Below are 57447 nucleotides of genomic sequence, written 5' to 3' on the forward strand. Positions count from 1 at the left end.
GCGCACCGCCGGTCAGCCCCGCGGCGGTGAGGGAGCCGCTCGTCCGGGCGACGAGGAGCAGACTGCCGAACTGGATGGTGGCGGTCGGCAGCCGCCCGAGGAAGGACACCACCGGCAGCAGCGGTCCGGTCAGGCCGATGACCTCTCGGTACGTGCGCCCCGTGGTTCCCATCGCACGAAGCTAGCCACGCGCGCGGGCGCATGTGCAGGGGACGATGACACGAATGACGGCAGGGCGGGTACGTAGGTTTGCATGACACCTGAGCGATCTGACCCGGCGGTGCCGACGGCCACGTACCGGCTGCAGCTGCAGCCCGAGTTCCCGTTCGGGGCCGCGGCGGCAGCCGTGCCGTATCTGGCCTCGCTCGGCGTCTCGCACCTGCACCTGTCCCCCGTCCTGGAAGCCGTCCCGGGCTCGGCGCACGGATACGACGTCGTCGACCACGCGCGCGTGCGGGAGGAGCTGGGCGGCGAGGACGGGTTGCGGGCGCTGGCGCGGACCGCGCGTGAGCACGGGCTCGGCCTGGTGGTGGACATCGTGCCGAACCACATGGCGATGGCCCCGCGCCACAACCACGCCCTGTGGGAGGTGCTGCGCGAGGGCCCCAAGTCGCCGTACGCGCGCTGGTTCGACATCGACTGGGAGGCGCAGGGCGGGCAGGTGCTGCTGCCGGTGCTCGGACACCCGCTGGGCGCGGAGCTCGGCAACCTGACGGTCGACGGCGACGTGCTGCGCTACTACGACCATGTGTTCCCGCTCCGCGAGGGCACCGAGGAGCTGCCGCTGCCGCAGCTGCTGGACGCGCAGTGGTACCGGCCGGCGTGGTGGCGACTGGCCCGTACGGAGCTCAACTACCGGCGTTTCTTCAGCATCTCGGAGCTCATCGGGGTGCGGGTCGAGGACCCGGAGGTGTTCGAGGCCACGCACGCCAAGATCTTCCAGCTGCTGCACGAGGGTGTGGTCGAGGGGCTGCGCGTCGACCATCCCGACGGCCTCGCCGACCCCGACACCTACCTCCGACAGCTGCACGAGGCGACCGGCGGCCGCTGGACGGTCGTGGAAAAGATTCTGGCGGACGGGGAGCACCTGCCCGCCTCCTGGCCCGTGGCGGGGACCACCGGCTACGACGCCCTGCGTCAGATGGACGGGCTGTTCACGGATCCGGCGGGGTTCGGGGAACTCCTGGGCCAGTACCGGCGGTTCGCGGCCCCGCAGACGGACCGGGGCGGGGAGTGGGCCGCGACGGTGCGGCGGGCGGCGTACAAGGTGCTCACGCACGAGCTGGCCGCCGAGATGGACCGGCTGACCCGGGTGGCGAGCCGGGTGTGCGCCACGTCGCCGGAGCCGGCGGTGCGGGACCGCGCGCCCTGGGCGCTGCGCACGGCGCTGCAGGAGCTCCTGGTCCGTCTGGAGGTCTACCGCCCGTACGCGTCCGGGGACGCCGCCGCCGTGGTCACGGAGGAGGCCGCGGCCGAGGCCCGGCTCGCCTTCGTCGTCGCCGAGGAGGCCGGCGCGGTCGACGTCGTACGGGATCTGGTACTGGGGCGGGTCGGTGACGGTCCGGAGCACGGGGAGTTCCAGGCACGGTTCGCGCAGACCGCGTCGGCATTGCGGGCCAAGTCCGTGGAGGACACGGCGTTCTACCGCTATGTGCCACTGCTGTCGGCGACGGAGGTGGGCGGGAACCCGGGGAGTCCGGCCGTGTCCCCCGAGGGCTTCCACGCGTACTGCGCGCGCGTGCAGCGCGACTGGCCGGTGACCGGGACCGTCGCGTCGACGCACGACACCAAGCGCAGTGCCGACGTGCGGGCGGCGCTGGCCGTGCTCACCGAGTGCCCGCAGCGCTGGGCGGACGTCCTGGCCGAGGTGACGCGCACCGGCGAGGGGGTGCCCGACGCGCAGCTGGCGTGGGCGGCCTGGCAGACGGTGTTCGGGCTCGGTCCCGCGGCCGCCGAGCGTGTTCAGGGGGCCCTGTCGAAGCATGTGCGGGAGGCCGGCCTGTACACGAGCTGGACGGAGCAGGAGCCGGCGTACGAGGAGGCGGTGGCCGCGTTCGTCGGGGCCGGGCCGTGCGGGGTGCCGGGCGAGCACGTGGCCGCCTTCCGGAGCCGGCTGGAGCCCCACATCCGGGCGAACGTCCTGGGCACCGCTCTGGTCCAGCTGACGATGCCCGGGGTGCCGGACGTCTACCAGGGCACGGAGGGCGAATACCGGGCGCTCGTGGACCCGGACAACCGGCGGCCCGTGCGGTTCCCGCCGGAGGATCCCGGAGGCGCCGGAGACAAAGCCGCATTGACGGCGGCCGTACTGCGGCTTCGCCGGCGACGGCCGGCCGTCTTCGGGGACGCGGCGACGTACGCGCCACTGACCGCGGCGGGACCTGCGGCGGCCCACTGCACGGCGTTCGTGCGCTCGGGCGAGGTGCTCACCGCCGTGACCCGGCTTTCGCTGCGGCTGGCGGAGGCGGGCGGCTGGCGTGACACGCTGCTGCCGCTGCCGCCGGGGGTGTGGGCCGATGTGCTCGCTCCGGAACGGGAGTTCACGGGGCACGCGCGCGTGGAAGAGCTTTTCGAGCGGCTGCCGGTGGCGCTGCTGGAGCTGCGTCCGGGCCGGTGAGGTCCTGCGAGGGGACCATGCTGCGATCAACTCACCACCGGCGCGCACGCCTTCGCCGCGCGCCGTGGCATCGTCCTCGCGACCGGCTCACGCCCGCGTACACTCCCGGGGCCCGTGCCGGACGCCCGGCGCGTGGTGACGAGCGGCGGCGCACTCTTCGCGGCCGGGCCGGAGACGGCCGTACGCGGGCCTGGCCCGCGTGTCGGTCTCGGAACACCGGGCGCGGCCCGCATCGGCGGGGGGCGCCGGAGCCCGCTACCCCGATCGGGAGGGCGCGAACAACCCAGCTGGCACGTATCTCTCTACCGGCTGCCGGTAAATGCATCTGGGCGCCCCCTGGAGCCTCCCCCATGACGTCCTTGACACCTCAACCAGACCGTGGGGTAGTGAGGATTGCGAAGCCGGGCGGATGCGTAGGGGGTGAGTCTGCTGGCGGACCTGTGCTACCCCACAGTGACCGAACTGACCTCCTCTGTCCGGGCGTTGGCCGCCGGCCGGCCGGGCGTCTGCAGACTGCGGCAGGTGGGTGTCTCCCGCGCGGGCAGACCCCTGCACCTGCTGTCGGTGGGACATGCACGACGCGCCGTGCTGGTCGTCGCGGGCGCCCACGCCAACGAGCCGACCGGCAGCCTCACACTCCTGTCGGTCGCCGAACGTGTTCTGGACGAGCGGGAGTTGCGGTCCGACACGTCCTGGCACTTCCTGCTGTGCGCGGACCCCGACGGGGCAAGTCTCCATGTCACCCCGTCGCCGCGCAGCCTGTTCGACTACCACCTCGGCTTCTTCCGGCCCGCGGGTGAGGAGCAGCCGGAGTGGGCGCCGTCCGTGCTCCCGCCCGACCGGCTGCCGCCCGAGACGCGCGCCCTGACCGGCGTCATCGACGAACTGCGCCCCTACCTCCAGGTCACCCTGCACGGCACCGATCTGGGCGGCAGCTGGGTGCAGTTGACGAAGGACGTCCCGGGTCTCGCCGAGCCGTTCGCCAAGTCCGCGGCGGAGCTGCACATTCCGGTGGAGACCGGCGCCTCGGACGCGGCGGGCTGGCCCGCCTCCGGCCCCGGGGTGCATGTGATGCCGGCACCCGGCGCGGGCGCGGCGTACCCGAGCATGCCGGACGACGCACGGCACAGCACCTGGCACCACGTCCACCGGTACGGCGGTCTGACCGCGATCGTCGAGGTGCCGATGTGGGCGAGCGACCTGGTGGACGATCCGGCACCGCATCCGGCACCGGCCGCGGCGATGCGCCGGCTGGCGGGCCGGCTGCTGCGGGACGCCCGGGAGGTGGATCGGGTGCTCGCCGACGCGAAGCCGCGTCTGGAGGGCATCGACGGGCCGCTGCTGCGGGCCGCCACGTGGGGCCTGGAGCTGGTGCCGGGGCTGGCCGCGGACTGGATCCACACGCCGCCCGCCGACCACACGAGGGCCTACATCGGCAGCGTGGACGCATTCGCCCGCCGACTGCCGTTGCGGGCGGCGGCCATGCTGCTGCGGGTCCTGCGGGAGACCGACGACCGCGCGGCTCCGCGTCTCGAACGCCTCGTCTCGACCTGGAGCCACGCCTTCGCGGAACGCTTCCGGGCGCGCTGGGTGCCCTTGGAGCACCAGGTCGAGCACCAGTCCCGCACGGTCGTCGCGGCGGTGCTGCACGCGCGCGACTACGCGGCCTGAAGGGCTCCTTCGGAGCTCGCCGCCACGCGCGCGTGCAGCACCCGCCCTACAGCACGGGCATCAGCTGTCCAGCGCGAAGACCGACCCGGTCCGCGCCCCCATCACGCACCCGTTGGAGAAGGTCTGCGTGTAGTCGACGGGCCGGCCGTGCCACTCCCCGCGCGCGTGGGCGGTGACGGGTGCGTAGATCATCGTGCAGTAGACGTCCTTGGGCGCGATCGCCTCGATGTCGCCGTCGGCCGCCTCGAGTTCCGCGCAGGCCTCGGCCGCCTGTGCGTGTCCCTGGGGCGGGTCGCACAGCAGCAGGGTGCCGCGGGTGTCGCTGGAGCGGGCGTCGCCCTTGGTGACGGTGACGAAGAGCCAGTTGCCGCCGGTGGACTCCTGGGCCGTCGCCGGGACCGCGCCGGCGAGGAGGAGGGCGGCCGCCGTCAGCGCACCGCCGCGCGCTGCTCGCCGTACCGCTTTCGCTGTGATGGTGTACGTCATTCCTGGTGCATCGGCACGGCGGCCTCGGAACCCCACCCCGGCTCACCCGAACGGGAGCACGCGGGCGCGTGCCGCGAGGCGAGTTCGAACGCGGCGAGCACCACCCGCGACTGGTACTCGACCTGGCGGGCGACGGGTATCCAGCGCGCCCCGCAGCCGTCGCGGTAGTCGGCGCACCACGCGTCGACGAGCCGGTCCAGCTCCGGCAGCGCACCGGCCGGATCGCCGCCGGCGTGTGTCACGAGCTGGTGCAGCAGTCCCGCCGTGCGCAGGGCCAGCCGTCGTCCGGCGATCCGCAGGGCGGCCAGGTGGGCGGTGCTCAGGGGCGGCAGCGGACGCACGCCGTCGGCGATGTCCGGGTCCCAGGTGTCGGCGAGGCCGGGGCCGACCAGTAAATAGTCCTCGACCGGGGCGAGCAGCCGGGCCGCGTCCGGGGCGCCCGAGACGTGCGGGCGGATCCGCGCGAGGATCCCCTCCAGGAGCAGCGAGTCGCGGCGCAGGGCGTGGCTGACGGTGCGCAGGACGGCGGCCGCGTCGGCGGGCGAGCTGCCGTCCTCCACGGCGGCCACGCCCCACATGGGCGCCTCTACGACGGCGGTCACCGTGCCGTGCCGGTGCGGGTGGAACCAGGTGGACTCGACGGCGGCCTCGGTGATGGCCGCGGCCAGGTCGCCGGGCCGCGGCGGCGGTATCCGGTAGACGGCGGGCCCGAGGCTCGGCCAGTACAGGGTGTCGTAGGGGCCGAGTTCGCGCGGTATGCCGAGACGGGCCGCGGAGTGCGCGACGCGCTGCGCGAGGCCGGGCAGGTCGTGGGTCAGCTCGACGAAGCCGCCGCCGACGTCGACGCCGTGCAGGGAACACTGCAGGAAGGGCCGCAGTTCGTCCTGGAGGTCGAGCAGGGCGCGGGTCTCCGGCAGTGCGGCGCCGGCCGCGCCGTCGGGCAGCCATTCGGGCTGCTCCTGGAAGCCCGGCCGGAAGAAGTTCCGGAAGTAGCGGCCGAGGGCGTACGGGCCCTGCAGCCAGCCCTCGTTGCGGCGCAGACCGTCGGGGTCGAGGCACAGCAGCAGGTTCCAGGTGGCGTCGGCGTCCACGGTGAACCGGGGGTCGGCCAGCGCCCGCTCGGCCAGCCTGAGGACGGTGGCGCCGCCCACGGGTTCGTTGGCGTGCGGGCCCGCGACGACGAGGGCCTGGCGGCTGCCGTGGCCGACGGAGAGCAGCCACAGGGGTGTGCCCGCGCGGGAGGTGCCGACCCGGCGCAGCCGGGCGTCCCTGGGGTGGCGGGCGACTAGCGCGGCAGCCCGCTCGCCCAGCTCGTCGACGGTCGGGTAGCGGAGGAGGGGCAGCAGGGCACACCTCCACGATGTGGTGCCGTCGGTTCACCTGATGTGCATGGTGTACGCACAGTCAGTCACGACTTGTCGGGTACGTCAACACCATGAGAAGCAAAGGGATTTGAACCGATACGCCCGGTGAAGTCCGGGCCAGAGATGAGGTTCGGCTCACTTGGCGAGCCGCCCGCTCAGTCGGTGGCGAGCCGGAAGAACATCCGCCCGAACCCGACCTGGTCGCCCTCGCGGACGACGGCCGCACCGATGACCCGCCGCCCGTTCACCGTCGTGCCGTTGGTGGAGCCGAGGTCGCGCAGCACCCACATGCCGCCCTGGCGGCTGAGTTCGGCGTGCACGCGGGAGACGGTCTCGTGCGAGAGCCGGAGCCCGCTCGCGGGGTCGCGGCCGATGCGCAGCGGGTGGCCGTGGCCGGGGTGGGGCAGCAGCAGCTTGGGGAGGCGTTCGGCCTGCCAGGCCCTGCGCAGCCGTACGGTGAAGCCGGAGACGGCCTCGACGGTGCCGAACACCAGGCGGGAGACGCGGCTCTCCGTGGGCAGGTCGGCGGTGAGTGCGGCGAGTTCGTCCGAGCGGCGGGCGGAGAGCGCCAGCTCCATCCGCCTCACGAACGTGTCGTGCGACAGCCTTCCCATGGCGACGCCGTCACGGAGCACCTTCAGCGCCTTGTCGCGCTCCGCGTCGGACAAGCGCGCGGGGTACGTGTTGAACTCGAAGGACGACGTCACGTTCGTGATTGTCGGGCAGTGAACCCCGGGTGTCCAGAAGACATGAGAACGGCCGCCATGCGCGATTCAAAAGCGGATTGATCTCGTTTGACGCACCATGGACGGGCTACATCACGGTGAGCAGACGAAGGGGACCGTCCGTGCAGTTCGAGGTGTGGGCACCACAGGCCGACCGGTTGACGCTCCATTGCGAGGGCGCCACGCGCGCGTTGGAGCGCGATCCTGAACGCGCGGGATGGTGGTGGGGGGACGCGGAGGCCGAGGACGGCACGCGCTACGGCTTCGCGCTGGACGACGGCCCCGTGCTGCCCGACCCGCGATCGCGCCGGCAGCCGGAGGGCCCGGACGGACTCAGCGCCGTCGTCGACCACGAGCGGTACGCGTGGCGTGCCGAGTGGGCGGGCCGGCCGTTGCCGGGCGCGGTCCTGTACGAGCTGCACGTGGGCACGTACACCCGCGAGGGCACCCTGGACGCGGCCGCCGAGCGGCTCGGGCACCTGGTCGAACTCGGCGTCACACACGTCGAGTTGATGCCGCTGTGCCCCTTCCCGGGGCGGCACGGCTGGGGGTACGAGGGGGTCTCGCTGTGGGCCGTGCACGAGCCGTACGGCGGTCCCGAGGCGCTGAAGCGCTTTGTCGACCGGGCTCATGAACTGGGTCTGGGCGTGGTCCTGGACGTGGTGCACAACCATCTGGGCCCGTCGGGCAACTACCTGCCCGCGTTCGGCCCGTACTTCACGGACACGCACCACACGCCCTGGGGGTCCGCCGTCAACCTGGACGCGCCCGGCTCGGACGAGGTGCGCGCGTTTCTACAGGGCAGTGCGCTGGCGTGGCTTCGGGACTACCGGATCGACGGGCTGCGTCTGGACGCGGTGCACGCGCTGGCGGACACGCGCGCGTGCCACTTCCTGGAGGAGCTGTCGACGGCCGTCGACGCCCTCGCCACCGAGGTGGGCCGGCCGCTGTTCCTGATCGCGGAGTCGGACCTCAACGACCCGCGACTCATCACGTCCCGCGCGGGGGGCGGTCTCGGGCTGCACGCGCAGTGGAACGACGACTTCCACCACTCCCTGCGCACCCTGCTGACCGGCGAATCCGAGGGCTACTACGCCGACTTCGGGCGCGCTCCCTTCGAGTCGCTCGCCAAGACGCTCACGGGCGGCTACTTCCACGACGGCACGTACTCGAGCTTCCGAGGCAGGCATCACGGGCGCCCGCTGGACCGTACGCGCGTGGCGGCGCACCGGCTGCTGGGCTACAGCCAGACGCACGACCAGGTCGGCAACCGCGCCCAGGGGGACCGGCTTTCGGCCTCGCTCTCCCCCGGGCTGCTGGCCTGCGCGGCCACACTCACGCTGACGGCGCCCTTCACGCCGATGCTGTTCATGGGCGAGGAGTGGGCGGCGGGCACGCCGTGGCAGTTCTTCACCGACCACACCGATCCCGAGCTGGCCGATTCCGTACGGCGGGGCAGGCGGCGGGAGTTCGCGGCGCACGGCTGGGCCGAGGAGGACGTGCCGGACCCGCAGGACCCGGCGACCCGTGACCGTTCCTGCCTCGACTGGTCCGAGCCCGAGAGCGAGCCCCACGCGCGCGTGCTGGCCTGGTACCGCCGGCTCATCGCCCTGCGGCACGAGCAGGCGGACCTCACCGATCCGGACCTCGCGGACACCAAGGTGGCGTACGACGGGGAGCAGCGCTGGCTCGCCTTCCGGCGCGGGGACGTCCGGGTGGCCGTGAACCTCGCCAAGTCTCCGGCGGCCATTCCGCTGGGCCCCCGCGAGGCACGCGTACTGGCCGCCTGGGAGCCCGTGGAGGCGCCGGGCGCGGACGGGGTGCTGCATGTGCCCGGGGAGTCGTGCGTGGTGCTGCTGCAGGCCTGAAGGCGTCGCCGAGCAGCCCACTAGAGGGCGTCGCCGTCGGCCTCGTCCTCCCGTAGCTCCGTCACCCGCTCCAGCAGGATCGCCTCCCAGGCGCGCCGCAGCCGGGCCCTGAGGAGCGGCAGCGGGGTCTCGGTGCGGCCCTCCAGGCGGGCGGCGAGGTCGATGGCGGTGTCGCAGCGGGCCAGCCAGAGGCCGCGCAGACAGGGGCGGGCGCTGTAGCCGGCGAGGGTGGCGGCGCGGACGGCGGCGGGCGAGCCGACGGCGCGTGCGAGGCCGGCGATGTCCTCGGCCGGGTCGCCGACGACCGCGTCGGTCCAGTCGAGGACACCGCGCACCCGGCCGTCGGCGCTGACCACGAGGTGGTCGCCGATGAGGCCGTGGTGGACGAGGACCGCGGTGCCGGGCTGGGCGGCGAGCTGGCCCGCGGCCGCCGAGGTGAGCTGGTGGAGGCGGAGGGGGTCGAACTCGTCGGCCGCGCCGAGGAGTTCGACGGCACGTCCGGCCTCCCGGCGCAGGGCCTCCAGGGAGCGCGGGGCGGTGCGCGGGACGCCGAGCGTCTCGGCCTGCCGTACCGGCACCTCGCGCAGGCCCGTGAGCAGCCCGGCCAGGTCGGCCTCGCCTACGGCGGAGACGTCGTGGTCCTCGGCCGAACCGCCGGCCACCTTGGTGTCGAGCGTGTAGATCAGCCCGGGCGCCCACTCGCCGTGCGCCACGCTGGTCGGCACCGCTACGGGGACGTGCGGGCGTACGAGGTCTCGCAGGCGCAGTTCGCGGCGCCGGCGGGCGGCGGCCTCGCGGTCGGGGGCGAGGCGCAGCACGTGGCGGGTGCCGACCCACCAGGTGGAGTGCTCGGCACTCTCGACGACCGGCCGGACCTCGGGGCCGGCCGCGGAGTCACCCGCATCCTTGAGCAGGGAACGGACCAGTCGGCGGACGGTGTCCGCGGTGGGTGTCGGTGCCTGGGTCATGGTCGCGCCGCTGTCGCTCGGGGACGTGGGGACGGGCTCCTTGATTCTGCGTCAGTCCACTATGACCAGCTCGCGGGTGGTGTCGTTGAGGCGACGGCCGCCGTCCTCGGTGACCGTGACGATGTCCTCGATGCGCACCCCGAAGCGGCCGGGCAGATAGATGCCGGGTTCCACGGAGAAGCACATGCCGGGCACGAGGGGCTGCTGCTCGCCCTCGATCATGTACGGCGGCTCGTGCGTGGTGACTCCGATGCCGTGGCCGGTGCGATGGATGAAGTACGCGCCGTACCCGGCGTCGGCGATGACCGCGCGGGCGGCCCGGTCGACCTCCTGGCAGGCCACGCCGGGCCGTACCGCCTCGAAGCCCGCCTCCTGGGCCTCGCGCACGAGGTCGTGCACCCTGCGTTCCTCGTCGGTGGGTTCGCCTACGTGGACCGTGCGGGAGGTGTCGGAGCCGTAGCCCTCCTTGAGACCGCCGAAGTCGAGGACGACCATGTCGCCGCGCTCCATGACACGGTCGCCGACCTCATGGTGCGGGTTGGCGCCGTTCGGGCCGGAGGCGACGATCGTGAAGTCGACCTGGGAGTGCCCGAACCGCCGCAGCAGGTCGGCCAGATCGGCGGCGACCTCGGACTCCCGGCGGCCGCCGAAGGGAACCTTCCGGATCTCCTCGAACGTTGCGTCCGCGGCCGCACCCGCGGCCGCCAACAGCTCCAGTTCCGCCGCGTCCTTGACGGCACGGAGCATCGGCAGGGCCTCGGTGAGCGAGGCGTAGGAGGTGCCGGGCAGCGCCTTCTGCAGGCCCAGCAGGTGCATGGCCCAGGCGTTGTCGCTGATGCCGAAGCGTCCGGTGGAGTCGAGAAGGGCGGCGGTGGCGGCGTAGGGGTCCTTGCCGTCGGTCCAGTCACGCAGGCTCAGCACCGAAGCACCGGCCGCCTTCGCGGCGTCCGGGGCCTCCAGCGTGGGGACGACGAGGACGGGGTCCTGGCCGGGGGCGAGGACGAGCAGGGTGAGCCGTTCGGTGGTCGCGGTGGGCGCGTAGCCCGTGAGCCACACCATGTCCGGTCCCGGGGCCACCAGGAGTCCGGCAAGACCGGACTCGGCGGCCGCCCGCGCCGCACGCTCCATGCGGGCCCCGTAGTCGTCGGCTGTGAAGGGCGCGGGCGCGGTGCCGGTCATCCGGGGCCTCCCTGGGCGGGTGAAGGTCTACGGGCAGCATCCTGCCCGTACGGCGAGGGCCGCGCGAGCCGGTCGGCACGCCTTTCGGGCGGACCTGACGAAGCCGTCGGCGGATCGTCAGCTGTCCAGCGCCATACGGACGCCGAGGAGCAGCAGCACGCCTCCGGAGACCTGCTCCAGGCGCCGGCGTACGCCCACGCGGGACAGGACGGCCTTCATCCGGCCGACGAACCACACGTACAGGCCGTAGTAGCCGACCTCGTAGACCGCCCAGAACGCGGCGAGTCCCACCATGGCCGGCAGGTGCGGCGCGCCCTCGGGCACGAACTGCGGCAGGAAGGACATGGCGAAGACGGCCGCCTTGGGGTTGGCGAGGTTGAGCAGCAGCCCGCCGCGGTAGGCGGCCCAGCCGGTCACCCCGGCGCCCCGCGGATCGCGGTCCTCCGCCTCGCCCTTCATGCGGCGGGCCTGCCGCAGCGCCTGGATGCCGAAGCCGACGAGGACGACGGCGCCGACGATCCGCATCACGTCGTAGGCGATCTCGGAGGCCGTCAGCAGCGCGGTCAGGCCGAACGCGGCGACGACGCCCCAGAGGAAAACGCCGGTCTCGTTGCCGAGGACGGTCAGGAAGCCGGTGCGTCGGCTGTGCAGGGACCGCTTGATGATCAGCACGGTGCTCGGCCCGGGTGAGGCGGCGATGAGTGTGCAGGCGCCCAGGAAGGCGATCAGCGTGGTCAGCATGGGCTCATCGTGGCCCGAACGGCCGGAGCCCGGCCAGCACTTTTCCCCACCTCGATTAATGGGAACAGCTTGAGTAACCGTTAACACTAATGCTTAGATCGTCATACGCCATTAACCGACATCCACGGAAGAGGTACGGCCGTGCTCGTACTCGCCCACATCAGCGATCTGCATCTCGACGGGAGCGCACGGGCCACGGAGCGGGCCGAGCGGGTGCGCGACCGGCTGTGGGGGCTGCCGGGGCGGGTGGACGCGCTGCTGGTGACCGGGGACATCGCGGACCACGGCACGGAGACGGAGTACGAGGAGGCCGCCCGCATCCTGGGACTGCACGACGGCGGCGCGCCGTTCCCCGTACTCACCTGCCCGGGCAACCACGACAGCCGCGCCCCGTACCGCAAGGCCCTGCTGGGCCACCCGGCGGCCGACGGGCCGGTCAACAGCGTCCAGGTCTTCGACGACGGAGCCGTGCTGATGTGCGACTCCAGCATCCCCGGGAGCGACGACGGAGCCCTGGACGAGGAGACGTACGACTGGATCGAGGCGACACTCGACGAGTTGGACGGGAGCCTTCCGACTCTGCTGGCCTTTCATCACCCGCCGGTGGCACTGCACCATCCCCTGCCCGATTCCTACCGGTTGGACCGGCCCGACCGGCTGGCCGCCCTGCTGGGACGTCGGCCGGAGATCGCCGGGCTGATCACCGGTCACGCGCACACGCCCGCCGCGACGGCGTTCGCCGGGCGCCCGTTGGTCGTCGGGCCGGGGGTTACGTGGACGCTGCGGTTGCCGTGGGAGGGCGAGCAGGTCGCCGACCGGGACGCGCCCGTCGGGCTGGCCTTTCACGTCCTGGACGACGAGGGGCGGCTCACCAGTCACTTCCGGGTGGTCATGTGACGACGCCCGGGACGACCGTCAACTGCTGGTAGCCGCCGCTCTGGTGACGGACCGTCACCTTGATCTCCTTGCCGGGGCGGGCGTCGGCCACGGCTCGCGCGAGGTCGTCCGCCGAGTCGACACGGGTCCGGCCGAACATGAGCAGTACGTCGCCCCGGACCAGGCCCGCCGTGTATCCCGGGCCGGGGACATGGACGCCGACGACCATCGCCCCCGACTTCTCGGCGTCCACGGCCTCCAGGCCGAGGGTCGCGGCGGCGGGCGCGGGTGACGAGGATGCCGGCGCCTCCTCCGAGGGACTCGGGCGCGCAGAGGCGGACGAGGTCGCCGGGTGCGGTCCGGGCGCCTGCTGTGGTCCGGGCGACTGCTGCGGTCCGGGCGCCTGCTGCCCTGCCTGTCGTTGCAGATCGGCCAGTTTGCTCATGCCGATCACCGTGGCGCCCACCGTCCCGAGTCCGACCCCCGACAGCACCAGGACGGTTCCGGCGAACAGGCCGAACAACAGGGTGGTCAGCCGTCGGCCACGCCGCCGCGCGGCATGGGGGCGCCGGGCGGGGCCCGACTTCTTGCCGCCGCCGGACTCCTGACCGGGCATCGGCTTGGGACGCAACGCAGTCTGTTCCATGGATCGCCTCCGGCTCGATCACCACCAGCTGGTGCTCTACCCGGTGCGTCGGCGCGCGACGAGCCACGAACGAGTGAGACTGACTGGTGGTCAAGAGCGGGAAGCGGCAGGAACCAGCAGGTCGACGACCCGTGCCGCCGCTCCCCGCGGCGCACCCCCGTGGACCAGTTCCGTCCGGTGCACGACCCGCGGTTCCGTGACGGGTACGGCGACCGCGCCCGGCACTCCGGTGGCCGCCGGGCGGGGCAGCAGGGTCAGGCCGTGTCCCGCGGCGGCCAGTGCGGTCAGGACCCGCACGTCGGTGCCCTCGTAGCGCAGGGAGGGACGGAAGCCGCGGCCGCCGTTCGCGGCGCGGAGCTGGGTCAGCGGCAGAGCCGTGTCCGGGGCGTCCAGCCAGCGGGCGTCGGCGAGGTCGCCGAGGCGCAGTCCGGCACGCCGGGCCAGCGGATGCGTGTCGGGCAGCAGGACGCACACGGATTCCTCCCCCACCCCGTGCGTGGTCAGCGGCGCGATGTCGGTCAGCCGCAGCGGGTCGCTCGGCGCGGCCAGGCCGTCGACCAGGCCCAGGTCCGCCGTGCCGGTGGCGACGGCCGCGGGGATCTCGTCGCGGGCCGCCACCCGCAGGGTCACGCCCGCGGCCGGGAGCGCGGCGAGGACACGGGGCCCGAGCGCCGTCGGTGCGGCCGCGAGCGTCAGCCCGTGCTCGGGCGCGGCCGCCATCCGTACGACGTCCGCGCGGGCCGCGTCCAGGCGCAGCAGCAGCGGTCCCGCGTGTTCGAGGAGCCGCTCGCCGGCCGCCGTGGGCGCGACGGGACGGCGGGTCAACAGCGGTGCGCCCAGGTCCTGTTCGAGCGCCGCGATGTGCTGGGACACCGCGGACTGGGTGTAGCCCAGCTCGCGCGCGGCCTCGGAGAAGGAGGCTAGGCGGGCGACGGTGACGTAGGTGCGGAGAAGGTGCGGGTCCATGCCCGCCAGGATCCCACCTCATCAGCAGCGCTTATCGAGGGTGCAGAAATCATCGTTGGACGCGATCCGGCAGCCGCGCCCAGGATGAGGCCATGACGAACACCGCAGCCCGGACCGCCCGTATCGCCCTGGTCGGCGACCGCTCCCCCAACGTCGTCTCGCACACCCGTATCCCCGTCCTGTTCGACGCCCTCGCCGAACGCGACCGGCTCGTCCTGGACGCCTACTGGATCCCGTCCGAGGAGGCCGGGGACGAGGACGCCGTCCGCGGGTTCGACGCGGTGTGGGTGGTGCCGGGCAGTCCGTACCGCAGCGAGGCCGGCGCGCTCGCCGCGATCCGCACCGCGCGCGTGGAGGGCATTCCGTTCCTCGGCACGTGCGGCGGGTTCCAGCACGCGCTGCTCGAGTACGCCCGTGACGTCTGCGGGCTGACGCGGGTGGCGCACGCCGAAAACGACCCCGCCGCCGACGACCTGCTCATCGAACCGCTGGCCTGTTCACTCGTCGGCCACGAGGCCGTGGTGAGCATCGAGCCGGGCTCGCTCGCCGAGTCGGTGATCGGCTCGGAGCGCACGGTGGAGCGGTACTTCTGCGCGTACGGCCCCACGCGACACCTCGACACCCTGCGCGCGCACGGCATGCGCTTCTCCGGCCACGACGAGGACGGCCATGTCCGGATCGCCGAACTCCCGGGCCATCCCTTCTTCCTGGCCTCGCTGTTCCAGCCGGAGCTGTCCGGCGACGGCTCGCGCCCGCACCCGATCGTGCGGGCGCTGGCGCGAGCCGCGGTGGCCCACGCGGCGCAGGCTCAGGGGCAGCCCGTGTGAGGCGCCCCCGCGCCGGAGCACGTCAGCCCGTGTGCCCCTCTCCATGGCCGCCGTGTCCGGCGCCGTGGTCGAACTTCAGCGCCTCCGGAGGCATGACGACGAAGGGCCGCATCATGCCCATGTCCTCGTGCTCGAGGAAGTGGCAGTGGTACATGAACCGGCCGTACGCCCCGTCGAACCTGCCCATGATGCGCAGTATCTGGCCGCCCGGAACCCGGTAGACGTCCTTGTAGCCGAGTTCGTTGGGCGCCAGCGGGATCGTGGTCGTCGGGTCGTACGTGATCGGTGTCCGGGTGCCGCCCACCGCCGCATCGAAGCCCGTCACCACGTACGGGTCACGCCCCAGCGCCTGGAAGTCGGCGAGGTGGATGTGCATCGGGTGCGGGATCGGCGCGAGGTTGAGGAAGCTCCACTGTTCGTGGCTGCCCTCGGCGATGGTGAAGCCGAGACCGTCGTTGAACGTCCGTGCCGTGCGCCGGTACGTCTTGGTGGTGCCGTCCGGGCCGGTGATCTGGATGACGCCGTCGGCGGGGAACTGGATGCCGCTCGGGTCCTCGACCTCGGTCATCTCCCAGATCTCCGGGTGTCCCCCGGCCCCCACGGTGGCGGGCGGGGTGAGCACGATCAGCCGATGGCCGTGCCCCACGTCATGCGTGAGCCGGCGGAAGGAACCGGAGAGCACCTCGGGCAGTTCGAAGGCGTCGGCCTCGCAGGCCTCGCGGACGCGGAACTCCAGGACCGCCGGGTAGCGCACGTCACCCGCCGGATCGGGCACGCCCGGCGGCTGGTTGCGGCCCTTGTTGACCAGCCGGAGCTTGCGGCCCGCGAAGCCCCGGAAGTCGACGAGCAGGTCGAAGCGCTCGGCCGGGGCGGCGGTCAGCGTGGGCAGCGCGGCGTCGAAGTCGACCGGCACCGGGCGCGGCAACAGCCCGCCGTCGCTGCCGATCTGATGGACGACGCCCGGGACCGGGTTGTCGTCCTCGTCGACGAGGACGAGGTCGTAGATGCGCGCGTTCGACGCGTTGACCAGTCGGAAGCGGTACCAGCCGTCCTCCACGTCGGCGTACGGCCAGATGCGGCCGTTGACCGTGGTGTACGGGCCGGTGAACGGCAGCGTCACCGGCTTGCCCGTCTCCGGGTGCGCCGGGTTCACGACGATCGTCTTGTGCAGCAGCCGGCCGTTGAGGCGGCCGTCCTCGTCGGTGTCGAGGTTGCGGTCGGCGAGCAGCAGCGGTATCTCCCGCTCCCCGCAGGGGAGATGGAGGGCGTCCTCCTCGTCGTCACGGACGAGGTAGGTGCCGTACAGGCCCGTCATCACGTTCCACCGGGTGATGTTCATGGCGTGGTCGTGGTACCACCACTGCACCGCCTGGTGGTCGTTCGGGTACTCGGAGAGCTGGGCGTCGCCGAATCCGACGGCGTTGTCGGCCCAGCCGTCGTTGCCGCCGCCCGTCTGGGCGCCGTGCAGGTGGGTCACCGACCAGGCGGGCAGGGCGGCCACGTCCTTGTTGGGCTCGACGTCCTCCCGGCCGGGCTCGGTGGTGGCGGGCGGGGTGCCCTGCGGGCGGACCGGCACCTCGACGGAGGTGACCGGGTATTCGCTGCCCTTCGGGATGCGGTTGGTCCAGGCGACGCGGACGCGCTGTCCGCGCCGCACCTCGATGGTCGGGCCCGGCACCTGTCCGTCGTATCCCCACATCAGGGTCGGCGGCAGTTGCGGGTGCAGTCGCACCCAGGTCGGGCGCAGGGCGATCTCCGTCTCGCGCAGCACATCGCCGGAGGCGGGCCGCAGGACGGGCGGGACGGGTAACCGTGCGGCATACGGCGTCAGTTCGGCCGGAGCCGCTGCGGACTCCTTCGCGTCGCTCTCGGCGACCCTCTCGATGATCTCGGTCAAGGTTCGAACACCCCCGTGTTCTGTTGCTTGTTCCCTTGTCCCGTCAGACTCCTGACATCCCACCAAAGTTCCCTGAATGCCTCATTCCGGACGAGAAGGTTCGGAAACGGCTCAGCCGACCCGCAGCACCGGTGGCCGGTCCGGCAGGAAGCCGTGGGCCCGGCGGGCCAGGTAGTCGGACTTGTAGCGGTCGACCTCGCGGTGCCAGTGCAGGATGCCCGCCATCCAGTTCTGCAGGTCGGCCACATAGCCCTGCATGACCTCGCGCGCCTCGTCCGAGAGTCCGAAGTCCTCGTACACGACGGGCAGTTCGTGCGCGGCGACGTGCTCGAACTGCTGCATGCGCTGGGTCATCAGGTCGTGGACGACGCGGAGTGCGGTCGGGTAGTCGACGCCGAAGAAGTTCTGGACGACGAGGATCGCGTTGTGGATCTCGCCCTCGTACTCGATCTCCTTCTGGTACGAGAAGACGTCGTTGATGAGCATGCCGTAGTCGATGGCCGCGTTCTCCAGCGAGCGCACGGGCCCGCTGCGGTACACCTCCGGCGGGACGGCGGGCCCGTGGCCCATCCGGCACAGGCTCATGGTGAGGTCGGAGCCGAAGGTGGCGCGGCGCATCTCCAGGTAGTCGACCGGGTCGGGGATGCGGTTCTGGAGCTGGTTGACCAGTTCCCACACCCAGCTCTCGGTCATCACGTTCACGGCGTCCTTGAGGGTGCGCCGGTCGCCGGGGGGCATCTCCGCCGTGGTCCGCGCCCAGAGGTCGATCAGGCCGCGCTCCATGCCGTTGAGCGGGGTGAGCACCTCCTCGCCGTCGACGGGCATGCAGTCGGACAGGCGCTGGGTGGTCAGGCGGGCGGCGGCCAGATCGCGGCGGCCTCCGAAGACGAGCGGGTAGTAGTCGTCGCCGTAGGTGCCCCAGGCGAGCCACTGGGAGCTGAGGTCGAGGGCCTCGGGGCTCGCGTCCGGGTCGAGGCCGGCCGAGCACAACGGGAGGTCGTAGGCGGCGAGTTTGTCCTCGTCCCAGACGCCCTCCTGGAGCATGCCCATGCGGTGCATCCACTCGGTGAGACGGGGGCGGGCGCCGGGCAGGTGGGGGCTGAGCTCGACCTGGAACGGCATGTAGAAGTCGGGCAGCAGGGACGGGCCGACCTTCTGGAAGGGCACGTGCGTGTACGCGCGCAGCCGCTCGGCTCCGGCCGCGGCGAGCAGCGCACCGACGTCGGCGGCGGAGGTGCCGGGGCCGGTCAGGCCGTGCCAGGGCGAGGTTGAGCGCGCGCGGGCGTTCATGTACCGGCTCGACTTCATGTGCCACTCGTGGCCGCCGGACTGCCAGTCCTGGAGCCCTTGCGTGTACTTGGCGACCGCCACCACCTGGTCCGGGGAGAGACCCTTCTCCAGGGCGACGGCGGGCACTTCGGTCAGGGCGGTGTGCTCGAACTGGTGGAGGCGGGAGGTGAGGACGTCGTTGACGGTGTCGGCGGCCTCCTGGGTGGTGCAGCGGAAGAAGGTCTCCAGGACGAGCACGCCGTTGCTGAGCTCGCCCTCGTCCTCGACCTCCCGCTGGTAGGAGAACAGGTCGTTGCGCAGGTGCACGGCGTCGGAGAAGGTCTCCATCAGCACCCTGAGCGGCCTCGACCCGGCGACGGACGCGGGCACTTCGGCCGTCGCGTACTCCACGAGCCCGGCCGACCAGGGGGCGCCGCCCACCTTGCGGCGCATCTCGATGTACTCGACGGGGTTGGAGATCCGCCCCTCGTTGATGTTGGACAGCTCCCACAGGGACTCGTTCAGCAGGTGCTCGGTGGCCACCGCGAAACGGCGGCGCCAGTCGGCGGACATCGACGGCACGGTGCGCGCCCACAGGTCGGCGAGGCCCGCCTCGACCGGGTTCTGCGGCTCGGGCATCGGCGTCGACAGGTCCATCGGCATGAACAGCGGCAGGCGGTCGAGGTAGGCCTTGCCGCCGGCGCGGTCCTGGGTGCGTTTGAAGATCTCCAGGAAGTGGTCGTCGAAGAAGAAGACCCACACGTACCAGTCGGTGATGAGCGAGAGGGCGGGGCCGTCGCAGTCGGGGTGCGTGTAGGCGCAGAGCAGGCCGTAGTCGTGCGCGTCGAGGTCGGACTGCTCCCAGACACCGGACCCCTCCAGCATGCCCATCTGGCGTGCCCACGCGGTCGAATGGGCGCGGGCCTCGTCGACGTGCGGGTTCAGCCGCGCGGGGTACGGCATGTAGAAGTGCGGGAGTTCGAAGGGCTGCTGTGTCATGGGCCGGGCCCTACCCATGACCTCGGGAAGGCATCCGCAGGCCGGGACATGATCACACCATCGCGTGAATCAGTGGTGAATCCGGGAGTTCTGGCGGGGCCTTGTGGCGTTCATCTCTACGCGCGCAGACTTACGACCGTTCACGTGTCCCCTGCCTCACCGGAGCCCCGATGAACCACCACAGACTCTTCTCCCGCCGCACCGCGCTCGCCTCGCTCGCCGGGGCGGCACTGGCCGGCGCCACGGCCGTCCCCGCGTCGGCGTCCGGCCGCCGGACCGTGCGGTTCGCCACGTTCAACGCGTCCTTGAACCGGGGCACGCAGGGCGCCCTGGTCACGGACCTCTCCACACCGGACAACGCCCAGGCGCAGAACGTCGCCGAGACCGTCCAACGGGTGGATCCGGACGTTGTGTTGATCAACGAGTTCGACTATGTCGAGGGCGGTGCGGCGGCCCGTCTGTTCCTCGACAACTACCTCGCCGTCGGCCACAACGGCGCGAAGCCGATCCGTTTCCCGTACCACTTCACCGGGCCGGTGAACACGGGCGTGGCCTCCGGGGTGGACCTCGACGGGAAGAACGGCGCGGTCACGACGCCCGGTTCGGACGCGTACGGCCAGGACGCCTTCGGGTACGGCTGGTTCCCCGGGCAGTACGGCATGCTCGTGCTCTCGAAGTTCCCGATCGACACGCGCGCGGTGCGCACCTTCCAGCACTTCCTGTGGAAGGACATGCCGGACCACGTCATCCCGGAGGGCTACTACAGCGACGAGGCCCGGGCGATCCTCCGGCTGTCCTCCAAGAGCCACTGGGACGTGCCGGTCCGCATCGGACACGACACGGTTCACTTCCTGGTGTCGCACCCGACCCCGCCCACCTTCGACGGCACCGAGGACCGCAACGGCCGGCGCAACCACGACGAGATCCGCCTCTGGGCGGATTACATCGGCGGGCGGCGGCACAGCGCCTATCTGTACGACGACAAGGGCGGGCGGGGCGGGCTGCGCCCCGGATCGCGGTTCGTGATCGCGGGCGACCTGAACGCCGATCCGTACGACGGCGACAGTTACGACCATGCCGTACGGCAGCTGCTGGACCACCCGGCGATCCGGCTGCCGCACACGCCGCCGGCCGGCGCGGGCGGCGTCGAGGCGGCGCGGCTCCAGGGCGGCGCCAACGCCTCGCACATCGGGAATCCGGCGTACGACACGTCCGACTTCAACGACACCGCGCCCGGCAATCTGCGGGTCGACCACGTTCTGCCGTCCAAGGGCCTGATACCGGGGGCGAACGGGGTGTTCTGGCCGACGTCCGACGACCCGCTGTACCGCCTGGTCGGCAACGGCACGACGGTCCCGACCTCGGACCACCGACTGGTGTGGCAGGACGTTCACATGGCCTGACCGCGTACCGCCCGCCCCACCTCCGCCCGCAGCGCGACGAACTCGGGCAGGCCCCTGCTGACGATCTGGTCGCGTTCGCCCGGGAGTCGGACCGACAGGTCGAGGACGATCTTCGAGCCGGGGCCCGGGGACAGGACGACGACGCGGTCGCCGACGTAGACGCTCTCGTCGATGTCGTGGGTGACGAACACGATGGTCGTGCCCTCCGTGCGGTGGACCTCCAGGAGCAGGTCCTCGAGGTCCTCGCGGGTCTGGGCGTCGAGGGAGCCGAAGGGTTCGTCCATGAGGAGGAGGGTGGGGCGGCAGACCAGGGCGCGGGCGATGGCGACGCGTTGCTGCATGCCGCCGGAGAGCTGCCAGGGGTGGCGGCGGGCGGCGCCGGACAGGCCGACCCGGTCGAGGATGCGGTCGGCCTCGGCGCGCCGCTCGGTCCGGCCCAGGCCCCGGCGGCGCAGCGGGAGGGCGACGTTGTCGCGGACCGTGAGCCAGGGGAAGAGGGAGCGGCCGTAGTCCTGGAAGACGACGGCCAGTTGGTCGGGCACGCCCGTGACCGGGGTGCCGTCGATCGTGATGGTGCCCTCGCCCACGGGGAGCAGGCCGGCGATGGTGCGCAGCAGCGTGGACTTGCCGCAGCCCGACGGGCCGACCACGCAGAGGAGTTGGCCGGCGGGGACGGTGAGGGTGATGTCGTGCAGGACCTGGTGGTCGCCGTAGTGCTGGCCGACGGAGGAGAGCTGGAGCATGCGGTCCTCGGTGGTCGTGTGACTCATATGGCCTTCCCCCTGCCGATCAGCCGTTTCTCGACCGCCAGCAGGCCGGTGTTGAGCAGATAGCCGAGGACGCCCAGCAGGACCAGGGCCGCCCATACGGTGAGCAGGTCGGAGCGTGTCTGGGCATCGGTGAGGGTGAAGCCGATGCCGTTCGCGGTGCCCGGGAGCAGTTCCGAGAACACCATGAGGATGAGGGAGAGGGAAAGGCTCAGGCGCAGACCGGCGAAGATGCGCGGCAGGGCGGAGGGCAGGACGAGGAACCAGAGGCGTTCGGCGGTGTTCAGGCGCAGGACGGCGGCGACGTCGAGGCGCAGCGGGTCGGTGTTGCGGGCCCCCGCCGCCGTGTTGATCAGTACCGGCCATACGGCGCTGAAGGCGATCGAGGCGATCTGCATCGGCGTGCCGAAGGCGAAGACGACGACGAAGACGGGGACCAGGGCGGGCGGCGGGACGGCCCGGGCGAACTGGAGGACGGGGTTGCACAGCGCGTAGGCCCGGCGGGAGCGGCCGACCGCGATGCCGAGCACGATCCCGGCGACGGCGGCGAGCGCGAAGCCCGCGGTCATCCGGCCGAGGCTGGGCAGAATGTCGTCCACGGCGGCCGAGGTGAGGAACGCGTGCCGGGCGGGCCCCGAGAACCACAGCTCGTGCATGTGCCGGGCGATGCGGCCGGGGGGCGGAAAGTAGACGCTGCCGTGCGCACGGGCGGCCAACTCCCAGACGCCCACGGCGAGTACGAGCACCGTCCAGCGGAGGAGGGCGTAGTGGGCCGCGATCGTGGTCCGGCTCGTGCGTGCGTCCGCCGCCGCGCTCAAGTCCGCGCCCTTTCCGCCACGACCTCCCGGTGCTCCGGCGTCCAGGGGAACAACCGCCGTTCCCCCCACACCAGTACGCCGTTGATGACGAGCCCCAGTGCCCCCGCCCACACCACGCCCGCGAGGACGTCCCGGGTGCCGTCCGTGGCCAGGCCCGCCTGGGCGATGAAGATGCCGAGGCCCTCGCCGAAGCCGGAGAGGATCTCCGTGGCGACGGCGAGGATGAGGGCGACGGCGGCCGAGATGCGGATGCCGGCGGCGATGAAGGGGGCCGTGGCGGGCAGTTCCGCGCGCAGCAGGACCGCGAACCGGCCGAAGCCGAAGGCGCGCAGGGTGTCCTTGGCGAGGGGATCGGTCTCGCCGAGTCCGTAGACGGTGTTGAAGAGGATGGGCCAGACCGAGGCGTACGTGATGAGCGCGACCTCGGTCTCGGTGCCGGAGCCGAGCAGCAGGGACACCAGCGGGATCAGGGCGACGGACGGCAGCGGCCGCAGCAGCTCCACGATCGCCCGAGCGGCGGCGTCGACGAGCGGCACACTGCCGAGCAGCAGTCCGAGCGGTACGGCGATCGCGCAGGCGAGGCCGAGTCCCAGTACCCAGGCACGCAGGGTGGCGCCGATCCCGTCGAGGAAGACCGGGTCGCCCGCCAACTCGACGGCGCGGGCGAGGACTTCGGAGGCGGGCGGGAGGTAACTGCGGCGCACCAGCCCGGCCCGGCTCACCGCCTCGCACACACCGAAGGCGAGCACCACACCGAGGGCGCCCAGCCCCAGCTCCTGACGCACCCTCAAGTCGCGGCGCTCACTTCACCAGCAGCGTCGCCGGGTCGATGGGCTTCTTCAACATCCCCTGTTTCTCCATGAGATCGGTGATCCGGGCGATCTGCCGGCTGTCCATGGTCGGCGGATAGGCCGGCAGGTCGATCTCCTTCGCCTGCTCGGCGCTGACCTTCGTGTAGGTCGGCAGGATGTCGCGGACGATCGACGGGTCCTCGGCGGCGATCTTCACGGCGGCCTTGATGGCGCGTTGGAAGGCGGCCAGCGGCTTGGCGTTCTTGGCGGCGTACTGCTCCGTGGCGATGTACCCGCTGAGCGGGATGGACTCGACGGGCGCGGACGAGCCGTCGACGAGGACCCTGGCTCCCAACTCGTCCTGGATGGAGCTGTCGAAGGGCTCCACCGCGTGCACGGCGTCGACCTGCCCCTTCTCCAGGGCGGCGCCCATCTGCGGGAAGGGGATCTGCCGGTAGACGGGTGCACCGGCGCCCTGTTCCGCCAGGATCTCGTTGAAGGTCAGCGACTGGACGTTGTTCAGGACGTTGACGGCGAGCTTCTTGCCCTTGAGGTCGGCGACGGTCTTGATGTCCGAGTCCTTCGGCACCAGGACGTCCATCATCTTCGGCGCGGCCCTGATCGCCTCGGCGACGATGCGGATGTCGAGGGTGCCCTGCTCATGCGCCTGGAAGTAGGTGACGTAGTTCGCGCTCGCAACCATGTCGATCTGGCCCTTGGACAGGGCCGGCAGCGCCTGGAGGCTCTGCTGGATCTGCGTGATCCGGACGTCCAGGCCCTCCTTCTCGAACAGGCCCCGCTCCTGCGCGATGTAGACCATGGCGCAGTCGACCAGGGGCAGCGCGGCCACTCTGACCGTCACCGTCCCGCCGTCCGAGGACGCGGAGTCCCCGTCGCCACCGCAGGCCGCGAGCGCCAGTGTCAGGGCGACCGCAGCGGCCGCCGCCTTTCCTCTTCCCGAAGACGTTCCCGAAGATGTTCCCGATGACAATGGACGTAACGCCATCCGCGCATGATGACGGTCCGCTTGTCATGATCACCACATACAAGCAAGCCGAATTGTCAAGCTCCGGAGAAATACGAAAGCCCTCTTCAAGCAACCGACCTGCCGTGCCCTCCCGTGGCGCGGTGGCCGGATCCCGCCCCGCGCGCGCCCTTGCCCTGCCCCCGTCCCCACGCCACGGTGTTCCCGTGACCGTACGCCCGGCCCCACCCGTCCCCGATGTCTTCGACCCGCGCCAGTACGCCGTCGGCGTGCCCTACGCCGCCTACCGTGTCCTGCGTGACCATCACCCGGTGGCCTGGCAGGAGGAGCACGAGGTGCTGGGGTGGCCGGGCGGGGCCGGGTTCTGGGCCGTGAGCCGGCATGCGGACGTCGTGCGGGTGCTCAAGGACTCGGCCACGTACTCCTCGCACCTCGGGGCGACCCAGATCCGGGATCCGGAACCGGACGACCTGCCCTTCATTCGGCGCATGATGCTCAATCAGGATCCGCCGGACCACGGGAGGTTGCGGCGGATGGTCAGCCGGGCCTTCACGCCGGGGCGGGTGGACCGATTCGCCGTGGTGGCCTCCGAGCGGGCGCGGAACCTGTTCTCGCGGGCGTCGGAAACGGCGACCGACGGCATGGTCGATCTCGTCTCCGCCGTCACCGACGACTACGCCCTGCTCAACCTCGCCGACCTGCTGGGCGTCCCGGACGCCGACCGCGGCCTGCTGCTGCACTGGACGCGGCGGGTCATCGGATACCAGGACCCGGACGAGGCCGGCGTACCCGTCCTGGACACGGACGGGAAGCCGGTCAATCCGCGGTCGCCCGCGATGCTGCGGGACATGTTCGCGTACGCCCGGCAGCTGGCCGCGTACAAGCGGGAGCATCCCGCCGACGACGTGATGACCACGCTCGCGCACGACGCCGAACTCGCCGACGGCGAGCTGGAGATGTTCTTCTTCCTGCTCACGGTCGCGGGCAACGACACCGTGCGCAGTGCGGCTCCCGGCGGACTGCTGACGCTCGCCGAGCATCCGCGGGCGTATGAGCGCCTGAGGGCCGACCCGGATCAACTCGGCACCGCGGTGGACGAGTTGCTGCGCTGGCATCCGCCCGTCCTCACCTTCCGCCGTACCGCCCGCCACGACACCGAGCTGGCCGGGCGCCGGATCCGCGCCGGCGACAAGGTGGTCGTCCTCCACGCCGCCGCCAACCGCGACGAGCGGGCCTTCGACAGCCCTGACCTGCTGGACCTGTCACGGGCACCGAATCCGCACGTGTCCTTCGGGGACGGCCCGCACGTCTGTCTCGGCGCGCACTTCGCCCGGCTGCAACTGCGGGTGCTGTACCGGGAGGCGCTGCGCGTGCTGCCCGCACCACGGGTCGCCGGGGCTCCCGGACGTCTCGTTTCGAACTTCATCAACGGTCTCAAGTCCCTTCCGGTGCAGGTGACATGAGAACCTGAGGAAGCGAGAGGGGTTCGGACGTAGCCGTCGAGGTGTGTGCCGACAGGGGGTCCTCGATGTTCGGGGCAGAGTTGTTCACCCAGACCGCCGCCGCGGCCGCGGGCACGATGGTCGGACTGATGACCACGGATGCCTGGCAGGCGGCCCGGCACAGGATCGCCCGGATCCTGCGCCGGGAGGACGTGGAGCGGCTGGACGAGGTGCGGGCCGCGCTGGACGCCGCGCCGCCCCGTCGGCAGGAGATCATCCTGCGGGAGCAGCGGGAGCAGTGGGATGCGACGCTGCGGACGCTGCTGGCACAGGATCCCTCGCTGTCAGGCCAACTCACCGCGTTCGTCCAGGAGTTCGCGGGGTTGGCGCGTCCGATCATCGTCGCCCCGCGCTTCGAGCTCGTCGACCCGGCCGGTGTCCCCGAGGCCCGTACCCCGGGTGCGCTGACCGTCGCTCCTCCCCTGGGCCGCCTGGACCGCCGGGTGCGCGGCCGTGAGCCGCTCCTCGACGCGCTCAAGCAGCTGGTGGGCAAGCCGACTTCGGGTGTGCGGGTGCTGCACGGCATGGGTGGCGGCGGCAAGACGACGGTAGCCCTGGAGATCGCCGCGTACGCCTCCGCGCTCAACGTGGACGTGTGGTGGGTGACCGCGTCCAACCCGGCCGCGCTCAGCGCCGGGATGCGCGAGGTGGTGGCCGCGCTGGGCGCCCCCGCCGATCTCATCGACCGGGCCTGGTCGGGGCGTTCGAGCGCCACGGATCTGCTGTGGCGGCGGCTGTGCGACACGACGAGCCCCTGGCTGCTGGTCGTGGACAACGCCGACGAGCCCGAACACCTCGCCCCGCAGGGCAGGTTGGCGGAGGGCACCGGCTGGATCCGGCCCGCCGCGGAGCTGCCCGGCCTGGTGCTGATCACCAGCCGGGACAGCAGTCCGACGACCTGGGGCCCGTGGGCGACCCTGCACCCGGTGGACGCGCTGGCGGAGGACGACGCCACCGAGGTGCTGTGGGACCTGGCCGAGGAGCGGGCCGGCTCGCGCGAGGACGCACAAGAGCTGGCCCGTCGGCTCGGCGGGCTGCCGCTGGCGCTGCGCATCGCGGGCTCGCACCTCGCGGCCGCCTCGGCGTTCCCGGCGTGGCCGGGCACGACCACCGTACGGACGTACGCCGAGTACCGCGCGACCCTCGACGAGCGCTTCACCGAACTCCTCGACGAGGACCCGCCCGGCCAGCAGCCCGGCGGCACCAACACCGTTCCCGTCAGCCGAACCTGGGAGCTCTCCCTCGACCTGCTGGAGCGGCGCGGCATCTCCCAGGCCCGGCCGCTGATGCGGCTGATGTGCTGTCTGGGCGAGGCACCCGTGCCCCTGCTCGGCCTGCTGCGCCCGGACCGGCTGGCGGAGTCCTCCCTCCTGCCCGACCTCACCCCGCAGGAGCTGTTCACGGCGCTCACCTCGCTCGCCGACTTCGGGCTGATCGAGCTGCACACCCCGCGCGGCGGCGACGAGCACGCACGCGCCCTGCTGCTGCACCCCCTGGTCCGGGACGCCGGCCGCCTTCAGCGGGACCTCGCCGAACATCTGCAGGAGTACGGGGCCGTGGTCGCCGACCTGGTCGTCTCGGCCACCGCCGAGCTGAGCGAGGACGACCCCTGCGACTGGCCGCGCTGGCGGCTGCTGCTCCCGCACTGCGACGCCCCGCTCGCGCTGATCGGCGATCCGTACGAGGCCGAGGACGAACTGGTCTCGAAGGCGCTGCGGGCGGCCGCGGCCGGGGCCCGCCATCTGTTCCGGCGGGGCTGGCTCGACCGGGCCGAGGAGGTGCTCGGGGCGTGCGAGCCGGTGGTGCTCGCCTGCGGCCCGCGCGACCCCGACGCCCTCGAAGTACGGTCCGCCGCGGCCCACTTGCTCCAGTTACGCGGCCGTCTCGCCGCCGCCGAGACACTGGTCCGTACCGTCCTGGAGGACAACCGCGCCCTGTTCGGCGACGCGGCGGGCGAGACCGCCGACGCGCGGTACGCACTCGCGGAACTGCTCGGCGACCGCGGGCGTCCCGCCGAGGCGGAGGCCGAGTACCGCACGGTGTACGCGACCCGGCGCACCCTGCTCGGCGAACGCGACCCGGGGACCCTCGCCGCCCGCAAGGGCGTGGCCCGGATGTCCCAGCAGCGCGGGCTGCTCGCGGAGGCCGAGGAGGAGCACCGCCTGGTGCTCGACGCCTACCGCGACGCGCTCGGCGACCGGCACCCCGACACCCTCGCGACCCGGCACGACGTGGCCCAGGTGCTGCACGAGCGCGGCATGTTCCGGCAGGCGGAGCAGGAGCTGCGGGAGACCCTGGAGGTGTGCGTTCAGGTGCTGGGCGAGCGCCATCCGGGCACCCTCGCCGTGCGCCACGACCTCGCGGACGTCCTGCGCGACCGGGGCCTGCTGGCCGAGGCGGAGCGCGAGTTCCGTACGGTGCTGCGGCTGCGCGGCGACGCCTACGGCGAGGACCACCCCGACACGGTCGCCTCCCGGCACGGTCTGGCGACCGTGCTGCGCGACCGGGGCTGGCCCGGCGACGCGGAGACCGAGTTCCGGGAGGTGTTCGAGGTCCGCCGCAGGCTCCTCGGCGACATGCACCCGCACACCCTGGTCGTCCGCCACAACCTGGCCGACCTGCTGATGGAGCGGGGCCAACTGGAGGCCGCGGAGGCGGAGTTCAGGGAGGTGTACGCGGCCCGGCGCGAGGTGCTCGGCGAGCAGCACCTCCTCACCCTCTCGGTCCGACACGGCGCCGCGCACGTCCTGCACCTGCGCGGCCGCACCGACCGGGCCGAGACCGAGTACCGGACCGTGCTCGCGGACTGCATCGACACCCTCGGCCCACGCCACCCCGGCACGCTCGCCGTCCGCCACAACCTCGCCGACCTGCTGAAGGACCGGGGTCAACTGGAGGCGGCCGAGACCGAGTTCCGGGAGGTGTACGAGGCGCGGCGGACCGTACTCGGCGAACAGCACCTGTTGACGCTGTCCGTACGACACGGCGCCGCGCACGTCCTGCATCTGCGCGGGCGCGTCGAGCAGGCGGAGGCGGAGTACCGGACGGTGCTCGCGGACTGTGTGGAGACACTGGGCCCTCGGCATCCGGGGACGCTCGCGGTACGGCACAACCTGGCCGACCTGCTGCGCCTGAAGGGTGAACTCGCGGCAGCGGAGGCCGAGTTCACCGAGGTCCGAGAGGCCTGCGAGGAGGTGCTGGGGCTACGGCACCCGCGGACACAGGCCGCTGACGAAGCCCTGCGCGTGGTACGCGCCGGGCGTCAGGCGCCCAGCGACCCCGACTCGGCGGCCGCCGGCTCATAGCCCGGGAAACGCGCCGGAATCTGCCGTAGATCCCACAGCGCGAGCGACTTGTCGTCGTAGAAGTCGTCCGACTCGTCGTCGCCGATGACCCGCAGCGGCTCGGGCAGCCCGAAGGGCGGGAGGCTGAGGTTGATGGGACGCCACCAGCCGGTGAGGATGTCCGTGTTGGCGGAGGTGCGGGAGAAGGTCGTGGTGAGGAGATAGCGCGAGCCGCTCTCCCGGAAGCGGGTCAGCGCCTCCACGACGTGCTGGTAGGAGAAGTGCACGAGGGCGTCCCGGCACAGGATGAGGTCGACGCGCGGGACCGGCTGGGCGGTGAAGTCGAGCAGCTGGAAGTCCCGGCCCGGTCCGCGGTAGCGGGCGCGGTTGCTCTCGACGAGTTCCGTCACGACGTCGCCGCCGAGATAGTCGACGCCGTGGAGGTCGACGTACTGCATCCAGTTGAAGTCCCCGCACGGCGCGTCCAGCACCGAGCTCACGCCCAAGTCCCGGATGAGCTCGCCGAGTTGGGCTATCACCCGCTTCATGCGCAGCATCTCGGAGCCCGGCCCGGAGCGGGTCTCGTCCGAACCCCAGCGGTTGGTGCGATAGATGTCCGTGAACACGTCGTGCAGGTCGGCCTCGTCACGGGCGTCCGACACATCGACGTACCGGCGTGCGTCCACGTCGTAGACGGGCTCCCCTGGATTGCTCAGGTACCGCGGGGTCAATGACGTCCTCTTTCGCTGCCCGTCGGCGGGATGTATGACAGCCCACCGGTACAAGTCGGCAGCATAACGCTCCTCACCGTCCGACCTGGATGAGCGCATGGGTCCCGCTCGTACGCCAGCGCTGCCCCTCGACGGCCACCAGCGCGGCCTCCGTCCGGGCGTCGAGACCGGTGATCACGTCGGACTTCAGGGTGCGCAGCGCGGCGACCGGGCCCGGGAAGTGGGCGGTGACATCGGCGAACGGCGTGGTCGGCGCCCACAGCCGGTCGCCCACCAGACGGCGGTAGTTGAGGTCGCCCTTGACGACGGTCAGCGTGGCCGCGGTGAGCTCCTCGCGGAGGTCGTCGGGCAGGTCCGCGTACGGCAGCGGGGCGCAGGAGAAGGGGTGGGCGCGGACCGTGAGGCGGCCGTCGGCCATCGCGGACCACAGGCGGCGCCCGTACGCGGCGGCCTCCCCCGGCGCCCGCACGAGGCGGCGCAGGGCGTCGACGACGTCGGCGGTGGTGGCGTCGGAGACGTAGTACGGGTACGGCTTCACGTGCAGGACGGCCCGCTCGACACGGCCGTGCTCGAGAAGGTGGGCGATGAGGAGCAGGTCGGGAATCAGCTCACGGCCCGCGTTGTCGGCGATCAGGCAGAGGGTGCCCGCGCCCGTGAGCAGGGACCAGAGGGTGTCGCTGTCGTCGGCGACCAGGCCCGGGGCGGCGGCCCGGTCCTCGGCCTCACCGTCGGAGAGGCGGAAGCCGAGGTCCGCGCGGTTGCCCCACAACGAGCCGTGCAGCAGGGCCTGCGCCTGCTCGTCGACGGGCTTCCCTGCGAGGTCGTCCAGCGCGGCCAGCTCCTCGTCCGTCTCCGCGGAGTCCAGCTCGGCGAGCTTGGACGGCCGGAACGGGTCGATGCCCTGCCACGGCCCCGGCCCGAAGTAGCCGACGGCGTCGAGGAGTCGACGATAGAAGTGGCTCTCGGACCAGAGCCAGGGCACATCGAACCAGGACTTCCCGATGTACGCCCCGATCCCCCACTCCACCCAGGCATCAGCCGGGAGCGGCTCGATCACACCCTTGGTGCAGTTCTCGACCAGCGCGTCGAGGGCACGGTGCTGCTCAGGGCCGTAGGGGAAGGCCTCCCGCACCTGCCGGACGATCGCGGGATGCCGCTCGGCGAGAACGCTGCGGGGAAAAGAGCCGGGTTCATTACCGAGGAGCACAGGCGGGGTGTCGGACATACAGCGACTCTACGAGAGAGGTGCAGCTGACCCACCCAGGGGCGCGGGGCTGTATCGATTTGCGGCTCCGCCGCGTGGGCGCGACCAGCCACAGACGACCGTCAGCTACGAACCCACACGAGCCACCCACGATCACCCACCCCGACTCTCCTGCTCCAGCTGCCCCACCAACGCCAAGTACCGCGCACGTCGCGGCACCGGCACCATCCCCCGGATCATCACATGCCACATCTCCGCAAGCCGCCGAGGCTGCCGAGCCACAGGCTCAAGATGCCGCCCCACCACCCGCGTTCCCACGAAGAAACAGACCAGGGAGTGGGCAACCGCATCGACATCCGTGTCCGGATGAAGGTCCGCCTCCTTCACCGCCCCCAGAAGCTTGCCGGAGGAGAGCTCCAGCCACTCGGCAAACGGATGCCGCAACGGCGGCCGCATCTCGACTCCCCCGGTCGCCAGCCGGAGCCCCGCTCTCAGGAGCGGCCCGTCCACGGACAGCCGCGCGATACCGAACGTGATGCGTACCAGGCCCTCCAGCGAGGAGTACCCCCGCGCATCCACCTCGCTCGCCACCTGACGCGAGGTCCGGGACTGCAGCTCCATGATCGCGTGGGCGAGATCGTCCTTCGCGGCGAAGTGGAAGTACAGGGCGCCTTTGGTGACTTGGGCGTGCTCGACGATGTCACTGAGACTGGTGGATTCGTATCCACGGCGGTCGAACAGGTCGGCGGCGGCCGTGATGATGGTCGCGCGGGTCTGTTCGGCGCGTAACTGCCTCGGCATCGACTGCACACTCCTGATACGGAAAAGAACGGGGCACGCCGTCTGTTTCTCACTCCCTGTGCACGATATCTCACCGTGCGACGGTGCCGACCCGGCACTCGAAGACGCTCGACTCCCCCTGCCGCGCCACGACTTGTACGTCCGTACCGTCCTCGCCGCTCATCTCCAGCCAGGTCGGTCGATCCAGTTCGGCGTACTGGACGAAGGCGGTACGGAACGACACGGCCGACCGGCGACCGCCGCTTCGCGCGCGTACGGCCTGGCGGACGGCCTCGAGGAGGAGCATCCCGGGGACGTGGTCGAGGGGATGGTCGAAGAAAACAGGATGCGCGGTATCGACTCGCAGCTGCCAGCGGTCGGGGCGGCCGGCGGGCGCCAGGACCACGTCGGCGGCCAGGGCCCGGCCCACGGCCTCGGCGGGCAGTCCGGGCGGGAGGGGCACGACGGTGACGGTGGCCGGGGTGCGGCCGGCCCGCAGTCGGCGATAGACGGAGCCGTTCGTCCAGGTGATGGCGATGCGCCCGGTCGCGACGCGCTCGCCGCCGAGTCGTACGGCGGCGTCGTAGCCGATCCCGACCGGGCGGCCGGCGCGGGTACGGACGTCGCCGACGGTGATGTCGAGGACGGGTTCGGCGGGTGCGGTGCCGACGGCCAGGTGCTCGGGGCGGGTGTCGACACGCAGCTCCTGGAGCACGAAGTGGTGGCCGAGGGGGGCGTCGTACTCGGCGTGTGCGAGGAGCGCTCCGCACTGGCGTACGGTCTCGGCGACCAGCAGCGGTTCGTACGCGGACCGGTCCGGCGACACGTGTAACTGATGCGCTCGAGGCCACTGGGCGACAACGGTGAACCGGTCCGCGGCCGTTCTGGTCCAGCCGGTGAGGAAGGTCTCGGCCACGGCCGCGCGGTGCACGAGCTGACGGGGCACGGTCGCCGTCAGGGGCTCCGCCGGGGACTCGGTGAACTGCCGTGACTGAGGCATGTTCTTCCCTCGATCCTCCGAAGCGATGACGGACGGCGAGGTGCCGGTGCCGGTGAGCGATAGAGTACGAGGGCTTCCGGTCTGTTTTCAATGAGACCCAACTCGGCGCATTGGAGGGGCTTTTATGCCGAGACAGGAGCGGGCAATCAGGACGCGCAGGGCGATTCTGGAAGCCGCGGGTGCGGTTTTCGATGAACGCGGCTACGCCTCGACCACCATCGCGATGGTGATGGAGCGGGCCGCTGTCACCAAAGGCGCCCTGTACTTTCACTTCCCCTCCAAGGAATCCCTCGCCCAGGCCGTACTGGACGAGCAACTGCCCCTGGGGGCCGTACCGCCGCAGCCGTGCAAGCTGCAGGAGATCATCGACATCACGTTCGTCTTCGGGCAGCGACTGCTGAGCAACTCCCTGCTGAAGGGAAGCGTGCGGCTGGCGGTGGACCAGTCCGCGCCGCCCGGCGTAGATCACACCGGGCCGTTCCGGCAGTGGAGTGACCGGCTCACGGAGATGCTGCAACAGGCACAGAACCAGGGCGAGTTGCTGCCTACGGTGGACCCGCGGGACACGGCGGACCTGGTGGTCGGGGCGTTCGCCGGGATCCAGATCATGTCGCGGGCACTGCATGGCCGGGAGGACCTCGGGCGCCGGATCTCAAGCCTGTGGACGCACATCCTGCCGGCCGTAGCGGTGCCGGGGCTGCTGCTCGGTCTGGACAGCCGGCCGGACCGCGGCGCGCGCGTCCTGGCCTCCATCGACGCCGCCGCCGATGCCTCTGCCACGGACGCCGTCGTCGAGCTGGTCGGCGTCGAGTCGTGATCCTGGTCAGCGGGGCTACCGGCACCGTCGGCGGGCTGGTGGCTCGGCGTCTGTCCGGCGTGCCGGTACGGCTGCTGACCCGGGATCCGCGCCGAGCCGCCGCGCTCGCCGGACCCCAAGTCGAGGTGGTGGGCGGGGACTTCGCCGACCCGTCGAGCCTGGACCGGGCGCTGAGCGGCGTACGGTCCGCCCTGCTCGTCACCTCGAACCCGCTGACGCACGCCCACGACGAGAACTTCCTGACGGCGGCACGGGCGGCGGGAGTTCACCATGTCGTGAAGGTGACAACCCTGTCCGTGGCCGATACCGACGCAACCGATCTGGTCACCGAGTGGCAACGCGAGAACGAACGGCTCCTGCACGCGTCGGGCATGGGATGGACGGTGCTGCGGCCGCGGGCCTTCATGTCCAACACCCTCAGCTGGGCCCGCTCCATACAAAGGCAAGGGATGGTGCGCGCTCCCTGCGGCGACGCCGAGGTCGCGGCGGTGGATCCCCGCGACATCGCGGAGGTGGCGGTGCGGGCGCTGACGGAGCCCGAGGAGCACGCGGGGCGGGCGCATCCGCTCACCGGGCCCGAGGCCGTGAGCCCCGTACAGCAGACCAGGATCCTCGCGGACCTGCTCCAACGTCCGCTGAGTTTCGTGGAGTTGACGGTGGATCAGGCACTGGGCGGGCTGTTGGAGCGCTACCCCGCCGAGGTGGCCCACGCCCTGGTGGAGAGCGCCGTCCGTGGGCGGGACCGGATGAAGGCGCTGACGGAACCGACGATCGCCGAGGTGCTCGGCAGACCGGCCCACGGCTATCGGGACTGGGCCGGCGACCACCTCGCCGCGTTCCGCGGATGACGGACGGCGGGCCGGCCGATGCCCCATCCGCACCGGCCGGCCCGCCCGTTCAAGGAGACGCACTCACCAGCTCTAGAAGGTCAGCTTCCAGCTGTTGAGCGTGCCCGTGTCCTGCGCGGCCGTGTCCTGGACGCGCAGCTTCCAGGTGCCGTTGGCCGTCTCGGCGGAGGCGTCCACGGTGTAGGTGGTGTTGACGTTGTCCGCGGAGTCCGAGGAGCTCGCCGCCTTCAGGCTGTACACCGTGCCGTCCGGGGCGACGAGGCTGATCACCAGGTCACCGCGGTAGGTGTGGGTGATGTCGACGCCGACCTGGAGGGTCGTGGGGGCGTTGCCGGTGCGGCCGCTGACGGCGATGGAGGACTCGATCGCCGAGCCGTTGTCCGGGACGGACACCGCGGTGCTGCTGGAGAAGGTCGTCCCCGTGGTCGTACCACCACTGACAGCCGCCACCGTCTTGGCGGCGTCCGCCAGACCCGCACCGCAGCCGCCCGAGCAGGCGCCGGGCAGGGCACGGGCGTTGTTCTTGATCGCCGTCTCGATCTGGGCCGGGGTCAGCGAGGAGTTGGCCGACTTCACCAGTGCGACCAGGCCCGCGATGTGCGGGGTGGCCATGCTGGTGCCCTGGTAGTAGGCGTACGACTCCGAGGACGGGGTGCTGGCGCCGGAGTTCAGCGTGGACAGGATGCCGTTGGCGGTGCCGGTGCTGGTCTGGCCGCCGGGCGCCGAGATGTCCACGAGGGAACCGTAGTTGGAGTACGAGGCCTTGGCGCCGGTGCGGTTGGTCGCGGCGACCGAGATGATGTTGGAGCAGTTGCCCGGCGAGTGGCCCGACACGTTCTCGTTGTCGTTGCCCGCGGCCACGGCGATGGTCGTACCGCGGTTCACGGCGGCGTTGATGGCGGTCTGGGTCGCGCTGGTGCAGGCGCCGTCGCCGCCCAGGCTCATGTTGATGACCTTGGCGACGTTGGTGTTGGCGGGGACGCCGGAGACGGTGCCGCCGGACGCCCAGGTGATGGCGTCGATGATGTCGGAGTCGTAGCCGCCGCACTTGCCGAGCACGCGCACCGGGGAGATCTTCGCGCCGTACGCGATGCCCGCGACGCCCTTGCTGTTGTTGGTGACCGCGGCGATGGTGCCGGCGACGTGCGTGCCGTGCCAGGAGGAGTTGCTGGCCGGGATGCCGGTGCCGCACTCGTTGGCCGCGTAGTAGTCGCCCGGGTCGGCCGGGTTGCTGTCGCGGCCGTTGCCGTCCACGGAGACCGCGGTGTCGGAGATGAAGTCGTAGCCGGCGACGATGTTCGCGGCGAGGTCGGTGTGGGCGACGTAGCCGGTGTCGATGACGGCGACGGTGACGCCGGTGCCGGTGGCGGTCGACCAGGCGCCGGGCACGTTCATGCCGGCGGTGGACTCGAACAGGTCCCACTGCTTGGCGTACTCGGTGTCGTTCGGGTCGGCCTGCGGTGTGTTCAGGCGGTCCGGTACGACGTAGGAGACCTGCGGGTCCGCCTTGAACTCGGCGACGACGTCGGCGACATCGGTGCGGGTCGCCTTCGCGCCCAGGTCGACGAGGGCGGCGCCGGTGCCGAGGCGGCGCTGGAAGTCGACGTCCTCGCCGGCCTCCTGGCCCTTGGCCTCGGCGTCGGCCGCGGCGGCCTTGTTCGACTTGGCCTCGGCGGCGCCGGACTTGTAGCCGACGATGAGGCGCTCGGCCGGGGTGCCGGGGGCGGCCTCGGTGAGCGCGGCCGGGACGGCGGCGGCCCGGGCGGCGGGTTCCTGGGCGACGGCGACGGTGCCGGTGGCGGCGGTCAGCAGCGCGGCGGAGACCGCGGCGGCGGATATCAGCTTCCGTCGGGAGGAACCGGAAGAGGGAGTGGTGCGCAAGGGCTTGCCTTTCGTGGCCGTGCTCCGGGCAGCGCGGAGCGGCGGTCGATTCGCTTCGGTGATGAAGCGGCGGGGGGTGAAGCCGGAAGGCGGGGTGGTGCGAAAAACGGCGCGCGATGGCCGGCCAGGCGCGAGCATCGACCCGTCCGGGGTTACCTGTGGGTCGGCTGTGGTCGAACGATAGGCAAAGAGATGGTCATGCGGATACAGGGGAAACCCTTGATCCGGCCGGAAACCCACCCTCGACGTCGGCGAGTTGACCGGAGACGGGACGATTTGCCCTCACCTGCACCCCGGTGAACGCATCGGGCCGCTACCGCGTACTGCACGGAAGCACTCCGTACCCCGCGCCGCCCTGGGAGGCGTTCAGATGTCCCGTCGTACCGCCGTGGCGGCCGCTCTGGTGGCCCCGTTCCTGCTGACCGTGTTCGCGGCGGCACCCGCTCAGGCGCACGGCGCGCCGACGGATCCGGTCAGCCGGGTCTACGCCTGCTCCCCCGACGGCGGCAGCCCGTCCGGTTCGGCGGCGTGCCGGGCGGCCGTCGCCGCGAACGGGGCGCCCTTCACGGCCTGGGACAACCTGCGCGTCGCGAACGTGAACGGCCGTGACCGGCAGACCATCCCCGATGGAGAGCTGTGCAGCGGAGGGCTGCCCGCCTACAAGGGCCTCGACCTCGCCCGCTCAGACTGGCCGTCGACGAAGCTGACTCCCGGCGCGGACCTGACCATGAAGTACGTCTCGACGATCCCGCACACCGGCACGTTCCGGCTCTACCTCACCAAGCCCGGCTACGACCGGACGAAGCCGCTGACCTGGTCCGACCTGCCGGAGCAGCCGTTCGCGGAGGTGAAGGACCCGGCGCTGACGGGCGGCGGCTACCGGATCACCGCGAAACTGCCGTCCGACCGGACGGGACGGCAGGTGCTGTACACGATCTGGCAGAACAGCAGTACGGCGGACACGTACTACTCGTGCTCGGACGTGGTGTTCCCGGCAGCCGAGAAGGACGCATCCGCCGCCGGGGACTCCCCCTCGGCCACCGCGAGCCCCTCTGTCACGAAAACCCCGAAAGCCTCCGCGAAGCCCGCGAAGGAGAGCCCGGTGAAGGCGAGCCCGGCAGGGACGGCAAGCCATTCGGCCGCCGCCCACGCCGGCTCGACCCCGGACAGCACACCGGTGGCCTCCACCGCCGACACCGGACCCTCGGCACCCATGCTGGCAGGCGGCGCCGCCGGGCTGCTGGTGCTCACCGGGGGCGCCGCCCTGGCCCTTCGTCTCAGGCGACGGTGAAGGCCGTTACTGCAGCGGCCGTTCCTACAGGGATCAGTTGACTCCTACGGGGATCAGTTGACGTAGACCGCCTCGCCGCCGGTGGTCACCGGGGCGTACTTCGACGTCCAGTAGCCGCTGCTGAAGCACAGCGAGGAGCCGGACGTCTTGGTGAACGCCTGGTTGGTGAAGGCGATGCTGTTGTCGGCGTTGTCTGCCGTGCCACTGAGGCTGGCCGCCTGGTAGACGCAGTTGATGCTGCCCAGCAGGGTGCTCAGCACGATCGTGGTCTGGATGGTGGAGCCGCTCGCCGGGGTCACGGTGACAGTGCCGTCCGAGGCCACGGTGGTGGTGTACGGCAGGTTGTTGACCGTGATGCTGCTGACGCCGAGGACGCCGACCACGTTCGAGGTGCAGCCGCTGAAGGTGTGCGCGTCGAGCGACTCGGTGGCGGTGCCCGGCGCGGTCGGGTTGCCGCCCGTGGCGACGGTGGCGGTGAACGTCGAGGCCGTGCAGGAGATGCCGCTCGTGCCGGTCGAGCTGGAGTAGAGCGTGGCGGTGGTACCGCTCGCCAGGGACGCGGTGAGGGTGGCGCCGTCGGCGACGTTCGTGCCGCCGACACCCCCGGTGGTGAGGACCGCGACATCGGCCGCCGACGCGGAGATGGTCATCGGGAGGGTGAGGGCGGCGACGGCGGCGGTGAGGGTGAGCAGGGATCGCGTACGCATGCGGGGATGCCTCTTTCCTGAGGTGGGGGTGGGTGTGGGGGGACGCGTCTCGGCGTCCGCCGTTGCCGGCCCGTGACGCCTTCTCCGTACGTGACGGACCGGCAACGGCAACCGGCCGGTGACCGGCCGAAGGCCCATGGGGGGAGGGCTCCGGCCGGACCGGGCGGGGGGCGAACCCGGCACGACCCCAGGGGGGAAGTGGCCGTGCGGGCGCCATGGAGGGGCGGGCTCGGACAGTGAAGAGCCCGTGATGGACAGGACGTCCGGGAAAGCGGGCGAGGTCGCCCGACGGCTGGATCCGGCGCCACGGATCTGAGGGAAGCCAGGGAGAGTTGTAAACCTGAGCATCTGTCAACGTCAAGGCTTACCAGGGGAGTTGACGTGTCATCTGGGGTTTTGAATAACCGTCAGTTTTGGTGGATCACAGCTGACGCACAATCAACACCCTTTACTCACAACTTGCTTGACCCTTGGTCGTAACCGCCGGTAACTTCCTCGGCGGCTACTGCGGAGTACGTGAAAGCCCTTGCACCCGCCGGGAGTTGCGAGGATGCGTGTGCCGCAGCCGCTGTCCGCGCCAGGACAACGAGCCGTTTGAAGCCGCGATCTGCACGTGAGCCCTACTTGCGTTGACTATGCCCCTGGGAGCAGCACATGGCCTCGTCCTCAGACGCCACCTCGTCCGCCGGCAACACCTCCGAGAACCCGGAAAGCGGTTCCATACCCGAAGCCTCCGATGGCCCCGCCAGACGCGGACGGGTGCGGGGGCGGCGGGCCGCGATCATGGCCGTGCCGGCCGTGGCGATCACCGCGGGTCTCGCGATCCTGACCGCCGAGGGCGCTCTGGGGGTGCAGTTCGCCATCTCCGGCATGCCCTTCACGGTCACCGCGACCGAGCTCAACGGCACCGGGTTCGAGCAGTTCGGCGGACTCGACAACATGGCCGAGGGCAGCCCGAACGCGGGTGACACCGGCGGCCAGGTGCTGGTCGTGACCTCCGCCATCAAGAGCGCGACGCTCACCAAGCTGTGCCAGAGCGTCGACCTGGGCGGCACCAACCTGCTCATCACCGCCGGCGGCGGGTCGGAGAAGGTCCAGGCGACCGACCTGACCACCGACTCGACCGAGCTGTCGGGCGACGCGGCCTTCACCAACATCGAGATCGGCAACGACGCGAGCACCCTCACCAAGGCGGGTGTGAAGGGCCCCCTCGGCGTCTTCAGCCAGCAGGCCGACACCGTGCGCATCGCCAACCTGCGGCAGACGAACTACGCCACCACGGCAGCGGTGTTCAAGCTGCCCGGCCTCAACCTCAGCTTCAGCAGCAAGGGTTGCTGATGTCGGAGCCGCCACGTCAGGGCAAGCGGGCCGCCTTCCGGCGCTGGAGGGGCGACCGTCCGTTCTGGGGCGGGCTGCTGCTCGCCCTGGGCGGGGCGGAGGTCCTGCTCACCATGAAGGCCTCGATGAAGGTCGTCCTGCACATGGGCATGCAGGGCCTGGCGGGCTACCTCCTGCCGGCCCTGATGCTGCTGCTGGGGCTGCTGATCCTCTTCAACCCCGCCCAACGCCTCTTCTACTCGATCACCGGCGTCGTGCTCTCCATGGGCACCTGGGCCACCTCGAACCTGGGCGGCTTCATGATCGGCCTCCTGTTGGGCGTCGTGGGCAGCTGTCTCAGCTTCGGGTGGCTGCCCGACCAGGAGCCCCGGGTGAGCCGCCGGAAGCGGCGCAGGCAGGCGCGGGCTCTTCAGCAGCCGGCCGCGGAGGCCCTGCAGTAGTCGGCAGCGGAGGCGCGCCAGTCGGTCGGCCGCGCAGGCTCCTCGTCCTCCCGACGTCACACGCCGGGGAGCCTGCGCGGCTCGATGCGTTCCTCGACCGCGGCACCGCCGTCGCGCGTGACGACGTAGGCGCCCTTGCCCGGCACCTCGGTGACCGCCTCGACCAGGTCGGTGCCGCGGTAGACCAGGCCGACCCCGTCGTCCGTGCAGTGGGTGACGGGCAGGGTCCCGTCGGCCACGAGACGGTGGACCAGTGGGCGGCGGCCCGGGTCGGTGTCGTAGTGCACGCCGTTGCCGTACGGCAGGAAGCCCAACGCGTCGGCGAGCGGCCGGAGTTCGGGTCCGAAGGAGTCGGTGGTGCCGCCCTGGAACCAGCAGAGGGAGCCCGCGCTGACCCCGCTCAGCACCACGCCGGACTCCCAGGCCCGGAGCATGATCCGGTCCAGTCCGTGCACCCGCCACACCGCCAGCAGGTTCGCCACCGAGCCGCCCATGACCCAGACGACGTCCTGCTCCAGGACGGTCCCCTCGACGTCCTCCAGGTTGGGCATGGGGAAGAGCTGGAGCGGCGTGAGGTCGAACCCGGCCGCGCGTGCCGCCTCGTGCGCGCGGGCCGTGAAGTGTTCGGCGTCCCCGATGGCCGTGCCGACGTACATGACGCGCGGCCGGCGTCCGTGGGCGCCCGAGAGGTCGACGGCGTGGTGCACCAGGGAGTTGAACGCCACCATGGTCCGGCCGCCCGGGCGCAGGCCGCCGGAGGTCGCGACGATGGTGGGTTCCGAAGTGGCCATTCCTTGATCTTAGCCAGCGGTGACCGCCGTCCCGTCGCCCACCTGGGTCAGGATGGACGCATGCTCGACGACCTCGACCGTGGTCTCATCCACGCGCTGCACATCGACGGCCGTGCGCCCTTCAGCCGGATCGCCGACGTTCTCGGGGTCTCGGCGCAGACGGTCGCGCGCCGGTACCGGCGGCTGCGTGCCGAGGCGTCGTTGCGGGTCGTCGGGCTGACGGACCCTCACCAGGCGGGCCGTACCCAGTGGTTGGTGCGGCTGGGTGTCGCCGCGCGGGCCGCGCAGGACATTGCCCGCGCCCTGGTGTGCCGGCCGGACACCTCGTGGGTGAAGCTCGCGTCCGGCGGTACCGAGATCGTCGCGGTCGTGCACGCTCCGACCGACGGCGCCGGGGACAACTCCCTTCTCCTGCACGACATTCCGCGCACCGGCGGGGTCACATCGGTCTCGGCGCACTGTCTGCTGCACACCTATCTCGGCGGCCCGACGAACTGGCGCCGTAGTGCCGACGCCCTCGGCGGGGAGCAGCAGCGGGTCCTGCGCGAGGCGGTCGTGGCCGGTGGCGGGCCCGCCCGTCGTCCAGGTGCGGGTGACGCCGAGTTGCTGGCCGCGCTGGAGAAGGACGGGCGGGCCGGGCAGGGCGAGCTGGCGGAGGCGACCGGGTGGGCGCCGGCCACCGTGGCGCGCCGGCTGGCCAATCTGCGGGCGGGCGGCGCCCTGTTCTTCGACGTCGAGGTCGACGCCGGGCTCTTCGGCGTCAACACCCGGGCGCTGCTGTGGATGTCGGTGCCGCCGGCCCGCCTGGAGGACGTGGCGACGGCCCTGTCCGGCCACGACGAGCTGGCGTTCGTCGCCGCGACCACCGGCCCCACCAACCTGGTGGCCCAGGCCCTCTGCCGCGACCCCGCCGACCTCCACCGCTACCTCACCCGCCGCCTCGGCACCCTCGACGCGATCCGCACCCTGGAAACCAGCCCCGTCCTGCGCAACCTGAAGGCGGCGAGCCCGGCCCTGACGGATGCGGCGCACCTACGGCGACCGCCGCACAAGGACGCGCGTCCACGACGGTGAGGCCCTCGCGAGACCTGTGGTCGACGGCAGCCAGGGGCCCAGCCCGACTTGCCGACGCGGGTCCGGCACGGGTCCGGCACGGGGCCAACGGACTGATCGTCCGGCTGCGCGCGCGTGGCGGTGCGGGACCACCACGGGAGGCACTGGTCCGACGCGGGACCGACGCGGATCCAGCGCACGCCCGACGCCCGCCCGGCACGGGTCCGACGCGGGTCTGGCGCAAGCCCGCCGCAGGCCCGGCACAAGGGCAACGAACTGGTCGTCCAACTGCGCGCGCGTGGCGGCGCGGGACCACCACGGGAGGCACTGGTCCAACGCGGGACCGACGCACGCCCGCCGCAAGCCCGCCGCAGGCCCGGCACAAGGGCAACGGACTGGCTGCGCGCGCGTGGCGGCGCGGGACCACCACGGGAGGCACTGGTCCGACGCGGAACCGGCACGCGTCCGACGCACGCCCGCCGCCCGCCCGGCACGCGTCCGACGCACGCCCGCCGCCCGCCCGGCACGCGTCCGACGCACGTCCGGCGCAAGCCCGGCACGGGTCCGGCGTAAGCCCGCCGCCCGCCCGGCACGGATCCAGCGCACGCCCGGCGCAGGCCCGGCGGCCGGATTCGTTCGGCTGCGTGCGTGCGGCCGTGAGGGTCTTCCGGGGTATGGCCTGGAGTCCCCCTCCGTTTTGGCCGTCAGGCCTCAGCCCGCTGCCTTCTTCCTCGCCCCGCCCATCCCCCCGCTCGCCACAAGGCTCACCCCCACCAACCCCGCCGCGGCCCAGAACGCGGCCTGCGCGGCGGGCAGCGAGGCCTCCGGGCCGCCGGGTCCGGCGGTGTCGAGGTAGACGCTGCCGAGGACGGCGACGCCGAGGGTGGCACCGAGTTGCTGGACCGCGTTGAGGAGGCCGGCTGCCGAGCCGATCTCCTGCGGGCGCAGGGGTGCCAGGGCGAGGGTGAAGAAGGCGGGGGCGAAGAGGCCGGCGCCGAGTCCGACGGCGGCCAGGGCGGGCAGCAGCGGCCGAGGGTACGTGGCGGGGCTCGCCGAGTCGTAGGCGACGACGGCCCCCAGCAGTCCGGCCAGGAGGACGCCGAGTCCGGCGTACATCACGCGGCGCCCGTACCGTCGTACGAGATGCGCGCCCGCCGCCCAGGAGGCCACGGCGAGGCCCACCGACCACGGCGCGAGGCTCAGGCCGGACTTCAACACACCGATGCCCAGGCCGAGTTGGAGTTGGAGCACGACGACCGTCATGAGACCGTTGGTCACCGCGAAGAAGGCCGCCGACGCCACCAGGGCGGCCGGGAAGCCGCGGTGGGCGAACAGGCTCGGCTCGACGAGCGGGCTGCGCCCGGCGGCGGCGACGCGGCGCTGGTGGACCGCGAAGCCGGCGAGGACGGCCAGGCCCGCGGCCACAACGCACCAGCTCCGCCCGGGCAGTTGGGCCACATCCGCGCCGATCAGCGGAAAGACCAGGAGGCCGGTGCCGGTCATCGCGAGGACCGTGCCGGTCACGTCGAGGGTGGGCCGCGAGGGGGCCCGGTCCTCCGGCAGCCTGGACGACAGGGCGAGGACCACGAGGGCGACCGGCACGTTGACCAGGAACACCGCGCGCCAGGACGAGCCGAACAGGTCGGCGTGGGTCAGCACCCCGCCGAGCACCGGCCCGCACACGGCCGCGAGGCCCATCACCGGGCCGATGCCGCCCAGCGCCCGGGACACCTCCGCGCCGGAGAACATCGCCTTGATCAGCCCGATGGTCTGGGGGATGATCACGGCCGCCGCCGCACCCTGCACCGCCCGGAACCCGATCAGGGCCCCCACGGTCGGCGCCAGGGCGCAGGCGACCGAAGCCGCCGTGAACCCCGTGACGCCGAGGACGAACAGCCGTCTGCGGCCCGCGATGTCGCCCAGACGGCCGCCGGTGACGAGCAGCACCGCGAACGGCAGAGTGTAGGCGGTGGTGAACCACTGCACGTCGGACACCGCCCCGCCCAGGTCGGCGTGGATCGCGGGCGCGGCGACCTGGACGACGGTCGCGTCCAGCAGGTTCATCGCCTCACCGAGCAGCAGGGCGACGAGGGCCGCCCGGCGCCACGGGTGGACGGGGGCGATTACTTGTCGGGTGGTCATGAGCCCAACTTGGAGAGCGGGCAGAGGGCGCTCCAGCCACAGACCTCGGATCGCGGATTTCCTCCATCCCGGGCAACCATGACGAGGAAATCCCACACACCCATCAACTACCCCTGATTAGACGCGAGTTGAAGATGGGAAGGGAGGTGCATGGACCGAAACATCGATGGCCTCGACACCGGGAGCGCGCACTCCGCGCGGATCTACGACTACATCATCGGCGGCGAGGACCACTACCCCGCGGACCGGGAGGCCGGCGACGCCATGTGTCGCGAGTGGCCGGCCCTGCCGGTGCACATGCGGGCCAACCGCGACTTCATGAACCGCGCGGTGCGCCATCTCGCCGAGAAGGCGGGGATACGCCAGTTCCTCGACGTCGGCACCGGCATCCCGACCTCCCCCAACATCCACGAGATCGCCCAGTCGGTGTCCCCCGACTCCCGGGTGGTGTACGTCGACAACGACCCGCTCGTCCTCCGGCTCTCCCAGGGGCTGCTCACCAGCACGCCCGAGGGCCGGACTTCGTACATCGAGGCGGACATGCGCGACCCGGCGAGCATCCTCCAGGCGCCCGAACTGCGCGCGACCCTCGACCTGACCCGGCCGATCGCCCTGACCGTCATCGCGATCGTGCACTTCATGATGGACGAGGACGACGCCGTCGGCATCGTGCGCCGGCTCCTCGACCCGCTCCCCTCCGGCAGCCACCTCGCGATGTCCATCGGCACCGCCGAGTTCGCACCGGACGAAGTGGGAAAGGTGGCGCGCGAGTACGCGGCCCGGGGCATGCCGATGCGGCTGCGCACCTTCGCCGAGGCCGAGGAGTTCTTCACGGGACTCGAACTCGTCGAGCCGGGCGTCGTCCAGGTCCACAAGTGGCATCCGGACGGCACGGGCACCGAGGTGACCCGGGACACGGACATCGCGATGTACGGGGTGGTGGCGCGCAAGCCGTGACGGTGGCGCCCCCGGGGACGGGGCGCTCGTTGCCGGTTGTACGCTCGTTCCCGCCGGGTACGCGTTCCGGTTCCGCTCCGTCCCCGCCACCCCGCTACCACCACCGTCGGCATTCCTGCTGGCCCAGAGACCATCACGATGCGGCACCGAGTACTCACTACAAGCGGCTGATCACTTGACTACCGGCGGTCACACACGGTTGGCTCCGAGCCAGTGAAGGTTCAACAGGCCGGCGCGCACACCTGCGTTCGGGCCTCACTTTCGCGTTCCACTTGCTCGGCCGCACAGCGAGGTGCCGCACTCCATGAACACTCCTCCCCCACCTCAGGCCTCCCTCGGATTCCCGCGCCTCGCGGCGCTGACCGCCGTCGCGTTCCTGCTCGTCGCCGGCTGCTCCGGCTCCGGCGACACGCAGCTCGACTCGGGCACGGACGCGGCGGGCAAGGCGGGCAGCGGTGACCTCAAGGTCGCTCTGATCACCCACGGCGGCAAGGGCGACGCCTTCTGGGATCTCGTGCAGAAGGGCGCCCGGGCCGCCGCCGCGAAGGACGGCATCGAGCTGACGTACGCGAGCGACTCCGACCCCGTCAAGCAGGCGGAGCTGGTGCGCGACGCGGTCGGTGACGGGGTCGACGGCATCGCGGTGACCCTGGCCAAGCCGCAGGCGATGAAGGGCCCGGTCGCCGCGGCCAGGGCGGCCGGGATACCCGTGGTCGGCCTCAACTCCGGTATCGACGCCTGGAAGTCCCAGGGTCTGCTGGAGTACTTCGGCCAGGACGAGAGCGTCGCCGGCGCGGCCGTCGGGGACAAGCTGAACGACCTCAAGGCCAAGCACGCCCTGTGCGTCGTCCACGAGCGGGGCAACGTCGCCCTGGAGGCCCGCTGCGCCGGCCTGACGAAGGCGTTCCACGGCGAGGCCGAGAACCTCTACGTCGAGGGCACCGACACGGAGGCGGTGGACGCAGCCCTCACGGCACAGCTCCGCCAGGACCCGAGCATCGACGAAGTCGTCACGCTGAACGCCCAGTTCGCGCTGGACGCGGTCAAGTCGGTGAAGGAGGCGGGCAGCGAGGCCCGGATCGCCACCTTCGACCTCAACAAGGACCTGGTCAAGGCCGTGCAGAGCGGGGACGTGCAGTTCGCGGTGGACCAGCAGCCGTATCTGCAGGGCTACCTCGCGGTGGACGCGCTCTGGCTGTACAAGACCAACGGCAACCTCAGCGGGGGCGGCGTGGCCCCCGTGCTCACCGGGCCGGCGTTCGTCACGAAGACGAACGTCGCGGCGGTCGCGAAGTTCGCCGCCGCCGGAACCCGTTGACCCGCTCTCCCCTCCGCGCTGAGCTCCCCGCTCCTCGCTGACCGCCCAAGGACCGACCATGTCTCCACGGAAAGGCGCCCGGCGCCGCCGCCTCGGCCCCATACGTCTCTCCCTCATCCTCCTGGCGCTGGTGCCCAGCGTCACGCTCGCCGCGATGTGGAGTGTGACGACGATCCAGATGTTCTCGGAGGGCCTACGGCTGCGCTCACAGACGGAGTTGAGCAGGTCCACCGGGGCCATGGGCACCGACGCGACGCTCGCACTGCAGCGGGAACGCAGTCTGTCGGCCGTGCTGCTGGCCTCGCCCGACAGCTCCCGGACGGCCCTGGACGAACAGCGGAAACGTACCGACGAGGTGGTCGCCCAACTGGTCAGTCAGTCCGAGGCGATCAAGAAGGCCCCCGATCGGATCGGCGACCGGATGTACTCGGTCATCGCCGCGATGGGGAGCCTGGAGTACTACCGGAGCCAGGTGGACCACCGCACCAACATGACCGCCGACCAGGCGCTGGCCCAGTACACCTCGATCATCGACGACCAGATCCAGGCCTTCCAGGAGCTCTCCCAGGTGGACGACGGGGACCTCACCTCCCAGGCCGGGCCGCTCGTCGCCCTTGAGCGTTCGGCGGAGCTGGTCTCCCAGGAGGACGCCCAGCTGCACCTGTCCTGGCCGTCGGGGCAGCTCGACGAGAAGTCGTGGGACCAGTTCGCGCAGCTGGTCAACGTACGGCGCTGGCTCGTCCGGGACCAGCTCCAGCCCTCGCTGCGCGGCACGTTGCAGACACGGACCGAGCGGATTCTCGAGAGCTCGGAGTGGAAGACCCTGGAGCTCGTCGAGGACCAGGTGCTCGCGGCCCGGGCCAACGGCCTCACCGCTGACCGGGAGATCACCCTGCCGGACGCGCAGAAACAGTGGAACACCGCGCTGGACAAGCTCTCGGACCAGTACACGCAGCTGATCCACCAGGAGACGGCCGGACTGCTCGAACGCAGCGACGACAAGTCGCAGGGACTGCTGATCAAGGCGGCCTCGCTGAGCACCGGAGGGTTCGTCGCTCTGCTGGTGTGCGTGATCATGTCGTGGCGCATCACCCGCTCCCTCTCCCGGCGGCTGCGCGGACTGCGCATCGCCACCCTCAGCCTCGCGGAGGAGCGGCTGCCCGATGTCGTCGCACGGCTCGACCGCGGCGAGACGGTCGACGTGGAGTCCGCCACGCCCCCGCTGGACTACGGCCGGGACGAACTCGGGCAGGTGGCACAGGCGTTCAACACCGCGCAGCGCACGGCGGTCCACACCGCGGTGGAACTCGCCGACACCAGACGCGGCTTCCAGAAGGTGATCCTGGGCATCGCCCGGCAGAGCCAGAACCTGGTCAACCTCCAGCTCAGCAAGCTAGACGCGCTGGAACGCGAGCACCAGGACCCCGACATCCTCGCGGGCCTGTACGAACTGGACTCCACCGCCAGCCAGTTGCGCCGCTACGAGGAGAACCTCGTCATCATCAGCGGCGGGCAGCCACGGCGCAGCTGGAGCGATCCGGTCGCGCTGATCGACATCCTGCGCAGTGCGGTCGGCGAGGTAGCCGAGTACCAGCGGGTGGAGGTGCACACCGACGAGGAGGTGTGCGTCGCCCCGCCCGCGGTGGCGGACGTGATCCATCTGCTGGCCGAACTCATCGAGAACGCCACCGTGTACTCCCCCGAGCCCAGCCCCGTCGGGGTACGGGCCGGGATGGTGGCGAAGGGACTGGCCGTCGAGATCGAGGACCGGGGCCTCGGCATGTCCGAGGACGACTACGCCTCGTTCAACGTCCAGTTGGCCGAGCCCCCGAAGTTCGACGTGGTGGCGCTCGCCGACGACCTCCGGCTCGGCATGTTCGTCATCGCCCGGATCGCCAACCGGCACGGCATCGCCGTAACCTTGCGTTCCTCGCCGTACGGCGGGACCACGGCGATCGTGCTGATCCCGCACGAGATCGTGGTGAGCGAGGCCGCCGACACCGCGGCCCCGCAGAAGGCGGACACCCCACCCGCCCGGACGGCCCGGCCGCCCCTGCTCGCGCCGCGGACCGCCCCCGCTCCCGCGCCCCGGTCCAACGGACTGACCCCACTGCCCCGCCGGGTGCCGCAGACCAGCCTCGCCGTCGAGCTGCGGGAGGAGGCCACGCCCGAAGCCGAGGAGGACGCCGAGGACTTCACCGCGGAACTCGCGGCCTCCTCGCTCGCCGGATTCCAGCGCGGCACACTCCGGGCCCGGGACGAGGACGAAGAGACGCAGGACGAAGAGACGCAGGACGCTCAGACGCAGGACGACCCGCTCGATGTCCGGGAGGACCCGGCCGCCGCCCCGACTCCCCACACCGACCGCTCATGAAGGACACCGCCATGACACGCCCCACCCCCGCCACGGACACCCAGCTCGACCAGTTGCTCACCGGTCTGGTGGACCGGGTCGCCGACGTGAACCACGCCGTGGTGCTCTCCGAGGACGGGCTGGTCGTCAGCCGGTCCACCGGCTTCGTGCGCGACGACGCCGAACGGCTGGCGGCGACCGCGTCCGGGCTGATGAGCCTCAGCAAGGGCGTCAGCATGGACTTCCGCGGCGGTCCGGTGCGCCAGGCGCTCATCGAGATGGCCAACAGCTTCCTGATCCTGACCTCGGCGGGCCCCGGCGCCCATCTCGTCGTCCTCACCGGTCCGGGCGCGGACGTCGGTGTGGTGGCGTACCAGATGAACATGCTGGTGAAGAAGATCGGCGAGCATCTCAGCGCGGCACCGCGGGCCGGCATCGGCCCCACCGGCGAGTGAGGTGAGCGAAAGCGACGGGGCGGGCCGCTTGGTGCGGCCCTTCGCCCTGACCGGTGGACGGACCCGGCCCAGCCGTGCGGACTTCACCCTGATCACCACGGTGACCGCGGTGGATCCGCCGCCGGAGCGGGCGCCCCGGCCGCAGCCGGAGCAGGCGCGGATCCTACGGCGGTGCGTACGGCCGCTCGCCGTGGCGGAGCTGGCGGCCCTGCTCGACCTGCCGGTGAGCGTGGTCGTGATCATGCTCTGCGACCTGCTGGAGGCGGGCCTGATCACCGCCCGTCCGCCGCACCCCGTCTCGACCCGCACCACGGACCTGGACCTGCTGCAGAAAGTGAGGGACGGCCTTGGCCGGCTCTGAGACTCCCGCCGCACCCGACACCGTCAAGATCCTGATCGCCGGGGGCTTCGGCGTCGGCAAGACCACGATGGTGGGGTCGGTCAGCGAGATCATGCCGCTGCGCACCGAGGAATCGCTGACCGTCGCCGGCCTGGGCGTCGACGACCTCGCCGGGATCGAGCAGAAGCGGGCCACCACCGTGGCCCTGGACTTCGGCCGGATCACCATCAACGACCACCTGGTGCTGTACCTGTTCGGTACGCCGGGGCAGCAGCGGTTCTGGTTCATGTGGAACGACCTGGCCGTGGGCGCGCTGGGCGCGGTGGTCCTGTTCGACGTGCGTCGGCCGGACTCCAGTTTCGCTGCCGTGGACTTCTTCGAGCGTCGGGGCATTCCGTTCGTCGTCGGGGTCAACGGGTTCGACGGGAAGCATCCGTATCCGGCCGAGGACATCCGGGACGCGCTGGCCCTTCCGGCGGATGTGCCGGTGGTGCTGTGCGATGCGCGTGACCGTGAGTCGAGCAAGGACGTACTGATCGCCCTGCTGGACCTGTTGATCGCGTCCGCGGCTCGGAGCTGAGTGCTCCGCCGGTCATGTGGTTCGTTCACCGCGGGCCCGGTGGGGGCTGGTCACGCAGTTCCCCGCGCCCCTTCAGGGGCGCTGTGCCGCGCCGGGGTTCTCACTCGTCCGGCCCCCTGAGCGGTTCGTTCGACGGGGCGATGATGCGCGCCGTGAGGTCCGGGTCGGGCATGTCCCGGTCGAAGGGGAACATCGGGCGGCGGATGCGGCGGTGGCCGAGTCTCGGCAGGTCCTGGTCCACGCCGCCCGGGGTCAGTGCCATCTTCCAGTCGGCGGCCATCGCGAACAGCTCGGGCTCCAGATAGCCGATCTTGACGAGGACGACGTCGGCCGCGCGCGGGTCCAACTCGAGGTCGGTGAAGTCGTGTTCGAAGTGGTACGGCTTCCTCCGCCGGGTGAGGATCACGTGCACGCTCCCCACCCGCAGCACGGCCTCGGTGCCCGCGTGCCGGTCGCCGTGCCGGAGCGCGTGGACCACGCCGGTCAGGGTGAGCGGTCCGGCGTGGCGGTCGTCGACCTCGGCGCCCGCGGTGACGGTGACCGTGGCACCGACGCCGGCCTTCACCGCCGTATCGACCGCTGCCGGGCCCGGGAGCGAGGCGTAGATGACCGTGGGCCCGTCGGGGTCCTTGAACTCCGGTCGGGCGACGACCTGTTGGAGCCCCCAGGTGACGTCCCCGGCGCCGCCCGCCGTCGGGTTGTCGCCGGTGTCACTGACGAAGTACGGGCGTTCCGCGGAGGCCAGTGCCGCGTCCAGGCACTCGTCCAGGGTGCCCGTGGGCGCGACGAAGTCGAAGTCGTGGCGGGCCTTCCAGAAGCCGCGGGCCAGCCGCTCCGCCCCCGCGGTGACCGCCTCCTCGTCGTGTCCCGTGACGACGACGGCGGCCCGGTTGCGGGGTTCGTCAGCCCACGCGTAGCCGACCCAGATCGCCGCGTCGGTGACGCCGTCCGCCGCCGCCACCTCGTCGACGGCCGCGTACACGCTCCTCGCGGGTTCGATCCGGGTGGAGGTCTGCTCGCCGCCCAGCAGGACCGGAACCGGGATCCACGCCTTGACCGGGCGGGGTGCGCCGCTCGCCAGGTGGTCCACGAGGTTGCGGGCCGCCCGTTCCTTCGTCTCCATGACGTCCTCGTGCGGGGCCGTGCGGTAGCAGGTGATCAGGTCGCTCCGGTGGGCGAGTTCACGGGAGACGTTGCCGTGCAGGTCCATCGAGGCCGACACGATGACGTCGGGGCCGACCACCTCGCGGATGCGGTGGAGGAGTTCGGCCTCGGCGTCGTCCAGGCCCTCGACGGTCATGGCGCCGTGGATGTCGTACCAGAGACCGTCGATCGTCCCCAACTGCCCCAACCGGTCGAGGAGTTCCTCGGTGAGTTCGGCGTACGCGGTGGCCGTCACCGTGCCACCGGGGAGCGACTTGCCGACCAACGCGCCGCGCCAGTCGGCCGCTTCGCGCAGGGGCTGCCCCGGGGCGAGGAAGGGGTAGCGGGTCAGGACGTCCGCGCCGCGCTGCGGGTGGAAGGCGGGGACCTCGGTGCGGGCCGGGGAGAAGGTCGAGGACTCGATGCCGAGGCCGGCGACGGCGATGACGGGGCGGGACATGGTTCCTCCGGATTCGGAACGGACTGCCGGGTTCACGACTGGCCTCCGGTGACCGCCCGCATCGCCAGCGCCAGCGCCCGCTGCAGTGCGAACTGGCCCGCGCCGACGAGCCCGGCGTCGGCGCCGAGGCCGGCCCGTTCGATGACGAGGTGTTGGGTGACCAGCGGATGGCAGCCCTCGTACAGCTGGCTGCGCACGGCGGCGACGAACGGCTCCAACGTGGAGAGGATGCCGCCGAGGTACACGGCGTCGGGGTTGAAGAAGTTGACGTTCGCGGCGAGGACCTGGCCCAGGTAGCGGCCTGCCTGGCGGACGGCGTGGGTCGCCTCGGGGTCGGCGTCGACGGCGAGCCGTACGACGTCCTCGGTGGACGTGACGTCGAGGCCGCGCTCGCGCAGGATCCGTACGAGTGCGGCGCCGGAGGCCACGGTCTCCAGGCAGCCGGTGTTCCCGCAGGAGCACGGCGTGTCCTGGGCGGCCTCGACGCGGACGTGGGTGATCTCGCCGGCGGCGCCGGTCCCGCCCCGGTAGAGCCGCCCGTCGGCGATGACGCCCGCGCCGATCCCGGAGCCCGCCTTCACCATGATCGACTGGCGCTGCTCGGCGGGCCGGACGCTGTGCTCTCCCACGGCCATGCAGTTGGCGTCGTTCTCGATGGCCACCGGGACCGCGAACCGTTCCTCCAGCCAGTCCCGTACGGGGAACCGGTTCCAGCCGGGCATGCGCGCGGGCAGCGTCACCAGGCCCGGCTCGACATCGACCGGCCCCGGCAGGCACAGGCCGACACCGCGCAGCAGCTCCCGCCCGTGCCGGTCGGCCAGGGACTGGAGCGTCTCGGCGAGCCCGGGCAGCGCGGCCTCGGGCCCGTCGGCGGTCGCGAACGGCACGGTGGCGACGTCGGTGAGGCCGCCGCCGGGGTGGACGACGCCCACGTGGGCGTGTTTCCCGCCGAGTTCCGCGGCGACGGCGTACCCGTCGCTGCCGCCGAGCCGCAGCACCTTGCGCGGTCGCCCGCCGGTCGAGGACAGGGTGCCCTCCTCGGCGACCAGCCCGTGGGCCAGCAGCTGGCTCACCGCGAAGGAGACCGTCGAGGGGGCGGCGCCGAGCAGCGCGGCGAGTTCCGTACGGGTCGTCGCCTGCCCGGAGGCGAGGAGTTCGAGGACGCCCTCGGCGAGCGAGGAGAAGCCCGTGCCGTTTCGTCGCTGCAGCGGCGCACTTTTTTCAAGCATGGACGAAGTTACTCCCGAGATCGGCGGCCGGGGTGCCGAGCGTATGCCTCGGAAGGCGCTCTGCGCTTTTTCCAGAACAGCAGAAACAGGCTTTTTACAGCGGCACGCCTGTTTCTTCCAACACTCGGGGCGTTCACTGGCTGCACCCCGCTTCTGTTCCCCTCGAGGAGAGCCATGTCCCCTGCTCGCACGAGACTCGTCGCCGGTGCTGTCGTCTGTGCGGGCACGCTGCTGCTCGCGGGCTGCTCCGGGTCGGGCGGCACGTCGTCCGCGTCGAAGGACGCCATCAACTACGCGCTGCCCGCGAACTTCACGCCGAACTGGATCCTGCCGATCGGCACCGCCGCGCACCTGAACACCAACAACATCTCCATCGCGAACTCGCTGTGGGAGCCGCTCGTCGCCTACGACGGCTCGACCGGCAAGATCGCCTGGAACAAGGCGGGTTCGGTGGCCACGGCCGCCGACTTCGCGGCCGACGGCAAGAGCGTCAAGATCACCCTGGGCGACCGGCACTGGAGCGACGGGAAGCCGATCACCTCCGGTGACGTGAAGTTCTGGTTCGACCTCATCAAGGCGAACAAGGCGGAGTGGGCGGGCTACAACCCCGGCAAGGCGCCGGACAACTGGACGTCCTTCAAGACCGTCGACGACCGCCATTTCACGATCACCTTCGACAAGGCCTACAACTCCCAGTGGATGCTGGCGAACGAGCTGAGCCAGATCACCCCGCTGCCGCAGCATGTCTGGGACAAGTCCGGTGACGCCAAGCAGGACTGGAAATACCTCAACGACGCCGCGAAGAACATCTCCGGTTACGCGACGAACACCCTCTGGAAGACCATCAGCGGCCCCTACGCGGTCAAGTCCTTCTCGAACGCCGGAAAGGTCGTCCTCACCGCCAACAAGAAATACGACGGGGGCGAGAAGCCGGCCATCCCGACCGTGAACCTGCTCCCCTTCACCACCGCCGACGCCGAGAAGAACGCCCTGCGTTCCGGCAGCGTCGACTACGGCTACATCGAGGCGACCGACCTCGACCAGAAGGAGAGCTTCACCGCGCAGGGTTACGACGTGAAGCCGTGGTCGGGCTGGGCGATCACCTACATGCCGTACAACTTCAACAACCCGGCGATGGGCGCGGTGTTCAAGCAGCTGTACGCCCGCCAGGCCGTCCAGCGCTCGATCGACCAGACCAGTCTGGCGAAGGTCGTCTTCAACGGGACGGCGGTGGCCGGCTACGGGCCGATCCCGCAGGGGCAGGCCTCGGACTTCGTGTCGTCCGTGCAGAAGAACAACCCGTATCCGTTCTCGACCTCGGCCGCCCGCGAGCTGCTGACCAGCCACGGCTGGACCGAGCAGGGCGGGGTGATGACCTGCACCGAACCCGCTGAATGCGGTGAAGGCGTCGCCAAGGGAACGAAGTTCGAGATGCAGGTGCTCTCGCAGTCCGGCTCGACGGTGACCGACAACATGATGAGCGCGATCCAGTCCTCGCTCGCGAAGACGGGGATCAAGTTCTCCATCAAGACCGCGCCCGTCAACTCCGTGCTGTCGCAGACCCCGCAGTGCACCTCCGGCCAGTCCATCTGCAAGTGGCAGTTGTCCTTCTTCGGTACGGCGGGCAGCTGGTACTTCAACGCCTTCCCGACCGGCGACTCGCTCTTCCAGTCCAAGGGCGGTGCGAACTTCGGCAACTACTCCAACACCGACGTCGACAAGCTCATCTCCGCGTCCACGACGTCGAGTTCGAACCAGGCGATCCAGGACTACAGCGCGGCCCTCGCCAAGGATCTGCCGGTGATCTGGCTGCCGGAGCCCGACTACCAGATCTCGGTCGTCAAGAACGGCCTCGGCGGCTTCTCCCAGGACTCCCTCGCCAACTTCCACCCCGCGCAGTGGAAGTGGACCAGCTGAGTGGACACCCTCCTCTACCTCGGCCGACGGATCCTCCAGGCCCTGGCCGTGATCCTCATCGTCACGGTCGTGGTGTTCTGCCTGCTGCACGCGCTGCCCGGGGGGCCCGCACGCGGGATCCTCGGCCCGCAGGCGACGCCCCAGCAGATCACCGCGTTCAACCACGAGCAGGGGCTGGACCGCTCGCTGCCCGTCCAGTACGCCTACTACCTGGGCGATCTGGTGCGAGGTGACCTCGGTACCTCGTACACGCTCAACGAGGCGGTCTCACGGCTCATCGAGCAACGCCTGCCGAAGACGCTGGTGCTGACCGTGCTGTCCGCGCTGGTCGGGCTGCTGCTCGCGGTGCCGCTCGGGATGTGGCAGGCGGTGCGGCGCAACAAGCCGACGGATTACGTCATCACCACGCTGAGCTTCGTGGCGTACTCGACGCCCGTGTACTTCCTGGGCCTTCTACTGATCCTGCTGTTCACGCAGACCCTGCGGTGGTTTCCCTCGCAGGCGCCCCAAGGGGACACGCTGGCCCAGGTGTTGGCGGACCCGGCCGGGCTGGTGCTGCCGGTCGTCACGGGGGCCGCGTCGATGGTGGCCGTGTTCAGCCGGTACATGCGGGCGGCGACCTTGGAGAACCTCTCCGAGGACTATGTGCGGACCGCTCGCGCGGGGGGTGCGTCGCAGTACACGGTTCTCTTTCGGCACGTGTTCCGTAACTCCCTGACCCCGGTCGTGGCGATGCTCGGCTACTACGTGCCGGTGCTCTTCGGAGGTGCGCTGGTCGTTGAGCAGCTCTTCAACTACCCCGGCATGGGGCTGCTGTTCTGGTCTGCGGCGCAGGCCTCCGACTATCCGGTGCTGCTGGGGTGTGTCCTCGTCATTTCCGTCGCGACGGTTGTGGGGACCTTGCTTGCGGATGTCGTTCAGCGGGTTGTCGATCCTCGGGTGAAGGAGGGGCGGGCGTGACCGGTCGTGTTGAAGCTGCGGGTCGGTGGGGGCTTGTCGCGCAGTTCCCCGCGCCCCTGAAAGCGCGCTTCGCGCGCAACAAGCTTGCAGTCGCCGGGGTTCTGGTCGTGCTGTTCTTCCTCTTGTTCTGCTTCGTCGGGCCCTTGGTGTACTCCACCGACCAGACCCACACCGACCTCACCCAGGTCAACCTCGCACCCAGCGGCGCCCATTGGCTCGGAACGGACGCCGTCGGGCACGACCAGCTCGGGCGGCTCATGTACGGCGGGCAGATCTCGCTGCTCGTCGGGCTCGCGGCCGGGGTCCTCGCGACCGTCATCGGGACCTTGTGGGGTGCGGTCGCGGGGTATGCGGGCGGCTGGGTGGACGCGGTGATGATGCGGGTCGTGGACGCCGGGATCGCGATCCCCGCGCTGTTCATCCTGCTGGTCGTCTCCGCGATCACGACTCCGGGCACGCTCGGGCTGATCGTCGTGCTCGGTCTGGTGTCGTGGCTGGTGCCGTCCCGGCTGGTGCGGGCGGAGACGCTCACGCTCAAGAACCGGGACTACGTGCTGACGCTGCGCGCGACCGGCGGCACGCACGGCCGGGCCGTCCGCCGGCACATCCTGCCCAACTCGGTGTCGACGATCGTCGTCGCGGCCACCTTCCAGGTCGCCGACGCGATCCTGCTCATCGCGTACGTGTCGTATCTGGGCCTCGGCGTCCAGCCGCCGAAGACCGACTGGGGCGGCATGCTGTCGGCCGGTCTGACGGCCGCGTACTCCGGGCGCTGGTGGCTGATCGTTCCGCCCGGCCTCGCGATCATCCTCGTCGTCTGCGCGTTCAACGCGATCGGCGACGGGCTGCGCGACGCCTTCGACGTGAAGGGACGCGCATGAACATCCTGGAGATCGCCGATCTGGGCGTGACCTTCTCGACCGAGACGGGTGACGTGCCCGCCGTGCGCGGGGTGTCGCTGCACGTCCGGCCCGGTGAGACGCTCGCGCTGGTCGGCGAGTCCGGGTCCGGGAAGTCGACGGTGGCGCTCGCCGCGATGGGGCTGCTGCCGGGCAGCGCGCGGGCCTCCGGGCGGGTGACGGTCAACGGCACGGAGGTGGTCGGGGCGTCGGAGAGTTCACTCGCCCGGCTGCGTGGCCGTACGGCGTCGATGGTCTTCCAGGAGCCGGCCACCGCGCTCGATCCGCTGACCCGGGTCGGAGCCCAGATCGCGGAGGTCATCCGCAACCACCGTCCCGTCCCGCGTGCGGAGGCCGCCCGTGAGGCGGTCGAACTCCTGCGCCGCGTCGGCATTCCCGAGCCGGAGCGGCGAGCGTCCGCGTTCCCGTTCCAGCTGTCGGGCGGGCAACGGCAGCGGGTCGTCATCGCCATGGCGATCGCCAACTCGCCGGGCCTGCTGATCGCGGACGAGCCGACCACCGCGCTCGACGTCACCGTGCAGGCCGAAATCCTCGATCTGCTACGGCGGTTGGCCGCCGACTCGGGAACCGGTGTGCTGCTGGTCACCCACAACATGGGGGTGGTCGCCGACTTCGCCGACCGGGTCGCGGTGATGCTGCGGGGCGAGGTGGTGGAGACCGGGCCGGTGGAGGAGGTGCTGTTGCGGCCGACGCACGAGTACACGCAGCGGTTGCTGGCTGCGGTGCCGCGGCTGAGGTTCAGTGGCGAGGACTCCGCTCCGGTGGAGGCGGCTCCCGTCGTCGAACTCCGGGATGTCGCTGTGCAGTTCGGGCGGGGCCCTCGTGCCGTGCGCGCCCTCGACGGTGTGTCCATCGAAGTCCGCCCCGGTGAGACCGTCGGCCTTGTGGGCGAGTCCGGGTCCGGCAAGTCCACGGCGGCCCGGGTCGCGCTGGGCCTGGTCCCGCCGGGCTCCGGGACGGTGTCGCTCTTCGGTACCGACCTCAGCCGGTCCCGGGGACGGGCGCGGCGGGCCCTGCTGTCCGGCGTGGGCGTGGTGCTCCAGGATCCGGTGGCCTCGCTGGACGCCCGGATGAGTGTGGCGGAGTGCGTCGCCGAGCCGCTGCGGGTGCACCGGCGAGGTATGCCGGCGGCCGAGCGGCGGA

Annotated in this window: 49 protein-coding genes (2 of these 49 only partly in view); 24 read left to right on the plus strand and 25 right to left on the minus strand. The window is 71.5% G+C overall.

Translation table 11 applies throughout. The features are described 5' to 3' along the window. Positions 1-172, minus strand: partial view of an MFS transporter gene (locus tag IG08_RS0117965; RefSeq protein ID WP_063757779.1) — the beginning only. The gene continues 1232 nt to the left of window position 1, outside the view; only the first 172 of its 1404 coding nucleotides appear in the window; the start codon lies at positions 170-172; the stop codon falls past the left edge of the window. 81 nt (positions 173-253) lie between these two features. Here IG08_RS0117965 and treY point away from each other — a divergent pair, with 81 nt between their 5' ends. After that, a complete protein-coding gene (gene treY, locus IG08_RS0117970) occupies positions 254-2617 on the plus strand; it encodes a malto-oligosyltrehalose synthase (protein ID WP_030602911.1) in 2364 nt (787 codons plus the stop codon). Positions 2618-3037: 420 nt separating this feature from the next. Further along, complete coding sequence (locus tag IG08_RS0117975) at positions 3038-4288, plus strand: M14 family zinc carboxypeptidase (protein WP_030602914.1); 1251 nt, start codon at positions 3038-3040, stop codon at positions 4286-4288. A 60-nt stretch (positions 4289-4348) separates the two neighbouring features. On the opposite strand, the gene IG08_RS0117980 is transcribed toward IG08_RS0117975, so the two are convergent. The 3 genes from IG08_RS0117980 to IG08_RS0117990 form a co-directional block, all read right to left on the minus strand. Next, positions 4349-4774, minus strand: coding sequence for an SSI family serine proteinase inhibitor (locus IG08_RS0117980; RefSeq protein ID WP_030602916.1), 426 nt, complete (start codon positions 4772-4774; stop codon positions 4349-4351). After that, entirely contained in the window at positions 4771-6120 is a 1350-nt protein-coding gene (locus tag IG08_RS0117985; protein WP_030602917.1) for a M14 family zinc carboxypeptidase, read from the minus strand. Before IG08_RS0117985 ends, IG08_RS0117980 begins: the two co-directional genes overlap by 4 nt. Before the next feature lie 173 nt (positions 6121-6293). Continuing rightward, positions 6294-6845, minus strand: a complete 552-nt coding sequence (locus IG08_RS0117990) for a DUF1707 and FHA domain-containing protein (protein ID WP_030602920.1) — start codon at positions 6843-6845, stop codon at positions 6294-6296. A 140-nt stretch (positions 6846-6985) separates the two neighbouring features. On the opposite strand from IG08_RS0117990, the gene treZ reads away from it, so the two are divergent. Further along, positions 6986-8731 carry a malto-oligosyltrehalose trehalohydrolase gene (gene treZ, locus IG08_RS0117995; RefSeq protein ID WP_030602923.1) on the plus strand — a complete coding sequence of 582 codons (1746 nt, stop codon included), beginning with the start codon at positions 6986-6988 and terminating at the stop codon, positions 8729-8731. A gap of 20 nt (positions 8732-8751) precedes the next feature. Here treZ and IG08_RS0118000 read toward each other — a convergent pair whose 3' ends face one another. From IG08_RS0118000 to IG08_RS0118010, 3 genes are all read right to left on the minus strand, one after another. Next, the gene (locus IG08_RS0118000) at positions 8752-9699 is read right to left on the minus strand and encodes an aminoglycoside phosphotransferase family protein (protein ID WP_030602926.1); all 948 of its coding nucleotides are present in this window, start codon (positions 9697-9699) and stop codon (positions 8752-8754) included. Between the two features lie 51 nt (positions 9700-9750). Continuing rightward, the gene (locus IG08_RS0118005) at positions 9751-10878 is read right to left on the minus strand and encodes an aminopeptidase P family protein (protein ID WP_030602930.1); all 1128 of its coding nucleotides are present in this window, start codon (positions 10876-10878) and stop codon (positions 9751-9753) included. 117 nt (positions 10879-10995) lie between these two features. After that, a complete protein-coding gene (locus IG08_RS0118010) occupies positions 10996-11619 on the minus strand; it encodes a LysE family translocator (protein WP_030602933.1) in 624 nt (207 codons plus the stop codon). A 141-nt stretch (positions 11620-11760) separates the two neighbouring features. Here IG08_RS0118010 and IG08_RS0118015 point away from each other — a divergent pair, with 141 nt between their 5' ends. Then, positions 11761-12516 (plus strand): phosphodiesterase, encoded by a 756-nt coding sequence (locus tag IG08_RS0118015; protein ID WP_030602935.1) that lies wholly within the window; start codon positions 11761-11763, stop codon positions 12514-12516. On the opposite strand, the gene IG08_RS0118020 is transcribed toward IG08_RS0118015, so the two are convergent. Further along, positions 12509-13141 (minus strand): PDZ domain-containing protein, encoded by a 633-nt coding sequence (locus IG08_RS0118020; RefSeq protein WP_030602937.1) that lies wholly within the window; start codon positions 13139-13141, stop codon positions 12509-12511. The genes IG08_RS0118015 and IG08_RS0118020 overlap by 8 nt on opposite strands. 90 nt (positions 13142-13231) lie before the next feature. After that, complete coding sequence (locus tag IG08_RS0118025; protein WP_043454552.1) at positions 13232-14107, minus strand: LysR family transcriptional regulator; 876 nt, start codon at positions 14105-14107, stop codon at positions 13232-13234. Positions 14108-14199: 92 nt separating this feature from the next. Here IG08_RS0118025 and IG08_RS0118030 point away from each other — a divergent pair, with 92 nt between their 5' ends. Then, positions 14200-14934 (plus strand): CTP synthase C-terminal region-related (seleno)protein, encoded by a 735-nt coding sequence (locus IG08_RS0118030; protein WP_030602944.1) that lies wholly within the window; start codon positions 14200-14202, stop codon positions 14932-14934. Positions 14935-14956: 22 nt separating this feature from the next. Here IG08_RS0118030 and phsA read toward each other — a convergent pair whose 3' ends face one another. After that, positions 14957-16831, minus strand: a complete 1875-nt coding sequence (gene phsA / locus IG08_RS0118035) for an O-aminophenol oxidase PhsA (RefSeq protein ID WP_030602947.1) — start codon at positions 16829-16831, stop codon at positions 14957-14959. Positions 16832-16942: 111 nt separating this feature from the next. Next, positions 16943-19099 carry a germacradienol/geosmin synthase Cyc2 gene (gene cyc2, locus IG08_RS0118040; protein ID WP_030602950.1) on the minus strand — a complete coding sequence of 719 codons (2157 nt, stop codon included), beginning with the start codon at positions 19097-19099 and terminating at the stop codon, positions 16943-16945. Positions 19100-19269: 170 nt separating this feature from the next. Here cyc2 and IG08_RS0118045 point away from each other — a divergent pair, with 170 nt between their 5' ends. After that, the gene (locus IG08_RS0118045; RefSeq protein ID WP_030602954.1) at positions 19270-20502 is read left to right on the plus strand and encodes an endonuclease/exonuclease/phosphatase family protein; all 1233 of its coding nucleotides are present in this window, start codon (positions 19270-19272) and stop codon (positions 20500-20502) included. Here the strand turns inward: IG08_RS0118045 and IG08_RS0118050 are convergent. Genes IG08_RS0118050 through IG08_RS0118065 form a run of 4 tightly spaced genes read right to left on the minus strand, consistent with a single transcriptional unit; the run spans position 20490 to position 23740 of the window. Further along, complete coding sequence (locus tag IG08_RS0118050; RefSeq protein ID WP_043454611.1) at positions 20490-21245, minus strand: ABC transporter ATP-binding protein; 756 nt, start codon at positions 21243-21245, stop codon at positions 20490-20492. The genes IG08_RS0118045 and IG08_RS0118050 overlap by 13 nt on opposite strands. A 23-nt stretch (positions 21246-21268) precedes the next feature. After that, positions 21269-22087: an ABC transporter permease gene (locus IG08_RS0118055; RefSeq protein WP_052424764.1), complete on the minus strand. Its 819-nt coding sequence runs from the start codon at positions 22085-22087 to the stop codon at positions 21269-21271. Beyond that, positions 22084-22872 carry an ABC transporter permease gene (locus IG08_RS0118060; protein WP_030602964.1) on the minus strand — a complete coding sequence of 263 codons (789 nt, stop codon included), beginning with the start codon at positions 22870-22872 and terminating at the stop codon, positions 22084-22086. The genes IG08_RS0118055 and IG08_RS0118060 overlap by 4 nt, the downstream gene beginning before the upstream one ends. Before the next feature lie 16 nt (positions 22873-22888). Continuing rightward, positions 22889-23740: an ABC transporter substrate-binding protein gene (locus IG08_RS0118065; RefSeq protein WP_234342905.1), complete on the minus strand. Its 852-nt coding sequence runs from the start codon at positions 23738-23740 to the stop codon at positions 22889-22891. Positions 23741-24069: 329 nt separating this feature from the next. Between IG08_RS0118065 and IG08_RS0118070 the strand changes: the two genes are divergently transcribed. Beyond that, positions 24070-25326: a cytochrome P450 gene (locus IG08_RS0118070; protein ID WP_030602971.1), complete on the plus strand. Its 1257-nt coding sequence runs from the start codon at positions 24070-24072 to the stop codon at positions 25324-25326. 65 nt (positions 25327-25391) lie between these two features. Further along, positions 25392-28670: a tetratricopeptide repeat protein gene (locus IG08_RS0118075; protein ID WP_030602975.1), complete on the plus strand. Its 3279-nt coding sequence runs from the start codon at positions 25392-25394 to the stop codon at positions 28668-28670. On the opposite strand, the gene IG08_RS0118080 is transcribed toward IG08_RS0118075, so the two are convergent. From IG08_RS0118080 to IG08_RS0118095, 4 genes are all read right to left on the minus strand, one after another. Then, positions 28628-29380: a class I SAM-dependent methyltransferase gene (locus tag IG08_RS0118080; RefSeq protein ID WP_030602977.1), complete on the minus strand. Its 753-nt coding sequence runs from the start codon at positions 29378-29380 to the stop codon at positions 28628-28630. The genes IG08_RS0118075 and IG08_RS0118080 overlap by 43 nt on opposite strands. 73 nt (positions 29381-29453) lie before the next feature. Then, positions 29454-30605 (minus strand): damage-control phosphatase ARMT1 family protein, encoded by a 1152-nt coding sequence (locus IG08_RS0118085; protein ID WP_030602979.1) that lies wholly within the window; start codon positions 30603-30605, stop codon positions 29454-29456. Between the two features lie 132 nt (positions 30606-30737). After that, a complete protein-coding gene (locus tag IG08_RS0118090; protein WP_030602980.1) occupies positions 30738-31385 on the minus strand; it encodes a ScbR family autoregulator-binding transcription factor in 648 nt (215 codons plus the stop codon). 70 nt (positions 31386-31455) lie between these two features. Continuing rightward, complete coding sequence (locus tag IG08_RS0118095) at positions 31456-32364, minus strand: ScbA/BarX family gamma-butyrolactone biosynthesis protein (RefSeq protein ID WP_030602984.1); 909 nt, start codon at positions 32362-32364, stop codon at positions 31456-31458. Positions 32365-32488: 124 nt separating this feature from the next. Here IG08_RS0118095 and IG08_RS0118100 point away from each other — a divergent pair, with 124 nt between their 5' ends. Both IG08_RS0118100 and IG08_RS0118105 read left to right on the plus strand, forming a co-directional pair. Next, on the plus strand, positions 32489-33181 hold the full coding sequence (locus tag IG08_RS0118100) for a ScbR family autoregulator-binding transcription factor (RefSeq protein WP_030602988.1): 693 nt from the start codon (positions 32489-32491) through the stop codon (positions 33179-33181). Continuing rightward, on the plus strand, positions 33178-34029 hold the full coding sequence (locus tag IG08_RS0118105) for an SDR family oxidoreductase (RefSeq protein WP_030602991.1): 852 nt from the start codon (positions 33178-33180) through the stop codon (positions 34027-34029). Before IG08_RS0118100 ends, IG08_RS0118105 begins: the two co-directional genes overlap by 4 nt. Positions 34030-34101: 72 nt before the next feature. Here IG08_RS0118105 and IG08_RS0118110 read toward each other — a convergent pair whose 3' ends face one another. Then, positions 34102-35910, minus strand: a complete 1809-nt coding sequence (locus IG08_RS0118110) for a S8 family peptidase (RefSeq protein WP_030602993.1) — start codon at positions 35908-35910, stop codon at positions 34102-34104. Between the two features lie 370 nt (positions 35911-36280). Between IG08_RS0118110 and IG08_RS0118115 the strand changes: the two genes are divergently transcribed. Further along, the gene (locus IG08_RS0118115) at positions 36281-37201 is read left to right on the plus strand and encodes a lytic polysaccharide monooxygenase (RefSeq protein WP_030602996.1); all 921 of its coding nucleotides are present in this window, start codon (positions 36281-36283) and stop codon (positions 37199-37201) included. Between the two features lie 53 nt (positions 37202-37254). On the opposite strand, the gene IG08_RS0118120 is transcribed toward IG08_RS0118115, so the two are convergent. Beyond that, on the minus strand, positions 37255-37908 hold the full coding sequence (locus tag IG08_RS0118120; RefSeq protein WP_030602999.1) for a hypothetical protein: 654 nt from the start codon (positions 37906-37908) through the stop codon (positions 37255-37257). A 654-nt stretch (positions 37909-38562) separates the two neighbouring features. Between IG08_RS0118120 and IG08_RS0118125 the strand changes: the two genes are divergently transcribed. Together IG08_RS0118125 and IG08_RS0118130 are read left to right on the plus strand one after the other, a co-directional pair. Continuing rightward, positions 38563-39246 (plus strand): DUF6230 family protein, encoded by a 684-nt coding sequence (locus tag IG08_RS0118125; protein WP_030603001.1) that lies wholly within the window; start codon positions 38563-38565, stop codon positions 39244-39246. Continuing rightward, positions 39246-39686, plus strand: a complete 441-nt coding sequence (locus tag IG08_RS0118130) for a DUF6114 domain-containing protein (protein ID WP_030603003.1) — start codon at positions 39246-39248, stop codon at positions 39684-39686. The genes IG08_RS0118125 and IG08_RS0118130 overlap by 1 nt, the downstream gene beginning before the upstream one ends. A gap of 56 nt (positions 39687-39742) precedes the next feature. Here IG08_RS0118130 and IG08_RS0118135 read toward each other — a convergent pair whose 3' ends face one another. Beyond that, entirely contained in the window at positions 39743-40477 is a 735-nt protein-coding gene (locus tag IG08_RS0118135) for a Type 1 glutamine amidotransferase-like domain-containing protein (protein ID WP_030603006.1), read from the minus strand. 60 nt (positions 40478-40537) lie between these two features. Between IG08_RS0118135 and IG08_RS0118140 the strand changes: the two genes are divergently transcribed. Further along, the gene (locus tag IG08_RS0118140) at positions 40538-41551 is read left to right on the plus strand and encodes an Lrp/AsnC family transcriptional regulator (protein ID WP_030603008.1); all 1014 of its coding nucleotides are present in this window, start codon (positions 40538-40540) and stop codon (positions 41549-41551) included. 690 nt (positions 41552-42241) lie between these two features. On the opposite strand, the gene IG08_RS0118145 is transcribed toward IG08_RS0118140, so the two are convergent. After that, positions 42242-43672, minus strand: a complete 1431-nt coding sequence (locus IG08_RS0118145; RefSeq protein WP_030603011.1) for an MFS transporter — start codon at positions 43670-43672, stop codon at positions 42242-42244. Positions 43673-43822: 150 nt separating this feature from the next. On the opposite strand from IG08_RS0118145, the gene IG08_RS0118150 reads away from it, so the two are divergent. From IG08_RS0118150 to IG08_RS0118175, 6 genes are all read left to right on the plus strand, one after another. Next, a complete protein-coding gene (locus tag IG08_RS0118150) occupies positions 43823-44629 on the plus strand; it encodes an SAM-dependent methyltransferase (RefSeq protein ID WP_030603014.1) in 807 nt (268 codons plus the stop codon). 304 nt (positions 44630-44933) lie between these two features. After that, entirely contained in the window at positions 44934-45947 is a 1014-nt protein-coding gene (locus tag IG08_RS0118155) for a substrate-binding domain-containing protein (RefSeq protein WP_030603017.1), read from the plus strand. A gap of 58 nt (positions 45948-46005) precedes the next feature. After that, positions 46006-48321, plus strand: coding sequence for a sensor histidine kinase (locus IG08_RS0118160; RefSeq protein WP_030603020.1), 2316 nt, complete (start codon positions 46006-46008; stop codon positions 48319-48321). 11 nt (positions 48322-48332) lie between these two features. After that, on the plus strand, positions 48333-48755 hold the full coding sequence (locus IG08_RS0118165; RefSeq protein ID WP_030603024.1) for a roadblock/LC7 domain-containing protein: 423 nt from the start codon (positions 48333-48335) through the stop codon (positions 48753-48755). A 1-nt stretch (position 48756) separates the two neighbouring features. After that, positions 48757-49116, plus strand: a complete 360-nt coding sequence (locus IG08_RS0118170) for a DUF742 domain-containing protein (RefSeq protein WP_030603027.1) — start codon at positions 48757-48759, stop codon at positions 49114-49116. Then, a complete protein-coding gene (locus tag IG08_RS0118175; protein ID WP_030603030.1) occupies positions 49103-49675 on the plus strand; it encodes a GTP-binding protein in 573 nt (190 codons plus the stop codon). Before IG08_RS0118170 ends, IG08_RS0118175 begins: the two co-directional genes overlap by 14 nt. A 100-nt stretch (positions 49676-49775) precedes the next feature. Here IG08_RS0118175 and IG08_RS0118180 read toward each other — a convergent pair whose 3' ends face one another. Beyond that, positions 49776-51278 (minus strand): M81 family metallopeptidase, encoded by a 1503-nt coding sequence (locus IG08_RS0118180; RefSeq protein WP_030603032.1) that lies wholly within the window; start codon positions 51276-51278, stop codon positions 49776-49778. 32 nt (positions 51279-51310) lie between these two features. After that, complete coding sequence (locus tag IG08_RS0118185; protein ID WP_030603035.1) at positions 51311-52507, minus strand: ROK family transcriptional regulator; 1197 nt, start codon at positions 52505-52507, stop codon at positions 51311-51313. A gap of 174 nt (positions 52508-52681) precedes the next feature. Here IG08_RS0118185 and IG08_RS0118190 point away from each other — a divergent pair, with 174 nt between their 5' ends. The 4 genes in view from IG08_RS0118190 to IG08_RS0118205 are tightly spaced (at most 56 nt apart) and all read left to right on the plus strand, a layout consistent with a single transcriptional unit that may run on beyond the window. Next, complete coding sequence (locus IG08_RS0118190; RefSeq protein ID WP_030603038.1) at positions 52682-54424, plus strand: peptide ABC transporter substrate-binding protein; 1743 nt, start codon at positions 52682-52684, stop codon at positions 54422-54424. Next, positions 54425-55384, plus strand: a complete 960-nt coding sequence (locus IG08_RS0118195; RefSeq protein WP_030603041.1) for an ABC transporter permease — start codon at positions 54425-54427, stop codon at positions 55382-55384. It begins immediately after the preceding gene. A gap of 56 nt (positions 55385-55440) precedes the next feature. Then, positions 55441-56265 carry an ABC transporter permease gene (locus tag IG08_RS0118200; protein ID WP_078655643.1) on the plus strand — a complete coding sequence of 275 codons (825 nt, stop codon included), beginning with the start codon at positions 55441-55443 and terminating at the stop codon, positions 56263-56265. Further along, positions 56262-57447, plus strand: the 5' portion of a protein-coding gene (locus IG08_RS0118205; RefSeq protein WP_030603046.1) for a dipeptide ABC transporter ATP-binding protein. 434 nt of this gene lie beyond the right edge of the window; only the first 1186 of its 1620 coding nucleotides appear in the window; the start codon lies at positions 56262-56264; the stop codon falls past the right edge of the window. Before IG08_RS0118200 ends, IG08_RS0118205 begins: the two co-directional genes overlap by 4 nt.

Origin of the sequence: Streptomyces fulvoviolaceus (assembly GCF_000718165.1) — a bacterium.
GTDB classification, from domain to species: Bacteria; Actinomycetota; Actinomycetes; order Streptomycetales; family Streptomycetaceae; genus Streptomyces; species Streptomyces fulvoviolaceus.

What these genes read in the sequence shown, in the direction of transcription:
- treY (WP_030602911.1), top strand. Translation starts at nt 254, where the DNA reads ATGACACCTGAGCGATCTGACCCGGCGGTGCCGACGGCCACGTACCGG.
- IG08_RS0117980 (WP_030602916.1), bottom strand. Translation starts at nt 4,774, where the DNA reads ATGACGTACACCATCACAGCGAAAGCGGTACGGCGAGCAGCGCGCGGC.
- IG08_RS0118000 (WP_030602926.1), bottom strand. Translation starts at nt 9,699, where the DNA reads ATGACCCAGGCACCGACACCCACCGCGGACACCGTCCGCCGACTGGTC.
- IG08_RS0118005 (WP_030602930.1), bottom strand. Translation starts at nt 10,878, where the DNA reads ATGACCGGCACCGCGCCCGCGCCCTTCACAGCCGACGACTACGGGGCC.
- IG08_RS0118010 (WP_030602933.1), bottom strand. Translation starts at nt 11,619, where the DNA reads ATGCTGACCACGCTGATCGCCTTCCTGGGCGCCTGCACACTCATCGCC.
- IG08_RS0118020 (WP_030602937.1), bottom strand. Translation starts at nt 13,141, where the DNA reads ATGGAACAGACTGCGTTGCGTCCCAAGCCGATGCCCGGTCAGGAGTCC.
- IG08_RS0118025 (WP_043454552.1), bottom strand. Translation starts at nt 14,107, where the DNA reads ATGGACCCGCACCTTCTCCGCACCTACGTCACCGTCGCCCGCCTAGCC.
- IG08_RS0118030 (WP_030602944.1), top strand. Translation starts at nt 14,200, where the DNA reads ATGACGAACACCGCAGCCCGGACCGCCCGTATCGCCCTGGTCGGCGAC.
- cyc2 (WP_030602950.1), bottom strand. Translation starts at nt 19,099, where the DNA reads ATGACACAGCAGCCCTTCGAACTCCCGCACTTCTACATGCCGTACCCC.
- IG08_RS0118045 (WP_030602954.1), top strand. Translation starts at nt 19,270, where the DNA reads ATGAACCACCACAGACTCTTCTCCCGCCGCACCGCGCTCGCCTCGCTC.
- IG08_RS0118050 (WP_043454611.1), bottom strand. Translation starts at nt 21,245, where the DNA reads ATGCTCCAGCTCTCCTCCGTCGGCCAGCACTACGGCGACCACCAGGTC.
- IG08_RS0118075 (WP_030602975.1), top strand. Translation starts at nt 25,392, where the DNA reads ATGTTCGGGGCAGAGTTGTTCACCCAGACCGCCGCCGCGGCCGCGGGC.
- IG08_RS0118085 (WP_030602979.1), bottom strand. Translation starts at nt 30,605, where the DNA reads ATGTCCGACACCCCGCCTGTGCTCCTCGGTAATGAACCCGGCTCTTTT.
- IG08_RS0118090 (WP_030602980.1), bottom strand. Translation starts at nt 31,385, where the DNA reads ATGCCGAGGCAGTTACGCGCCGAACAGACCCGCGCGACCATCATCACG.
- IG08_RS0118095 (WP_030602984.1), bottom strand. Translation starts at nt 32,364, where the DNA reads ATGCCTCAGTCACGGCAGTTCACCGAGTCCCCGGCGGAGCCCCTGACG.
- IG08_RS0118100 (WP_030602988.1), top strand. Translation starts at nt 32,489, where the DNA reads ATGCCGAGACAGGAGCGGGCAATCAGGACGCGCAGGGCGATTCTGGAA.
- IG08_RS0118115 (WP_030602996.1), top strand. Translation starts at nt 36,281, where the DNA reads ATGTCCCGTCGTACCGCCGTGGCGGCCGCTCTGGTGGCCCCGTTCCTG.
- IG08_RS0118120 (WP_030602999.1), bottom strand. Translation starts at nt 37,908, where the DNA reads ATGCGTACGCGATCCCTGCTCACCCTCACCGCCGCCGTCGCCGCCCTC.
- IG08_RS0118125 (WP_030603001.1), top strand. Translation starts at nt 38,563, where the DNA reads ATGGCCTCGTCCTCAGACGCCACCTCGTCCGCCGGCAACACCTCCGAG.
- IG08_RS0118130 (WP_030603003.1), top strand. Translation starts at nt 39,246, where the DNA reads ATGTCGGAGCCGCCACGTCAGGGCAAGCGGGCCGCCTTCCGGCGCTGG.
- IG08_RS0118135 (WP_030603006.1), bottom strand. Translation starts at nt 40,477, where the DNA reads ATGGCCACTTCGGAACCCACCATCGTCGCGACCTCCGGCGGCCTGCGC.
- IG08_RS0118140 (WP_030603008.1), top strand. Translation starts at nt 40,538, where the DNA reads ATGCTCGACGACCTCGACCGTGGTCTCATCCACGCGCTGCACATCGAC.
- IG08_RS0118145 (WP_030603011.1), bottom strand. Translation starts at nt 43,672, where the DNA reads ATGACCACCCGACAAGTAATCGCCCCCGTCCACCCGTGGCGCCGGGCG.
- IG08_RS0118150 (WP_030603014.1), top strand. Translation starts at nt 43,823, where the DNA reads ATGGACCGAAACATCGATGGCCTCGACACCGGGAGCGCGCACTCCGCG.
- IG08_RS0118155 (WP_030603017.1), top strand. Translation starts at nt 44,934, where the DNA reads ATGAACACTCCTCCCCCACCTCAGGCCTCCCTCGGATTCCCGCGCCTC.
- IG08_RS0118160 (WP_030603020.1), top strand. Translation starts at nt 46,006, where the DNA reads ATGTCTCCACGGAAAGGCGCCCGGCGCCGCCGCCTCGGCCCCATACGT.
- IG08_RS0118165 (WP_030603024.1), top strand. Translation starts at nt 48,333, where the DNA reads ATGACACGCCCCACCCCCGCCACGGACACCCAGCTCGACCAGTTGCTC.
- IG08_RS0118180 (WP_030603032.1), bottom strand. Translation starts at nt 51,278, where the DNA reads ATGTCCCGCCCCGTCATCGCCGTCGCCGGCCTCGGCATCGAGTCCTCG.
- IG08_RS0118185 (WP_030603035.1), bottom strand. Translation starts at nt 52,507, where the DNA reads ATGCTTGAAAAAAGTGCGCCGCTGCAGCGACGAAACGGCACGGGCTTC.
- IG08_RS0118190 (WP_030603038.1), top strand. Translation starts at nt 52,682, where the DNA reads ATGTCCCCTGCTCGCACGAGACTCGTCGCCGGTGCTGTCGTCTGTGCG.